This is a genomic window from Sphingomonas sp. G5 (genome assembly GCF_052660795.1).
In genome coordinates, this window is the sequence record NZ_CP109660.1 from 3,428,878 (window position 1) to 3,485,037 (window position 56,160).

The following is a 56,160-nucleotide window of genomic DNA, read 5'->3' on the forward strand; positions in this document are numbered from 1 at the left end:
TGCTTGCGGTTGATGGTGTTGACGCGGTCGTTGCGGGTGGCGAGCGTGATGATCGGGTGCTCCCCGTCGGCAGGATGCGGGGGCGTTCGCGCACCGGCGGCGTTCAGGATGCCGGCCATCTCGGCCGTCACGCGCCCGTACCGCACGGCGTTGAGCAGCTGCTTGAACCCCGGGTCGGACTGCCGATGGATCTCGACGAGCTCGTTGACGTGCAGGTCGGCGCCGTGCCGCCCGATGTCGATGAGACCGTCACTGGCCGCCTCCCCCGACCACACCTTCGCGTCGAAGAACCAGAACGAGCGGTAGTGGTCGCGGATGTACCGCATCTCATCGCCCCGCGGCGGTACCGGAGCGAGCTGGTACGGGTCGCCGAACATCACGATCTGCGTGCCGCCGAACGCCTCTGCCCGCCGGCCGCGGGCTTGTCGGAGCGAGCGGTCGATGGCATCCATGAGATCCGCGTTCACCATCGAGATCTCGTCGATGACGAGCGTGTCGATGGCGTTGAGGAGCTTTCGCGTGGCGTCGTTCTGGTCGATGTCGCCGCTCGCGATGAGCCCGATCGGCAGCCGGAACAGCGAGTGGATCGTCTGCCCCTCGACGTTGAGCGCCGCGACCCCCGTGGGAGCGCACACGGCGATCTGCTTCTTCGTGTTCCACGCCAGGTGCTGCAACAGCGTCGACTTCCCCGTGCCGGCGCGGCCGGTGACGAAGACGTGCTCCCGGGTGTCCTCGATCAGCCGGAACAGCGCCTGCTGCTCGGCGGAAAGGGGCGGCGTGGTCACCGGCCCATGCTAGTTCGCACACGTCGTCTCGGGTGGCGAGCTGGGGACAGGACCGCCCGTCGGCTCGGTGTGGACGAGCAGCCAACGAGCCTCTCCCGACAGCACGTCGGCGACATGGCTGCGAAAGCGCGGGCACTCGGTGATGTCGTGCGAACGGCAGCGCAGGGCGTGCTCGGTCATGGCACGGGCCTGGGCGATGTCGGCCGCCCGACGGTCGAGCTCGGCGACGTGCGCCTCGAGCACCCGGTGGCGGTCGGGGGCTCCATCGTCGAGCAGCACGCGGATCTGATCGAGCGAGAGCCCCGCCGCCTTGTTGCGCAGGATGACCGCGATCCGCACGTTGTCGCCCTCGTCATAGCGGCGGCGGCCCGCCGCATCCCGAGCCGGGCGGAGCAGCCCCTCGTCCTCCCAGTGCCGCAGCACGTGCGTCTCGAGCCCGAACCGCACCGCGGCCTCGCCGATCGACTCGCCGTTCACCCTCGCACTTGACTTCATGTCGACATGAAGTCACAGGATGGACCAGAACGCAAACGACGAAGGAGCTCACCGTGTACGACGCGATCATCATCGGCGGCGGACCCGCCGGCCTGCAGGCCGCCCTCACCCTCGGGCGCATGCACCGCCGCACACTGCTGCTCGACTCGGGCGACTACCGCAACGGCACCGTCCGTCACGCGCACAACCTGCTGACCAACGACGGCCGCGATCCCGCCGAGCTCCGCCGCATCGGCCGTGACGAGGTCGCCGCCTACCCCGACGTCGAGATCCGGGATGCCGCCGCCTCCGCCGTCGTGAGAGATGACGCCGCCCTGACCGTCAGTGTCGGCGCCGAGCGTCTCCGCGCCCACGCCGTGATCCTCGCCACCGGCGTCGTCGACCAGCTCCCCGCCATTCCCGGTCTCGACGAGCAGTGGGGCGACCGCGTCGCGAGCTGCCCGTTCTGCCACGGTCACGAGTTCGCCGGCCGCCCCGTCGCCATCGTCAACGGCAGCGATCATGCCGCAGCGCTGGGGCGGATGCTCGCGCCCGTGGCATCCGAGGTCCATCTCGTCGATCCCGCGTCGGTGGTCCGCGTCGACGGGACCGCCGACGGGCTGGCCCTGGCGCGCACCGACGACTCGGTGCTCGAGGTGGCCGGGGCCTTCGTCGCTCCCACCTGGCGTTCGCGCGCCGGCTTCCTCGGTGGGCTCGGCGTGGAGCTGCAGGAGTCAGGGGCCGTGCGCACCGATCCGTTCGGTCGGACGAGCGTCGAGAACGTCTACGCCGTGGGCGATCTGGCGCACCCCGATCATCTGCCGGGGCCGATGTTCTCGCTCGCCGCGGCCCTCGCGAGCGGGCAGCTCGCCGCGGTGGCCGTGGTGCAGTCGCTCGTCATGGACTGACGCGCGCGGCGCCTCCACAGGAGGTTTTCCTACACTGGGGACGTGGACACCGCAGGCGGGGGCCCCGCGACGCCCGAGGGCGTTCGCGGCGCGCGCGCACGCCCGGGACGCGTCGTCGCCGGGATCACTCTCGTCGGAGTGCTGCTGATCGCGGCCCTCGGGGCGGGAGCGGCCTCGCTCTACCGTGAGTTCTACAGCCCCCGCGCGTTCGTTCAGCACTACCTCGAGCTGCTCCAGGACCGCCGCACGGCCGAGGCGCTCGCGATTCCCGGCGTAGCCGTCGATTCCGCCGAGCTGCAGTCCGCCGGTCTCCCGGCCACCGCCTCCGAGGCCCTGCTGCGGCCCGACGCCCTCGCCGCCTTGACGGACGCCGAGATCACCGGCGAAAGCACGAACGGCGATCAGACGCAGATCACGGTCGGCTACACCGCCGGCGGCTACCACGGCGAGACCACCTTCTCGATCCAGCACGACACGAACGAGGGCCTCCTCCCCCGCTGGCGGTTCGCCCGCAGCCCCCTGTCGGTGATGAAGCTCATGGTCGACGGATCGATGCGGTTCGCCGTCAACGGGTTCGAGGTCGACAAACGTCAGGTCTCGGTCGACGGCGCCGACGTCGATCCCACGGCTGCGGTCCCCCTGCTGGTGTTCTCGCCCGGGCTGTACTCGGTCGACGTCGACACGGCGATCTCGGCGACCCCCGGCGTCGCCGTACTGGCCGACGCGCCGCTCGCCGGCATCCCGGTCGATGTGCAGGCCCAGCCGACCGACGAGTTCATCTCGGTCGTCCAGTCACGCGTCGAGGACTTCCTGACCGCCTGCGCCCAGCAGAAGGTGTTGCAGCCCACCGGCTGCCCCTTCGGCTTCACCGTGCGCAATCGCATCGACGACGCCCCCACCTGGTCGATCGTCGAGCAGCCGGTGGTCACCGTCGTTCCCGACGGCGCCGGGTGGCGCATCCCCTCGGCCAAGGCCGTGGCCCATATCGTCGTCGACGTCCGCTCGATCTTCGACGGAAGCGTGCGCACCGTCGAAGAGGACATCGCCTTTCGGGTCGACGGTGAGATCACGGTGCTCCCCGACGGCACCGCGTCGATCCTCGTCGGCGGCTCGTCCGACTGAGCCCCGGCGCGCGGACTAGGCGCCGCGCGACGCGACCCGCGCGTCGCGCTCGGCCAACCGCTGCAGCTCTTCGTTGTACGCGTCGAGCTCGAGGTCGCCGACGCGGTCGACGTGGCGGTCGCGTCGGCGCTGCTGACGCTCGTCGCTCCGACTCCACTGGATGGCCACCGCGATCGCGAGGACGAGGGTCGGGATCTCGCCGACCGACCAGGCCACGCCGCCTCCGACGTACTGGTCCTGCAGCGGGGTCGCGCCCCAGGTACGACCCATCGCGCCGAACCACTCCGCCACCATCAGGCCCGAGTTCATCATGATCGCGATGCCGAAGAAGGCGTGCATCGCCATGATCGCGATGAGCACCAGCAGACGCATCGGGTAGGGCAGGCGATACGGCACGGGGTCGATGCCGATCAGGCTCAGCACGAAGAGGTAGCCGGTCACCAGGAAGTGCGCGACCATCCAGATGTGCCCGACGTGGTCGTACAGCGACCAGCGGAACAGATCGGTGTAGTAGAACGCCCAGAGCGATCCGATGAACAGCCCCGCCGCCACGTAGGGGTTGGTGAGCACCTTCGCGACGGGGTTGTGCACCGCCCACAGGATCCACTCGCGGCCGCCGCGCGAGCCGTCGGTGCGCTTGCGGATCGCGCGTGCCGCGAGCGACACCGGCGCCCCGGCGACCAGCAGCAGCGGGATCGCCATCGACAGCAGCATGTGTCCGATCATGTGCATGCTGAACAGGTAATCCTGGTACACGTTGATCGGACCCGACGTGACCCAGAAGACCCCCAGCATGCCGAGGCACCAGAGCACCGTGCGGTAGACGGGCCAGGCGTCGCCGCGGCGCAGCAGGCGGTAGACCCCCGCCAGGTAGAAGAACACGCCGAAGGCCACGACGAGCGTCCAGAGCAGGTCGATGTCCCACGCGGTGAACCAGCGCTCGATGGTCAGGTCGGGAGGCAGCGGCGCGCCGGTCAGCACCTCGGCCGGGGTCTGCCCCACGAGCGGGGGCTGCACGGGCGGTGGCGTGCGCGCGAGAGCAGCGGCGACTCCGCTGGCGATGCCCATGAAGGCGAGCTCGAGCGTGACGACGCCCCAGAAGCGGCGCGATCCGGGCTCGTCGGCCATACGCGAGATGAGTCGCCGGCGGTACCAGGCGCCGAGCACGCCCATCGCGATCAGGGCGCCCACCTTGACCAGCACGAGGATGCCGTAGGCCGACCAGAGGTTCTGCAGACCCAGGAGGCCGATCGATGCGCGCACCGTCCCCGAGATCGCGACGACGATGAAGGCGACGAGGGCGATCGAGGAGTAGCGCAGGAGAGTCGTCTGCAGTTGTCCGCGCGACATCGCGGGGCGGACGATCACGAGCAGGATCAGCCCGCCGAGCCACACGGCCGCCGCCATGATGTGCAGCACGAGCGAGGTCACGGCCGCGTTGTGGCTGGCCTCTTCGCCCGCGTGCCCCTGCGTTCCCATCGGGATCAGCGAGGCGAGGGCGAGGATGGCGACGACGAGCGTGGGAATCCACGAACGGACAGCGAACGTCAGCACGGTCAGCACGGCGCCGGCGATCGTGGTGATCAACCACGCCTGCCCGATCGAGCTCTCGACGAGGAAGCGCCCGAGCTGCTGACCGAAGACCGCGTCGAGCGTCGGTTTGGCGTTCAGAACGTTCAGGAAGGTCAGATAGCCCGTGGTGGCCGCCGAGACGGTGAAGATGGCAGCGCCGATGGATGCCGTGTCGAGGGCGATCTCGAACGGTCGCTCCCCCGCGGGAAGGGCGAAGAGCGCCAGCACCAGCGAACCGACCATCGTGGCGGCGGCGAGGTTGACGACGACCGTGGCGATCGGCAGACCCCAGCGGACGACCGGGCCGGGGTCGGCGAGTTGCGTGGGAGCCGCTCCCCCGCCGTAGGCGAGTCCCACGGCGACGGCGATCAGCGAGACCACGACCAGGATGACGGGTCCCGCGACGCGGAGCAGGCGGGGATTCACCCCCTCAGCCTACGTCGCGCGGGAACGACAGAGGGGGGATGCCGTGTGGCAACCCCCCTCTGTGATTCGACGTCGTCTTACTTGACGGCGGCCTTCAGCTTGGAGCCCGCGGTCACCTTGACGCGCTTGCCGGCGGGGATCGAGATCTCCTCGCCCGTCTGGGGGTTGCGGCCCGTGCGAGCCGACGTCGCGACCTGCTCGAAGGCGATCCAGCCGGGGATCGAGACCTTGCTGCCCTTGGCGACCGCCTCGGAGACGGTGGAGAAGAGGGAGTCGAGCACGCCCGACACGGCGGACTGGCTCTGCCCGGTCGCGCTGGCGATGCTCGCGACGAGCTCGGTCTTGGTGATGGACTTGTCAGCCATGTGGTTGTCCTCCAGGCGACGTCTAAGTCGCCTCTCGTTACGCGGACGAGGGGAAAATCCTCCTCGGTGGTCGGGAGACCGCCTCGACAGTATCAACCGAACCGCGGAATTACGCGGATTCTGACGGATTTTCCCCCTTTCGCGCCGGCGTGTCGCGGCGTCGACGGGGCGGAGGGGGCGACCGGGGCAGCTGCGCGGCGCCCTCGTACGTCGGCGGCCCTGCACCTCGCCCGAAAACGGGGAGCGCGCGACCGAGGCCCGCTCCCCGCGCGCGAGCCGCGGTACCCCGAGAGTCGACCGGCGCTCGGGGGTACCCGATCAGGCAATTTACGAAACGGTATGAAATACCATAGAACGGATCAAAACTGCCATGAGGTGCTCGCGAAACGGAGGTGCGATGTCGGGAACCCCATCCTCCATCGACGTGCGCGCGACCCTCCACGCCGCGGTCGTCACGACGGCGATCCGGCTGGCACCGGGCCACGGCATCCCGATCACCCGTCATCTCGCATTGCTGGCCGAGGCCGAGACCCCGGCCCCACCCGCGATGTGGACCGACGCCTCCGCACAGACGGTGGGGGCGCTGCTGGCGGCGCGAGCGCGGCGCGACGCTCTCGTCGACGGCGTAGGCGTGGTGCGTCTGTACTTCGACGAAGTGCGCCTCAAACGCCCCGCCGCCCTCTCTTCCCGCGGCCGGGCTCTGCTGCTGGCCAGCGCGGGCGAGTACTGCGCGGCGATCGGCTCGGCGCAGCACGCCGCCCGGTTCGGCGCCGAGGCGCTCCTCTTCGCCGACACACCCGCTCTGCGGTATCGGGCACTGACGGTCATCGCGCTGGGGCACGCGATCAACGGCGAGTACACCGCGGCCGAAGAAGCCTCGTCCGGCGCGCAGGAGATCTTCGCGGCCGAAGGATGGCCCGTGGAAGAGGCCGCCTACCTGCTCTTCCTCGCCGACATCCTGACCTCGTCGGCACGCTGCGACGTCGAACGCCTCGCCGCCGTCCCCTCGGCGATGGCACTCACCCAACGCGACGACCCGTATTGGACGTACACGGCGCGAGCCGCCGGAGTGATGGTCAAGCTCCTCCGGCACAAGTTCGCCGACGGGCGGGCCGAGGCCCGCGAACTGCTCCACGGGGGTCTGCGAAGCGCGAGCCACCGTATGGTGCGCCACTTCCTGCTGTGTATCCTGTCCGACCTCTACGTCGCGCAGGGCGATGACGCACAGGCTCTCGCGGTCCTCGCGCCCTACGACAACCCCGAGGGTCACGGTATCTGCTTCTCGATGCAGCGAGCCACGGCCCTGCTGCGTCTCGGACGGGAGCGCGAGCTGCTGCTCGAGACCGACGCCTGCGTGGCATCCGAGACCGAACACTGCCTGCGCACCTTCACACCGGTTTTGCTGCGCCGCGCCCTCGCCCAGCAGCGGCTCGGCAACTCCCGCCGCGCTCACCAGAGCATGGAGTCGGCCCTGCTGATCATGCAGCGCACGGGGACCTGGGCGACTCCGTTCCTCATGCTCCCGCACGACGAGACACGGCAACTGATGGAGGGCGTCGTCGCTCACAACCCGGAGTTGCGGCACCTGATGGCCTCTCTCGAGGGGGTCCTCGCCCGCGTGGCGGCGCCCGACAACGAGAGCGCCCCGGCGTACGCCACCCCGTGCCTCACACCGACGGAGCGCGCCCTGGCATTCCTGCTCGAAAGCCCCCTCAGCCTGGCCGAGATCGCACGAGAACGCGGGGTCTCGCTCAACACGGTGAAGAGCCAGGTGCGGTCGATCTACCTCAAGCTCGGCGTCAGCGGTCGCACCGAGGCCATCGAGCAGCTGAACTCCGTCGACGCCTGAAGGGCGCGCGGCGCTCACCGGAAACGCCGAAGGGCGAGGGCTCCTCTCGGAACCCCCGCCCTTCGAACGGGTGTCTGGTGCTTACCAGGACGACTTGGTCACACCGGGCAGCTCGCCACGGTGGGCCATGTCACGGAAGCGGACGCGCGAGACGCCGAACTTCGTGAGGACACCACGGGGGCGGCCGTCGATGACGTCGCGGCTGCGCACGCGCGCGGGCGACGCGTTGCGGGGCAGCTTCTGCAGGCCCACGCGGGCGGCCTCGCGGGCCTCGTCGGTCGCGTTGGGGTCGACCAGGGTCTTCTTCAGCTCGGCGCGCTTCGCGGCGTAGCGCTCGACGACGACCTTGCGCTGCTCGTTGCGCGCGATCTTGCTCTTCTTAGCCATGTGCTTAGCGCTCCTCTCGGAAGTCGACGTGCTTGCGGACCACGGGGTCGTACTTCTTGAGCACGATGCGGTCGGGGTTGTTGCGGCGGTTCTTGCGCGTCACGTAGGTGTAGCCCGTGCCGGCGGTCGAACGCAGCTTGATGATCGGACGAACGTCCTGAGCCTTCTTCGCCATTACAGCTTCACGCCCTTCGCCTGCAGGTCACGGACGACGGACTCGATGCCGCGAGCGTCGATGACCTTGATGCCCTTCGCCGAAACGTTGAGCTTGATGTTGCGACCCAGCGACGGAACGAAGTAGGTCTTCTTCTGCACGTTCGGGTCGAAGCGGCGCTTCGTCCGGCGGTGCGAGTGCGAGATGTTGTGACCGAAGCCGGGAACCGCTCCAGTCACCTGGCACACTGCTGCCATGGTGATGTCTCCTTCTGTACCGTGACACCGGACGGTGCCACCCAAGATCCCTTGTCTGCACCCCGTCCGAGCGCGGCCGATGGCCACGTTCGAGAGTGAGGGATGCGAACTGCGTGCTGGAGTGCGCGCAGACAAGGGGTCAGTCTAGCACGGGCGGCGTGTCGCCTTGACGGGCAGTCGCCTCCGCCGCACCGCGCCCCCATCGGAACGTCGAGACGGTGGCATCCCCCTCGATCCAGAAGCGCCAGGGGAAGGCGTCGGTGCCCGCGATGCCCGCGACGCCCACACGCGGCCCGGTCGCCACGACCGGTGGCGGCGCCCCGGGCAGGAGCAACCGCGCTCGCGCGCCCGCGCGCATCTCGCCGGTGACCGCGTCGATGCCGTCGTGGATCGGATGCCGAAGGCCCACCGCGTCTCCGAAGCGCCCGGGACCGCGGGCGAGATCGCGCGCCGCCCGTACGGCGCCGCGACGTTCCAGACGACGGCGTTCGGCGATGTCCGCCCCCTCGACGATCTCGCCGCCGCGCAGCAGCACTCCCCCGGCGACGCCGTCGGGTCCGCACACGACGTTGACGCACGAATGGATGCCGTGACTCAGGTACACATACAGGTGACCGGGCTCGCCCCACATGGTGGCGTTTCGCGCGGTCGGTCCCATGCGGGCGTGCGAGCCCGGATCGGGCTGATCTCCGGTGCCGCGGCCGTGGTACGCCTCGACCTCGGTCAGACGCGCGACCACCCTCTCTCCGCCGACCTCGGTCTCGAGCAGGGCCCCGAGCAACCGCGGTGCGACCTCGACCGGCAGGTCGGCGAGGTCGGCACGGGTGGCGGGACGCATCACTGCGGGGGCACCTGGCACCACGACAGATCGAAGCCCTGCAGCGCCACGACCTCCTGACCGGTGTCGACCTCGACGAGGTGCGTGAGCAGGCGTTGCGGCAGCGGCAGCTGGTACCTGTCGAAGGGGTTGTCGACGGCGCGGGGAGCGACGAGCACGGCGGCGTAGCGCCCGCTCGGGGACACGCAGGTCTGCAGCACGGTGTCGGAGCCCGGGACGCTCAGCAGTTGCCGCACGGTGCCGTCGGTGCCGACGTGCGAGACGATCGTCGAGCGCGAGACACCGTCGGTACTGATGTCGGCGAACGAACGGATCGTGCCCGCTCCCGCCCCGGGCAGAGGGGTTGCCCGGCCCGCCATCCCCGGGGGATCGACCGGTTCGACGAGCCCCTGCTCCGACCCGTCGGTGAGGTTGATCTCGCGGATGCCCTCGAGGCGCTCCACGATCGCGATCGACGATCCGCGCGCGATGCCGTCGATCGAGACGGCACTTCCCAGGGGAGCGGCGTTGCCGCCCTGCGCGTCGGTGAGCAGGAGTCGCGAGTCGAAGGTCAGCACCAGCATGCTGTCGGTGTCGGGCACGAAGCGGTAGTCGGCGATGCGCACGTCGCCGCCGTTCAGGCCCACCTCGACGGGCGGCGAGTCGTCGGCGGCCGACGCCGTGAACAGGCGGCTCTCGCGCCCCCCGGCGGCGCCCAGGTCGGCATCCGAGAAGGTGAACCCGATGCGCTCACCGCGGTCGGCCGACTGCAGGTTGGTGACGTAACCGGGCCCGGGCAGGGGGATGTCGCGCGGGTTCTTGCCGTCGGGGTCGGTCACGATGACCCGCGGGGTGTCGCCGTCGCGCACCGAGATGACGAGATGGTTGGCGGTGGCGCGGAAGTCCTCGATGTGCGGGTGCACGAAGACGGGCAGGCCCGCCTGTCCCTGCAGATCGGTGCGGAAGATGGTGTCGCCCTCGGGGGTGCCGCGCTGCATCAGATACGCCTGCAGAGCCGGGGTGCGGAACGTCTCGGTGAGCGTCGAGGCCGGGCCCGCGCCGAGTCCGTTCACCCCGTTCACGGTGATGGTGTAGTCGGTGTCGTCGCGCAGCGGAAGCGTGAAACGCACGCCCACACTGCGACCCGAGGTGTCGACCGTGAACGGGGTCGCCGGGTCGACCTGCACCTGCGACGGGTCGACCTTCTCGAGCGACTGGGTCGTGGTGAGGATCACGCGGGAGCCGGATGCCGCGACGGCGGCCGCCGGGTCGACCTGCACGTCCGTGACGCGGGGGCCCTGCGCCACCGCCACCACTCCACCGAGGCCGCCGACGACGACGAGACCGACGAGGACCGTGGCGAAAGCGATCGCGAAGCCGCGCCCGCGCCGACGACGGGCGCGCGAACGACGGGAGTCGCCGCCGCGACGGGTATCAGTACTCATACGGGTCCGAAGGCTCGGCGATCGCGGCGACCTGGTCGGCGTGCACCGTGAGCTTGCCGTCTCCGCTCGAGCGGACCGTGCCCGTGACGGTCACCCACTGACCGGTCGAGGGAGCATCGGCGGTGGCCGCGATCGGCAAGCGGGCCGTCTGCGCATCGATCACGCAGTGCGTGATGACGAGCCGGGTGAGATCGAAGCTCGAGCCGTCGTTCGCCGGGGTGATGAACCCGGTGAGAGTCACGGGCTTGCCGTCGAAGGTCTCGGGATTGGTGGCGTGCGCGAAGACCGCCGACCAGTCGCCGATGCCGAACTTCGACGTGTCTCCCGAGGCGGCGAGGGTCACGACGTCGGATCCGGCGAACAGCGGTGGGGCTCCCACGTCGCGCGACACCGCGAGTTCGGTCGACAGCGAGGCGGCGGGGGTGAGCAGCACGGCGATCACCGCACCCGACGCGAGCACGCCGCCGGTGAACGCCGCGATCCCGCCGGGGGTCAGGCGCGGGCGGGCCGCGAGGTGCTCGTGGGCTGCGTGATCGTGCGCGTCGAGCGGGTCGGTGTGCGCGTGGTCGGCGTGCGCGAACGCCTCGCGCCGGGCCGAGGCGGCGGCGGGGGCATGGCCGTGCTCGTGATCGTGTCCGTGGTCGGCCTCGGCGCCGAGCGGCAGGGCGAACGAGGCGATCGCGCCGACCAGCGCGATGAAGGCCATGCCGACGGCGAACCACGCCGAATCGGGGTTGATGTACAGCGCCATCCGCCCGGTCGCCCAGAGCGCGATCGTCGTGATCGACAGGCACGCGGTCAGGCCCACCCCGAGCCAGCGCGTGGCGAGAGCACCCGTTCTAGACAAGAAGGTTCACCACCGTTCCGAGAGTGAAGGCGAAGAGCACGACGACCACCGTCATGCCCACGAGGACCCGTGACGAGAAGGTCGTGCGCAGCAGGGCCATCATCTTGAGGTCGATGATCGGTCCCACCACGAGGAACGCCACGATCGAGCCGGGCGTGAACGTCGAGGCGAACGACAGGGCGAAGAACGCGTCGACGTTCGAGCACAGCGACACCACGATCGCGAGGGCCATCATCGCGGCGATCGACAGCGCCGGGTCGGACCCGATGGCCAGCAGGGCGCTGCGCGGGATGAGAACCTGCACGGCGCCGGCCAGCAGGGAGCCGATGATGAGGGCGGGCATGACCGAACGCAGCTCGACGACGAACTGGGCGAGGGTGCGCCGACCACGGTCGCCGCGCTCCTGCACCACGATCTCGCACGTCTCGAGGAAGCGTTCGGTGAGCAGCTTGTCGGGATCGGGATGCCGGCTGTACAGCCAGCCGATCAGGTTGGCGACCAGGTAGCCGCCGATCAGGCGCGCCACCAGGATGCCGTCGCTGAAGCCGAAGGCCGCGTGGGTACTGATGATGACGATCGGGTTCACGATCGGGGCCGCCACCAGGAAGGTCAGCGTGTCGCTCACCCCGAAACCGCGCATGAGCAGACCGCGGGCGAAGGGCACGTTGCCGCACTCGCAGACCGGGATGAACATGCCCAGCAGCGACAGCACCGCCCGGCGCGCCCACGGCGCGCGCGGCATCCATCTCTCGATCGCTCCCGGGGGAACCCACACCTGCACGATGATCGACAGCACCACGCCGAGGACCACGAACGGCAGCGACTCGATGAGCACGCTCAGGGCGAGCGTCAGCCCGTCTTGCGCGCGCGTGGGCAGCGACTGTGCGAAGAACGTGGGGGCGAAGGCGTCGACCAGGAACAGCGCCGTGACCACGACGACACCCAGGCCGAGCGCGACGAGGGTGCGGGAGGCGCCCGAGCGTTGCGGCGTGGGAGCCGTGGTGCGACTACTCGTCGCCACGCTCACGAGCCCGGGCGCGGGCGCAATCGGCGCAGATGCCGAAGATGTCGACGACGTGCTCGGCCTCGCTGAACCCGTGTTGGGCGGCGGTGCGCTGTGCCCACTCCTCGACGTCGGTCGCGGCGATCTCGACGGCCTTGCCGCACGAGCGACAGATCAGGTGATGATGATGCCCGCGCGTCTCGCAGGCGCGGAAGAGGTTCTCCCCGTCGGGGCTCTGCAGCGAGTCGGCGTCGCCGCGGGCGGCGAGACCCGCGAGCGTGCGGTAGACCGTCGCCAGCCCGATACCGGTGTTCTCGTCGCGCAAGGTCGCGTGCAGCGACTGGGCGCTGACGAAGCCGGGAGCTCCGGACAGAGCCTCCCGCACGCGTTCGCGCTGCCACGTATTGCGCTGGACCATGGCCGCGAGTCTAGCGAGGGGATCGGTGAATCGGCTGGGCGTGCTCGAAGTCGGCGGGGGGAACCCTTCCCGCCCCGGCCGGACGGCTCAGAGGGCGCGGGTCGTCCGGTCGCGTCGCGCACCCACCAGACGACACGCGAGGTAGATCGCGAACGAGATGGTCGTGATGTACGGACTCACCGGCAGCGTCCCGGCTACGGCCAGGAGCACCCCGCCCACGGCCGAGACGAAACCGAACAGCGCCGCGAGCAGCGGCACCGACAGCGGACCGGATGCCACCCGCATCGCCGCCGCGGCCGGAGTCACCAGCAGCGCCATGACGAGCAGGGCACCGATGATGTGCACGGCGACCGCCACGATGAGTCCCAGCAGCAGCATGAACGCGAGCGACACCGCCGTGGTCGGCACGCCGCGGGCCGCGGCCGACTGCGGGTCGAGCGAGTCGAAGCGCAACGGGCGCCAGATGAGCAGCAGGGCGACCAACACCGCGACGCCGATCACGACGAGCCACCCCAGCTGCTCGCTCTGCACCGACACGATCTGGCCGGTGAGCAGGCTGAAGCGGGTGGCACTGCGTCCGTTGTAGAGCGACAGGCACAGGATGCCGACCCCGAGACCGAACGGCATGAGCACGCCGATGATCGAGTTGCGATCGCGCGCGCGGGCGCCCAGCACTCCGATGAGAGCCGCCGCGATGAGCGAGCCCACGATCGATCCCGAGACCACATCGACACCGACGAGCAGGGCGACGGCGGCGCCGGCGAACGACAGCTCGCTGATGCCGTGCACGGCGAAGGCCATGTCGCGTTGCATGACGAAGACGCCGATGAGTCCGCCGACGAGGCCGAGCACGGCTCCCGCGTACACGGAGTTCTGCACGAGCTCGAGGATCGCGCCGTACTGGCTCACCCCGCCGAACAGGGCGTTGCCGACGTCGGACCAGTTCATGCGTCGTCCTCGTCGTGGTGATGGTGGTGGGCTTCGTCGGCATCCGGCGCCCCGACGACGATCAGTTGACCGCCCGCGCGCACGACGTAGACGGGGGCGCCGTAGAGGGCCGAGAGCGTCTCGGTCGTGAGCACCTCGTCGGGTGTGCCGAGGGTGAAGCGGCCGTTGGCGATGTAGAGGATGCGGTCCACGCGCGAGAGCACCGGGTTGATGTCATGCGTGACCAGCAGGACGGCCGCGTCCCGCTCGCGGCGGTGACGGTCGATGAGTCGGACGACGGCCTGCTGGTTGGCCAGGTCGAGACTCGTGAGCGGCTCGTCGCAGAGCAGTAGGGCGGGGTCGTCCGCGAGAGCCTGGCCCACGCGCAGGCGCTGCTGCTCTCCGCCCGAGAGCAGACCCACCGGCCGGTCACCGAAGGCGGTGGCCCCCACCGCCTCGAGCAACTCGTCGATGCGCGCGCGGTCCTTCTTTCGCGACAGCGGCAGGCCGAGCCGGTGCCCGTCCACCCCGAGACCGATGATGTCGCGGCCGCGCAGGGGCGTCTCGCGCGGGAGCGGACGCTGCTGCGGGATGTAGCCGATGCGGCGGTTGCCGGCGCGGCGCACGGGGGCTCCGAGCGCCTCGATCGAGCCGGAGCTCAACCGCTCGAGCCCCAGAATCGCGCGCAGCAGCGTCGTCTTGCCCGAGCCGCTCGGGCCGAGCACGGCGACGAGCTCGCCGGGCTCGACCTCGAGGTCGAGCCCGGCCCACAGCTCACGGCCACCCCTCTCGAGGGCGGCGCCGCGGACGCGCAGCGGTGCGGCCGCGCTCACGCCGCCAGCGCGTCGGACAGCGCCGTGATGTTGCTCTGCATCCACGAGATGTAAGTCTGACCCTCGGGGAGCGTTTCCGTGAACTCGATCACGGGGATGTTCTTGGCCTTCGCCTCGTTCTGCACCTGCGTCACCTCGGCGCCGCCGGTCTGCGGGTTGACGATCATGACGCCGATCTGGCCCGAGTCCAGCAGCTGCAGCGACTCGAGCAGGGTCGCCGGCGGGACGTCCTGGCCCTCTTCGACCGATTCGCTGAACTCGTTGGGCGTCGCGTTGTCGAGGCCCGCCGCCGTGGTCAGGTACACGGGCACCGGCTCGGTCACGAAGATCTTCTTGCCGGCATCCTTCGCCTTGATCGCGTCGAGGGAGTCCTCGAGGCCGGCGATCTGCTGGGTGAAGGCCTCGGCGTTCGCGTTGAAGTCGGCCACATGCTCGGGGGCGAGCGTTCCGAGCTGCTCGGCGATGGCCTCGGTGAGGTCCTCGACCGTGTGCGGGTCGTACCAGACGTGCTCGTTGAAGCCCTCGATGTGGGCGTGGCCGTCTTCGTCCGAGTGGCCATGGTCGTCGGCACTCTCGCTGGGCGCCGGGCTCGCGTCGTCGGAGTGCTCTTTCGAGCCAGGGTAGTCGTGGTTGTACTCGACCGCGGTGAGCACCGGGGCCGTGGTGCCGCTGGCCTGGATGAGCGACTCCATGAAGGCGTCGTAGCCGGCGCCGTTCTCGATCACGAGGCCGGCGTTCTTGAGCGTCAGTTGGTCCTGCGCGCTCGCCTCGTACTCGTGCGGGTCCTGGCTGGGCGAGGTGATGATCGAGGCGACGTCGACGTAGTCTCCGCCGACCGCCTGAGCGATGGAGCCGTAGACGTCAGTGGATGCCACGACCTTGATCTTTGCGGACGAGTCCGACGACGCGGGGGAGGCGGTGCCTCCGGCGCAACCGGCGAGCGCGAGAACGGAGACGGTCCCGAGAAGGACGGGGGCGAGGAAGCGACGGTTCATACGGAAACCGTATCGCCGTTGATAATCGTTCTCAAAATCAGAGCGTAGCGCATACGAGGTTCTCAGCCTCGCGTCGCGTCGGGGATCGCATCGCGTGATTCTGGGAGCGGCCGCCGCAGACGCCGTCTCCCGCTACCCGTCAGTTCACATAGGTCGGTCGCTCCTCCGCCTCTGGACGCTGACGAGCTCGACATCAACGATGGAGGAGGGGCCAGCCCGCGGGCTGGCCCCTCCTGTCGGGGCCGGTTGCCACAGGGGCTTTTACGGCGTGGGGTCGTTGTTCTTGCGGCGACGTCGGCGGGTGAAAAGGACCACGATGCCCGCGGCGACGAGGATCACCGCGAGGGCGAAGGCGACCGATACTCCCGCCATGCCGGTGACCGCCAGTGCGGCAGCCGGCGAGACCGCGGAGCTGTCTGCTACCGCCGAGGGCGTGGGCGACGGAGAGGTGGCAGGAGCCGGCCTCACGACGAACGTGATCGGATCCGAGGTCACGGTCCCCACAGCGTTCGCCGCAACGATTCGGAACGTGCTCGAGCCCGCGGTCGTGGGCGTGCCGGACAATTCACCCGTCTTCGCGTTCAAGGTGAACCCCGCAGGAAGAGCGTCACCGGTCATCAGGCTGAACGTCGGAGCAGGAGTGCCCGTGGCAGTGAAGGTGTACGAGTACGCCGTCCCCACCGTCGCTGTCGGCGCCGCATCCGCGGTGAACACCGGCGACGCCTGCACGGTGAACGTGATCGGATCCGACGTGTCGGAACCCGCGGCGTTGGTTGCGACCACCCGGAACGTGCTCGTCCCTGCAGTGGTGGGTGTGCCCGAAAGCTCACCGGTCGTCGCGTTCAACGTCAAACCGGCCGGGAGAGCGTCCCCCGTCGCCAGGCTGAAGGTCGGTGCAGGGACACCGGACGCGGCGAACGTGTACGAATACGCCGACCCTTCGACCGCCGCAGGAGGAGTCGCCGCCGTGAACGCCGGGTCATCCTGCACGGTGAATGTGATCAGGTCCGACGTCACCTTGCCTGCAGCGTTCGTCGCGACAAGTTGGAACGTGCTCGTGCCCGCCGTCGTGGGGATACCCGCGAGCTCGCCGGTCGCGGGATGCAACGTGAGGCCCGCGGGGAGAGAATCTCCCGCCTCCAGGCTGTATGTCAGCTCGGGGTAACCCGATGCGCCGAAGAAGTACGAATACTCCGCGCCCGCCACCGCCGCCGGCGGCGTGGCGTCGATGAAGGTCGGCGCCTCTTGGACGATGAATGTGATCGGATCCGATGTCACCTCCCCGGCGGAATTCTCCGCGGTCACCCGGAACGTGGTCGTTCCGGCCGCAGCGGGTGTACCCGAGAGCTCGCCCGTGGTGGCGTCCAACGTCAGTCCAACGGGGAGAGTGTCACCCGCCTCGACGCGGTAGGTCGGTGTCGGGGTGCCGGACGCCGTGAAACTGTACGAGTACGCCTTCCGCACCGCCGCTACGGGCGGCTCAGCCGCGGTGAAGACCGGCGCCTCTTGAACGACAAGCGTGATCGGACCCGATGTCACCTCACCGGCAGAGTTCTCTGCGACCACCCGGAACGTGGTCGATCCGGCCGCAGCGGGTGTACCCGAGAGCTCACCCGTCGTGGCATCCAACGACAACCCGGCAGGGAGAGTGTCACCCGTCGCCACCGAGAACGACGGAGCAGGGAAACCCGACGCAGTGAACGTGTACGAGTACGCCGAGTTCACCTCCGCTGCGGGCGGTGCCGCCGCTGTGAACACCGGCTTTTCACGGACGGTGAAAGAGATCGGATCCGACGTGACCTCACCCACGGAGTTCTTCGCAACGACTCGAAACGTGCTGGTCCTGGCAGTGGTGGGAGTACCCGAGAGTTCACCAGTGGTGGCATCGAGGGTCAGCCCGGCGGGGAGAATGTCATCCGCCGCCACCGCGAAGGTCGGGGCGGGAGTCCCCGACGCGGTGAACGTGTACGAGTACGCCGATCCTGCCGTTGCTGCGGGCGGCGCGGCCGCCGTGAACGCTGGTGCGGCGGTCAACGAAACCCGCGACACCGCATTGTCCGAGTAATCCGCGGTGTAGAAAGCGGACCCGTCCGGGGACACCGCGACGGACTGGGGGTAGCGGCCGACGCCGATGCTGGTCACGGTGGGGGTCGCGCTGGTCGGGTTCGTGATTTGCGTCGACGTGTTGAGGAAGGGATTAGCGGTGTAGACCGTCGTTCCGTCGGGTGAGACCGCCAACGACGTCGCCTGGACGCCGATAGGGATGCTGCTCACGGTCGGGGTCACGGCAGTCAGGTTTGTCATCCGATGCAACGTCGCGGGACTGACGGCGTACAGAGTCGCCCCATCAGGGGATACCGCCACGGCGTCGACGCTCGAGCCGATCGGAATGTGAGCCACCGTCGGGTTCGCCGAAGTCAGGTTTGTTATTCGCGACACCGCGTTATCGCGGCCGTCGGCCGTATAGACAGTGGCTCCGTCGGGGGAAACCACCAGAGACATCACACCTCTACCCACTGCAATGCTGGTGACCGTGGGAGTCGCCGCAGTCAGATTCGTAATGCGCGACACAGTGCTGGTGCGCACGTTGGCGGTGTAGACGGTAGACCCATCGGGGGACACAGCCACCGAATAAGGACTCTCGCCGAGCGCGATGCTCGTCACGGTAGGCGTCGCCGCCGTCAGATTGGTGATCCGTGACACCGTGTTCGCATCGGGATTAGCCGTAAAAACCACATCCCCGCCCGGAGAGACCGCCACCGAGCGGGGCCCCACACCGAGGGGGATGCTCACGACACTCGGAGTCGCCGCCGTCAGGTTCGTAATCCGCGACACCGTCTGGTCATCGAAGTTGGCGGTGTATGCCGCAGCCCCATCTGTGGACACCGCCACCGACAACGGCCCTTTGCCGACCGGGACGCTGGTTACCTGCGCTGCGCTCGCCGTCGTCGGAACAGTCAACACCAGCACCCCCACGAGCACCCCGGCCGCCAACGACCGCCCCCACCTCAATTTCACAGACATCCCGTTCGACCTCTCATCTGAACCCATCGACTGCGGTGACTGAACACGAGTGCACCCACCCCTCACCGCTCCAGCGGAGGCTTCGGGAAACCGCGGAATGGCGTGAGGGTCATCAAACGGTACCAAACGGTGTTGAACGGATTGAAATGGTGTATCGACGTCGGCAAGCCACACGATGGCAGTCGACTTCCTCCCATCGCGCCGTTGCGACGGGAACGTCGTAGCCCCCGACGCGGCTCCCCCACCGCGCCGCACGAGACGATGGGTCTCACAGCGGAGGGCGGGAGAGCCACCGACCGTGACCTCGACCGCCGGACGACGAATACGCGCGCCGAGTCCCGGCATCCCGTGTCGTGTGTCCGCCACGCGCCGCCTCGCCGTGCGGCGACGCGGCGCGTGGTGGGCAATCGACGGGATGCCGCGGCGCGAGCGCCGCGCGAGCCGATCCGCGTCAGCGACGCAGGATGCGATGCGCGAGCGCGTTGCCGATGAGCTGCCCTGCCTGCACGATGACGACGATGATCGCCACCGTCACCCACGTCGCCTGCTGGTTGAACTGCTGGTAGCCGTAGATGATCGCGAAGTTTCCGAGGCCGCCGCCGCCGATGTATCCGGCCATGGCCGACATGTCGACGACCGCGATGAACATGAACGTGTAGCCGAGGATCAGCGGGGCCAGCGCCTCGGGGATGACGACGCCGAACAGCACGCCGATGCGGCGTGCGCCCACGGCCCGAGCGGCCTCGACGGTGCCCGGGTCGACGGCCACGAGGTTCTGTTCGACGACGCGGGCGATCACGACCGTGGCCATGATCGTGATCGGCACGATCGCGGCATCCGTGCCCAGGGTCGTCCCCGTCACCGCGCGCGTGACCGGAGCCACGGCGGTGAGGAAGATGATGAAGGGAATCGGGCGGATGAGGTTGATCACGAGGTTTGCGACGGCGAAGACCACGCGATTCTCGAACAGGTTGCCCGGCCGCGTGGCGTACAGCAGCGCGCCGATGACCAGGCCCGCGACGCCCGAGATGAGCAGCGAGACGGCGACCATGTAGACGGTCTCGCCGATCGACTGGATCAGCACCGGGGTGAGGGTGTCCCACTTGTTCACGAGCGCACCCCCTGCGCGGGGAGGACGACGTCGGTGTGGGCGCGCAGCTCAGTCACGACGGCGTCGAGATCATCCCCGTGCACGCGGTACGTCAGCGTGCCGAGCTGGCGCCCGAGCACGTCGGTCACCCCGCCGTAGACGACGGAATGTCGCACACCGTGGCGATGGAACACGTTCGAGACGTCTTCGCTCGAGAACTCGTTCACCTCGACGCTCACCAGCTCTCCCCCGCCCGCGGCGAGCGCCGCCAGCGCCTCACCCGAGGGCACGCCCTGCGTCACCGCCGCGACGAAGCGCTTGGTGAGCTCGGCGCGCGGGTGAGCGAACACGCGGTAGGTGTCGCCGCTGTCGACGACGCGGCCGCCGTCCATCACGATCACCTGGTCGCACAGCTCGTGCACGATCGAGATCTGGTGCGTGATGACGACGATCGTGATGCCCAGGCGCCGGTTGATCTCGCGCAGCAGGTCGAGCACCTCGGCCGTGGTCTGCGGGTCGAGGGCACTGGTGGCTTCGTCGGCGAGCAGGATGCGAGGGTCCGTGGCGATCGCACGGGCGATGCCGACGCGCTGCTTCTGCCCGCCCGACAGGCGCCGCGGGTACTGCTTCGCCTTATCGCCGATCCCGACGAAGTCGAGCAGCTCGGCGACGCGCTTGTCGCGGTCGGCCTTCTTCCATCCCGCCACCTTGAGCGGGTACGCGACGTTGGCCGCCACTGTCCGCGAGGTGAAGAGATTGAACTGCTGGAAGATCATGCCCACGCGGCGTCGGAGGTCGCGCAGCCTCGCCTCGGTGGCATCCCCCACATTCACTCCGAGCACCTCGACGGTGCCGGACGTGGGCTGCTCGAGACCGTTGAGCAGCCGCACGAGGGTCGACTTGCCGGCACCGGAGTAACCGATCACCCCGACGATCGACCCCTCCTCCACCGTGAGCGACACGTCGTCGACGGCGGTGGTGGAGGTGCGGCGATCGGTGCGGAAGCTCTTGGTGACGCCCCGCAGCTCGATGACCGCGGTCATCCCTTCTGAGCCTTGAGGGCGTCTTCGAGGCTCGTCAGCTCGTCCTGCAGCTGCGCGCCGGTCCACTCGGTCTTGAACTGCAGGTTGCCCTGGTTCAGCTCGGTGACCGCGGCCTCGACCTCGGTGGAGTGGTACGCGGCGACGACCTTGGCCCAGCGCGGGTCGTCCTTCTTGTCGTCGCGCGTGACGAAGGCGTTGATGTACGGGGCGAGCTGCGGGTTGTTCAGGTCTTCCTTGAAGATGATGAGCTCGTCGCCGAGCCCGCCCTTCTGCGCCTGCGTGTTGTTGACGATCGCCGCCTGGGCGCTGCCGTCCTTGAGCGCGGTGACGGTCTGGTTGGTGTCGACGGGCAGCAGCTCGACCTTGGTCGTGACGATGTCGGCCGGCGTCGAGAAGGCGTTGCCGCCGTCCTTGAGCGTGAGCAGACCCGCCGTCTGCAGGTTGAGCAGGCCGCGGGCGAGGTTCGTCGGGTTGTTGGGGATCGCGACCTTCGCCCCCTCGGGCAGGTCTTTCACGTCGGTGTACTTCTCGGAGTACAGCGCGAGCGGGTACACGGCGGTCGCGCCGACCGGCACGAGCGGGCCGTTGTTCTCGACGTTGAACTGCGACAGGTAGATGAGGTGCTGGAAGAGGTTGCCGTCGAGCTCGCCGTCCTGCACGCCCTGGTTGAGCTGAACGCCGTCGTTGATGGTGCGCACCTCGAGGTCGATGCCCTCGTCGGCGAGCTTCTGCTTCAGCACGCTCCAGTGCGTCTCGTTGCCGTCGTCGGCTCCGAGCACGAGGCGGGACTCGTCACCGCCCTGGGCACCGCCGGCGCAGCCGGTGAGCGTCAGCATCAGGGCAGTGGCGGAAGCACTGAGGATCGTGGCCAGGCGTGCGGTGCGTCGAGAGGTCATGAGACCACGTCAGCACGCGGCATCCGGGATCGGAATTCGAGGCGTTACGGCCGGTAACGGGCTGTCACGCGGAGTAATGGATTGGGTGGATGCCGAGGCATCGGCGATGATCGCGCGCCTCATCGACCCGCGGGCTCACAGCGGAGGCGTAGCCTCGACAGTGATGTCACGGGATGAGAACGCGCGTAAAAGATTGTCCCGGAACAGCCCGCAGGGTCTGGTCGTCGCGATCCTGGCCCTCGCGGGCCTGTGCTCGTCGTTCATGTTCACCCTCGTGGTGCCCATCCAGTCGCAGTTGCCGCAGCTGCTGAACGCCTCGCGCGACGACACCGCCTGGGTCGTGACCTCGACGTTGCTGGCCGCGGCCGTCATCACCCCGATCGCCGGCCGCCTGGGCGATATGTACGGAAAGCGCCGCATCGTGCTGGTGCTGCTGGTCGTGATGATGCTCGGTTCGGTGGTCGCCGCACTGTCGACCGGGATCATCGGCATGATCGTCGGTCGCGCCCTGCAGGGGGCGGTCGTCGGCGTGGTGCCGTTGGGCATCTCGATCATGCGCGACGTTCTGCACGAGAACCGCGTCGACAGCGCGATCGCCCTCATGAGCGCGACGCTCGGCGTCGGTGGCGCCCTGGGTCTGCCGATCAGTGCCGTCGTGGCCGAGAACACCGACTGGCACTGGTTGTTCTGGATCGCCGGTGCCCTCGGCGCGCTCGTCTTCGTCCTGATCCTCTGGATCGTCCCCGTCAGCGTGCTCCGCACCGCGGGGCGCTTCGACTACCTCGGCGCCGTCGGCCTCGCGATCGGCCTGATCGGCGTGCTGCTGGCCGTCTCGCGCGGCAACTCGTGGGGCTGGACGTCGCCGCTGACGCTGAGCCTCGCCATCGGCGGTGTCGCCGTGCTGCTGCTGTGGGGCTGGTACGAGTTGCGCGTCGAGAACCCGTTGCTCGACCTTCGGGTCGCGGCCCGCCGCCCCGTGCTGCTCACCAATCTGGCATCCGTCGCGATGGGCTTCGCCCTGTTCACCTCGAACGTCGCCTACCCGCAGATGCTCGAGCTGCCGGTGGCGACCGGCGTCGGCCTCGGCCTGTCGCTGCTCGCCGCGAGCCTCGTCGTCATGCCGTCGGGCCTCGTGATGATGGTGCTCTCGCCGATCTCGGGCACCCTCGCCCGCACGATCGGGCCCCGGGTGCTGCTGGTCGCGGGGTCGATCTCGCTGATCCTCGCCTACGGCTTCAGCCTGATGTTCTCGACCGAGGTGTGGCACTTCGTCGTGGCGAACATCCTCATCGGCTTCGGGATCGGCTTTGGCTACGCTGCCATGCCCATGCTCATCATGCGGGCGGTGCCGCCGAGCGAGACCGGCGCCTCGAACGGCCTGAATGCCCTCGCGCGATCGCTCGGGACGAGCACGGCCGCGGCGATCGTCGGCGTCGTGCTCGCGACCCTGTCGACCGGCAGCGGCGACACCCGCGTGCCGACCTCGCAGGCGTTCCAGGTGTCGTTCCTGATGGGCATCGGGGCGGCCGCGATCGCCCTGGTGCTGGCGCTGCTGATTCCCACGCGATCCACGCCGATCGAGAAGCGGCCTTCCCTGCCCTGAGCCCTCCGCCCTCTTGTCAGGGAATGCACGCGGGACGATGATGGTCCCGTAGAGCAAAGGAGCTGACATGGCGGGCAAATTCGAGCTGTACAAATCCCCCAACGGCCAATTCCGCTTTCGCCTGAAAGCCGGGAATGGCGAGATCATCGCCGTTTCCGAGGCCTACACGACCAAAGCTGCGGCGACGAACGGCATTCAATCCGTGAAGAACAATGCGGATTCGCCGGTCGTCGATCTGACCTGACGGGGCGTCGCCGGCGGGCCGACAGGACGGTCCCCGCTCAGTCCAGCAGCAGCGCCGGCTCCTCGAGCACGGATGCCACGTCCGCGATGAACCGCGAGATCCCGTCGCCGTCGACCACGCGGTGATCGAACGAGCCCGACACCGTGGTCACCCAGCGGGGGCGCACCTCGCCGTCGACGACCCACGGCTTCTGGCGGATCGCGCCGAGCGCGATGATGCCCGCCTCACCGGGGTTGATGATCGGGGTCCCGGCATCCACTCCGAAGACACCGATGTTCGTGATCGTGAACGTGCCACCGGTCTGGTCGGCGGGGCTCGTCTTGCCCTCGCGCGCGGTGAGGGTGAGGGTCTCGAGCGCCTTGGCCAGCTCGCGGGTGTTCATCGACTGCGCGTCCTTGATGTTCGGCACGAGTAGTCCGCGGGGGGTCGCCGCGGCGATGCCGAGGTTTACGTAGTGGCGCACCGAGATCTGCGCGCCGTCCTCGGTGTCGACCCACGCGGCGTTGATCATCGGCGTGCGGCGCAGGGCCCAGATCACGGCGCGCGCCATGATCAGCAGCGGCGAGATCTTCACGTCGGCGAAGTCGGGCGAGGCCTTGAGGCGCTTGACGAGCTCCATCGTGCGCGAGGCGTCGACGTCGACCCAGACCGACACGTGCGGCGCCGAGTACGCGCTCGAGGTCATCGCGTTGGCGGTCGCTTTGCGCACGCCGCGGACGGGGATCGACTCCTCGCGGGCGTCGGAGGCGGGGGCGGATGCCGTGGGCGCGGGCGCCGCGGGAGCGGCCACCGGGATCGTCTCCTCGCGCACCGCGCCCCAAGCGGGCGTCTCGATGTTGCGGAAGACGCTCGCCTGCTCGGCGTGCTTCACCACGTCGTCGCGGGTCACCTCACCCGCGGGACCGCTCGGCGTCACGGCCGAGAGATCGACGCCCAGGTCGCGCGCGAGCTTGCGGATCGGGGGCTTCGCGACCACGCCGACAGAGGCCTTCACGGGGCGCTCGGCGGGCTTGCGACGCCGCGACGACACCGCCCCACCCGTGCCGTAACCGACGAGCACCGCTCCGCCGGGGTCGCTGGACTCGGGGACACTGACCGGGGCCGCGGGCGCTGCGGCGGCGGCATCCGTCGATCCGATCGTGATGATCGGGGCGCCGACCTCGACGGTGGAACCCTCGGATGCCAGCAGCTCGCCGACCGTACCGGAGTAGGGCGAGGGCAGCTCGACGAGCGACTTGGCCGTCTCGATCTCGACGATCACGTCGTTGACGGCGACCGTGTCACCGGGCGCGACGCGCCATTGCACGATCTCGGCCTCGGTGAGGCCTTCTCCGACGTCGGGGAGAACGAAGGTCTGCTCGGTCACGGTGTGTCCTTTGCTCGCGAGACGGCAATCGGCTGACGAAACGACGGCACCTTGTCGCGGTTTCGTCGGCGAGTTGCAGTCTCGCGGTTCATGGCGGGGAGAGGAAGAGCGGGTCAGTACGCCAGAGACCGGTCGACGGCCTCGAGGATGCGGTCGGCGTCGGGCAAATACGTGCCCTCGAGCTTCGCGGGCGGGAACGGCACGTCGAAGCCCGACACGCGCAGCACCGGGGCCTCGAGCGCGAAGAACGCCTTCTCCATCACGGTCGCGGCGATCTCGGAGCCGAGCGAGGTGAAGCCCGGGGCCTCTTGCGCGTAGACCATGCGGCCGGTGCGACGCACCGAGTCGAGCAGCGGGCCGTAGTCGACGGGCGACAGGGAGCGCAGGTCGATGACCTCGCAGCTCGTGCCCTCGCTCTCGGCCAGTGCGGCCGCCTGCAGCAGGGTCGTGACCATCGCGCCGTGACCGACGAGCGTCACGTCGGTGCCGCGGCGCACGATGCGGCTCGCGTGCAGCGGCAGAGCGGGCGCATCGAGGTCGACCTCGCCCTTCTGCCAGTACTTCGCCTTCGGCTCGAGGAACACGACCGGGTCGGGCGAGTCGATCGCCTGCTGGATCATCCAGTACGCGTCGTTCGCGTTCGAGGGGCTGACCACGCGCAGACCCGCCGTGTGCGTGAAGTACGCCTCGGGGCTCTCCTGGTGGTGCTCGACGGCGCCGATGTGCCCGCCGTAGGGGATGCGGATGACGACGGGCATGCGCACCGCACCCTCGTGGCGGTTCGTGATCTTCGCCAGCTGCGAGGTGATCTGGTCGAAGGCGGGGAAGACGAATCCGTCGAACTGGATCTCGAGGACGGGCGTGAACCCGCCCATCGCGAGACCGATCGCGGTGCCGACGATGCCTGACTCGGCCAGCGGCGAGTCGATGACGCGACGCGGACCGAAGTCCTTCTGCAGGCCCTCGGTCACGCGGAAGACGCCGCCGAGCGGGCCGATGTCCTCGCCCATGAGCAGGACGCGGTCGTCCGTCTCGAGCGCGCGACGGAGGCCCGCGTTGAGCGCGCGGCTGATCGGAAGGTTCTCGGTCACTTCGCGCCCCCGTCCATCGACGCCTCGTAGTCGTCGAGCCAGCGCTGCTCCTCCTGGATGAGCGCGTGCGCCTCGGAGTAGACGCTCTCGAACATGTGCGCGCGCGGGATCGAACCGAGCTCGTTCGTGCGCACGCGCACGTCGTCGGCGAGGGCGGCACCCTCGGCATCCGCGTCGTCGAAGAACTGCTGCGAGGCGCCGCGCCCCTCGAGGAACGCGCGCATGCGGGCGATCGGGTCGCGCCCGGCCCACGACTTCTCTTCGTCGGAGGTGCGGTACTTCGTGGGGTCGTCGCTCGTGGTGTGCGCGCCCATGCGGTACGTCATCGCCTCGATCGCGCGGGGGCCACCGCCGGCTCGCGCCTCGTCGAGGGCGACCTTCGACACGGCGTAGCTGGCGAGCACGTCGTTTCCGTCGACCTGGAGGCTCGGGATGCCGTACCCCTCACCGCGCTTGTACAGCGGCGAGCGCGACTGCGTCGCGACGGGGACCGAGATGGCCCACTGGTTGTTCTGCAGAAAGAAGACCTCGGGGGTCTGGAAGCTCGCGGCGAAGACCATCGCCTCGTGCACGTCGCCCTGGCTGGAGGCGCCGTCGCCGTAGTAGACGATGACGGCCTCGTCGCGCTCGGGGTCGCCCGTGCCGCTCTTTCCGTCGAACACCAGGCCCATCGCAAGACCCGTGGCGTGCAGCGTCTGCGCGCCGAGCACGAGCGTGTAGATGTGCGTGTTGCCGTTCTTGGGGTCGGTCGGGTCCCACCCGCCGTGCGTGAGTCCGCGCATGAGCCGGATGATGTCGAGCGGGTCGACGCCGCGGATGCGCGTGACCACGTGCTCGCGGTACGAGGGGAAGATGTGGTCCTGCGCGCGGGCCGCGCGGGCCGAGCCGACCTGGGCCGCCTCCTGCCCGAAAGACGGCGGCCACAGGGCGAGCTGCCCCTGGCGCTGCAGGTTGGTGGCCTGCACGTCGAACGCGCGGATCGAGACCATGTCGCGGTAGAAGGTCTCGAGTTCGGCGTCGGTCAGGGCGTCGATGAGCGGCAGGTAGCGCTCGGCGGCGGGCGTGGGGGCCAGCGTGCCGTCGGCTGCCAGAACGCGCACGAGAGCGGGGTCGTCGAGCGGGGTCATGAACCCACGCTAACGCGCGACCCATGCGCGAGACCGCATGAGGTGCACAACGGATGCCGTGATTCGGCGTTCGTTGTCGACAAAGGCGCCGCCGCGGATCAGTGCGCGGCGGTGGCCGCGGCGACCTCGACCACGCGGTCGAGCGACTCCTCTTCGCCGATCGAGATGCGGATGCCGTCGCCCGGGAACGGACGCACGATGAGCCCGGCCTCTTCGAAAGCGGTGGCGACCTCGACCGTGCGATCGCCGGCGGCGAGCCACACGAAGTTGCCCTGGGCGTCGGGGACGTCCCACCCGGCCTCGCGAAGGCGGCCGACGAGGCGGTCGCGTCGCTCGGCGATGACCTTCACGCGGTGCAGCAGCTCGCTCTCGGCATCGAGGCTCGCGATCGCCGCGGCCTCTCCGGCCGCCGTGACCGACAGCGGGATGGCGGTGCTGCGCGAGGCATCGAGCACCCCGGTGTGGCCGATCGCGTAGCCGATACGCAGACCCGCGAGCCCGTACGCCTTCGAGAAGGTGCGCAGGACGACGACGTTCGGGCGACCGAGCACCGCGCGCACCCGACTGCCCTCGACCGACGCGGGGTCGGTCACGAATTCGGCGTAGGCCTCGTCGAGGACGATGAGCACGTCGCGCGGCACGGCGTCGACGAACGCGGCGAACTCGTCGTAACCGACGGTCGGCCCCGTGGGGTTGTTGGGGCTGCACACGATCACCAGGCGCGTGCGCTCGGTGACGGCGGCGGCCATCGCGGGGAGGTCGTGACGCGAGTCGGCGGTCAACGGCACCTGCACGCTCTTCGCCCCCGCGACCGCGACGAGCGAGGGGTAGGCCTCGAACGAGCGCCAGGCGTAGACGACCTCGTCGCCGGGGCCCGAGGTCGCCAGCAGGAGCTGCGCCAGCACCGAGACGCTGCCGGCGCCGACGTGCACCTCGTCGGGCGAGACGCCGTACCGCGCCGCCAGGCGTTCGCGCAGGCGGGCGGCCGTGGCATCCGGGTATCTGTTGAAGGCTCCCGCGGCGACGACCGCATCGAGGACACCGGGAAGCGGCTCGAAGGGGTTCTCGTTGCTCGAGAGCTTGAAGGCGTCGGGGCTGGCCTGTCGTCCCTGCCGGTACGCGGGCAGCGCGGCGATCTCGGGGCGGATACGGGGCAGGACCGGCTCTTCACTCACCCCGCGAGCCTAACCGGGGGCCCGCCGTGCGCGTCAGTCCCACTTTGGGCGGCCTACCCCCCGGCGAGTCCTCCCCAGGCCTCGAGCGCGCGGGGCGTTCTCCACAACCCCGTGGCGCGACGGCGGGTGCGTGCCACGATGGGGGCATGCGCTTCGTCGTTCGCGTCGCCGTCAACGCCTTCGCCATCTGGATCGTCACTCTGCTGCCCGCCCTGCAGGTGAGGCTCGTCCCCTTCGCCCCGGGCGAGTGGTTCCAGGTGCTGCTCACGCTCCTGGTGGTGGGGCTGATCTTCGCCCTGGTGAACACGATCATCGGCACCGTGGTGAAGGTCGTCGCGATCCCGCTCTACATCCTCACGCTCGGGCTCATCTCGCTCATCATCAACGGCTTCCTGCTGTGGCTGACGGCGATCATCACCGAGAACTGGGACTGGGGACTGCGCACGGGCGAGTTCTGGCTCACGGTCGTCGCGGCGCTGCTGATCGGCATCATCAACGCCGTGCTCGGCGGCGTGTTCCGGCCGCGCCGCGAAGAACGCGAACGACGCTGATGCGCTGGGGGTGCATCACCGCCATGATGGAGGGATGACGACGACCCCCGACGCGCCGTTCCGCGTCGTGTTCGTATGCAGCGGCAACATCTGCCGCTCGCCCATGGCCGACGTGGTGTTCCGCCGCATGATCCACACGTCCGGCCTCGGAGCGCACGTCGCATCGAGTTCGGCCGGCACCGGCGACTGGCACGTCGGTGAACGCGCCGACCACCGCACCCTCGCCGCCCTCGACCGACTGGGCTACGACGGCTCGTCGCACCGTGCCCGGCAGTTCCAGTACACCGACTTCGAACGCAACGACCTCGTGGTCGCCCTCGACCGCAGCCACGAGCGTGTGCTCCGCGGCTGGGCCCGACACGACGACGACGCCGACAAGATCGCGTTGCTGCAGTCCTTCCTTCCGGATGCCGAGACCCTCGACGTCCCCGACCCGTACTACGCCGGGCCCCCGATGTTCGACGAGGTGCTCGGTATGATCGAACGCGCCAGCAGGGCCCTGTTCCGACAGCTCGAGCCCGCCATCCGTTCCGCGGGCTGACCCGTTCGCGCGATCCCCGGGAGACCCGTGTCCTCTCTGCCCCCGCAGCCCCTCAGCCCGCTCGACGGCCGCTACTTCGCCACCGTCGCAGAACTCGGCGACTACCTGTCGGAGGCCGGGCTCAACCGTGCCCGCGTCGAGGTAGAGGTCGAATGGCTGCTCGCCCTGACCGATCGCTCGCTGTTCGGCACCGCACCCGTCTCCGACGACGACCGGGCCCGCCTGCGCGCGCTGTACGAGGAGTTCGGCGCCGACGAGATCGCCTGGCTCAAAGAGAAAGAGGCGGTCACCCGCCACGATGTGAAGGCCGTCGAGTACCTCGTGCGCGACCGCCTCGACGCCCTCGGTCTCACCGCGCTCGCCGAGCTCACGCACTTCGCCTGCACGAGCGAGGACATCAACTCCACCGCCTACGCCCTCACCGTGCAGCGCGCGGTCGAGCGCGTGTGGCTGCCCAAGCTCCGCTCGGTCACGGCCGCCCTCGCCGAGCTCGCGACGCAGCACCGCGACGCAGCCATGCTCTCTCGCACGCACGGCCAGCCCGCCACGCCCACCACCATGGGCAAAGAGATCGGGGTGTTCGCGTGGCGCCTCGAGCGCGTCATCCGCCAGCTGGATGCCGGAGAGTACCTCGCGAAGTTCTCGGGAGCCACCGGAACCTGGTCGGCGCACGTCGCCGCCGAGCCCGATGTCGACTGGCCGGCGCTGACGCGCGCGTTCATCGAGTCGCTGGGCCTGGGCTTCAACCCGGTCACCACCCAGATCGAGTCGCACGACTGGCAGGTCGAGCTCTACGACCGGGCGCGTCACGCCGGCGGCATCCTGCACAACCTCGCCACAGACATCTGGACCTACATCTCGCTCGGGTACTTCACCCAGATCCCCGTCGCGGGGGCCACCGGGTCGTCGACCATGCCGCACAAGATCAACCCGATCCGGTTCGAGAACGCCGAGGCGAACCTCGAGATCGCGGGCGGGTTGTTCGGCACTCTGGCATCCACTCTCGTGACGAGCCGCATGCAGCGCGACCTCACCGACTCCACGACGCAGCGCAACATCGGTGTCGCCTTCGGTCACTCGCTGCTCGCGCTCGACAACCTGCAGCGCGGCCTCACCGAGATCTCGCTCGCCGAGGACGTTCTGCTGGCCGACCTCGACACGAACTGGGAGGTTCTCGCCGAGGCGATCCAGACGGTCGTTCGCGCCGAGATCGCCGCCGGCCGTTCGCAGATCACCGACCCCTACGCCCTGCTCAAGGACCTCACGCGCGGACGCCGCGTCGGCGCGCCCGAGCTGGCCGAGTTCGTGCGCGGCCTCGACATCGGCGACGCCGCGAAGGAGCGCCTGCTCGCGCTCACGCCGGCTGCCTACGCGGGCCTGGCGTCGCAGGTGGTCGACGCGCTGTAACGCGTTGCGGGGTCGCGCCCTGCCCTCCCGCCGCGTGTCCAGAGCACCCCGCACCGTCCCTCGCGCCGACGGCGCGTCTGGGACACTCACGCCGTGAGGTGGGGCGGGGCGCGCGTTCGCGTGCTCCGCGCCATGCCGCGCTCGTCGCGTCGCGTTGCGTCACCCCCGGCCTGTTGAGTGTCCAAGGCACCCGGACGAAATTAGAAAACGTCCGGGTGTTCTGGACACTCGACGGGGTTGCGCGGGCGGCGGACGACCACCCATCCCCGGCCCGCGTCAGAGAAAAGTCCCCCTGGACGCCGCGCACCGCCGACCCATAGTGTTGACGTCAACATCCCCCACCGCGACCCTTGGGTCGCCATGCGCCGCACCGTCGCGGCACAGAACGGAACAGACGCGATGACGCCTCGACGCCCGCTCATCCCCCGCTTGCTGGCCACCGCCATGGCCGCCCTGCTCGCCGGAGCTCTGGCATTCCCCCTCACGGCGAACGCCGCCACCGGCGTTCCGACCGACCCGAACGACGGCGTTCCGCGGGTCGACCCGCCCGTCACGTACACGAACTTCCAGCCGCTCGCCGATCCCGGTCTCGGAGCCGCCGACTACTTCCAGCCGAAGTGGTTCGACACCGACGGCCGGCACATCCAGGCGCACGGCGGCCAGATCGTCACCACCACCGAGAACGGCCAGACCGTCTACTACTGGTACGGCGAAGACCGCACGAACGGCTACTGGAACAGCCCCGGTGTCGCGGTCTACCGATCGACGGATGCCAAGAACTGGACGAACCTCGGAGACGCGCTGCGCAGCATCTCGACGCGCGACGACCTGCTCACGCCCTACTTCGAGGACCTCTACGACACCGTCGACGAGAACGGCCAGCCGCGCACCGAGAAGATCGATGCCCTGGCCTACCACCTCAACTCGACGCAGAACTCGGACTACACCGCGATCTTCGAGCGCCCCAAGGTGCTGCACAACGCCAAGACCGGAAAGTGGGTCATGTGGTGGCACGCCGACGGGCGCACCGAACCCGGCGGCAGCACCTACGCCCGGTCGATGGCCGCGGTGGCCGTGTCGGACTCCCCCGCGGGGCCGTTCCGCATGACGGGCGCCTTCCGCATGCCCAACCGCACCGACTATCAGGCCTGCACGCAGTACGCCGTTCCCGGCCAGGCACGCGACATGACGGTGTTCCAGGACGACGACGGCACGGCCTACATCTCGTACTCGTCGGAGGAGAACTACAGCCTTTACGTCGCGGAGCTCGACGACAGCTACACGAACGTCACCCACACCACCGACCGCGACACCTTGAACGTCCGCCAGTACTCGGAGGACGGACGGTTCCCGTACATCTTCGACGACGGCTCCCCAGCCGCACCCGAGCGCGGCAAGGACTTCCAGATCGTCAAGGAGTGCGGCCATCTCGAGGCCCCTGCGATCTTCGAGCGCGACGGCACGTACAGCGTCGTCACTTCCGGGGCGACCGGCTGGGCGCCCAACCCGCAGACGTACTACACCGCGGGCGACCTCATGGGCACGTGGATCCGTGGCGTCGACAAGGACGACGCGAACGAGACCGTGTCGTACAACGCCATCCCCGATGGGGGCGACGGCCTGCTCTCGATCGGCGACGTGCGCCGCTCGACGTTCGGCTCGCAGACCACCAACGTCTTCGAGCTCGAACCCGGGAAGTTCGTCTACATGGGCGACCGTTGGAACGAGGGCAAGTCCGACTCGACCTACGTGTGGCTCCCGCTCACGGTGGGCGAGAACGGGCGCCTCGAGATGCACAACCCCGCCGCCGAAGACCCCGCCCGCTACGGCACGGGGTGGGACGCCTCGTACTGGGACGACAAGGGCTTCGGCCACGGCACGTGGAAGGCCGTGACCACCGGTCTCCCCGAAACCGTCCGCCGCGGCGCCGCACCGCAGCTGCCGACGAGCGTCCCCGTCGACACGTCCGCCGGCACCGCCCCGGTCGCCGTCACCTGGTCGTCGATCGACACGAGCGTGCTCGGCCCGCAGACGATCACCGGCACCCTCGCCGCCGACGCCGACTTCACCGCCGGCCGCTCGTTCCAGCGCACGATCACCGTGGCCGAACCCGGCATCGCCGACATCGCCCCCGAGGCGACCGTCACCGCGTCGAGCCGCAACGACCTCGTCGCCACCCTCACCGACGGCAATGCCACGGCCAAGGGCTGGGACGACTGGACCGGCAACGGCTATCCGCGCGACAGCTGGCTGCAGTTCGACTGGGGCACCGACCGCACCTTCGACTCCATCGTCGTGCACACCTACAAGGACGGGGCGACCGCGACCTGGCCCTCCCGCATCCAGGTGCAGTACCGCGACGCGACCGGCGCATGGAGAGACACCGCGGTCGAGGCGACCCTCGCTCAGGATGCCAGCACCCCGGCCCCCGTGGCTGTGATCGACGCCAAGACGCTCCCGGCCACCAGCGCTCTGCGCCTGCGGTTGACGAGCCAGGCGAACACCTGGCAGTCGATCGCCGAGGTCGACGTGTGGGGCAACGCCTCGGCGGCGAACGTGTGCCGCGGCGGTGACGCCTCGGTGTCGGCATCCTTCCACCAGACGAAGTGGGCCACGATGCCCGCCTCCAACGCATGCGACGGCCGGGTCGGCACGGCGTGGTCGACCTGGACCGACACCGGCTACCAGGACTCCGCGACCTTCACGATCGAGACCTCCGAGATCCACCGCCTGAACGAGGTGCGCTTCACGAACACCGAAGGCACCATCGCGGGCGTCTCTCTCGAGTACCGGGACGACCACGGGAACGAGTGGAAGCCCCTGCCGCTGACGGGGGACACCCCGACCGTGACGAACGGCAGCGAGACGACGTTGTCGTTCCCGAAGCTCCTCGCCACCGGGCTGCGGCTGACCTTCTCGACGCCCGGGTCGTACCTGAAGATCCCCGAGATCTTCGTGCCCGAGGCGGGCGGCATCGCGCACATCGAGCCGCTCCTGCCGACACAGCCGAACGCCGACGGCTGGTACACCGCCGCTCCCGGACCGATCTCGCTCTCGCACGACGGCAACACCGAGGTCGAGGTGCAGTACCGCATCGACGGCGGGGCGTGGCAGACGGGAACGACCTTCGACATCACCGCCGACGGAGACCACCGCGTCGACTACCGCGCGCTGTGGAACGGCGCCGAAGTGCCCGAGGTCGCGGGGTCGCTGCCCGTCCGCATCGACACCGCCGCCCCGACCACCGAGGCCAGGGTTGCGAAACCCTCGACCCTGCTGCGCCTGATGCAGCCGGCAGCGGTGTTCCAGGCGCTGGCCCCCGCCGAGGCCACGGTGGTGTTCACGGCGACGGATGCCACCTCCGGCGTCGCCCTGACCGAGTACTCGCTCGACGGGACGACGTGGACCGCCGGTTCGAGCGTCGCGCTGACCGGCGCCGGCGATCACGTCGTGCGGTTCCGCTCCACCGACGTCGCGGGCAACGTCGAGCATGCGCAGTCGGCCACCGTCACCGTCGTTGCGGGCACCGCCCCGGGCGACGGCGACGGTCCCGGGACGGGCTCCGGTGCTCCCGGCGCTCCCGCCGGAACGGTCGGCGGATCGGGGAGCTCGAGCGGCGGCACCGCCGGCGGTCTCGCCGTCACCGGCTCGGAGACGCCCGTGGTTCTCGGCATCCTGGCCCTGGTCCTCGCGGGTCTCGGCGCCGCGCTGCTCGGGGCACGCCGCCGCCGCGCCTGACCGCGCGCGCGTTCCCGCGCCGCGCACCTCGCGAGTGTCCAAAACACCCGGACGAAATTTCGGAACGTCCGGGTGTTCTGGACACTCAACGGGCGAACGCGGCGTCACCGCCCGCCGCGCGACGACTCACCCAGAGGTGAGCGACCGCGCGGAGCGCGGGAGCGCCGGGCACACGCGGGAGAATGGATGCCATGCGCGCGATGATCATGGATGCCCTGGCCGAAGCCCTCGAGGTGCGCGAGGTCGAGGCGCCGTCCGCTCCCGCGGGCGGGGTCGTGGTCGAGGTGCACGCGACAGGCCTGTGCAAGAGCGACTGGCATGCGTGGGTTGGGCACGACGACGTCGCGCTCCCCCATGTTCCGGGTCACGAGCTGGCCGGCGTGATCGTCGAGGTCGGGGCGGGTGTTCAGCGCTGGGGCGTGGGCGACCGCGTCACCGTGCCCTTCGTCATGGGGTGCGGGGCGTGCGAGTGGTGCCGCGGCGGTAACGCCCAGGTGTGCCCCGACCAGCAGCAGCCGGGCTTCACCCAGTGGGGCAGCTTCGCCGAACACGTGGTGCTGCGCGCGGCCGACACCAACGTCGTGCGCATCCCCGATGACGTGTCGTTCGAAGCGGCCGCGGCCCTGGGCTGCCGCTTCGCCACCGCCTACCGCGCCCTGACGAGTCGTGCGGGGGTGAAGGCCGGTGAGTGGATCACCGTGGTCGGCGCGGGCGGGGTGGGCCTCAGCGCCGTGATGATCGGGGCCGCCCTCGGCGCTCGCGTCATCGCGGTCGATCGCACCCCCGCGGCCCTCGACGCCGCTCGCCGCCTCGGCGCCGAGCACACGCTGGTCGCCGACGGTTCCGACATCGCCGCCGCCGTGCACGAGCTCACCGGCGGCGGCAGCCACGTCTCGGTCGACGCCGTCGGCAGCTCGCAGACGGCGCGCGACGCCGTGCTGAGCCTGCGCCGTCGCGGTCGGCACGTGCAGATCGGCCTGCTGCCCACCGCCGACGGTGAGACCCCGATGCCCATGGCGCGCGTGATCGCATGGGAGCTCGACCTGCTGGGCAGCCACGGCATGGCCGCGGTCGACTACCTCGAGATGCTGTCGCTCATCGAGAGCGGCGCCCTCCGTCCGCAGGAGCTGATCGAGCGGATCGTCGGACTCGACGAAGCCGCGGAGCTGCTGCCCAGGATGGACTCGGCATCGCCCGCGGGCATGACGATGATCGACCCGCGTCGGTAGGAACCGAGGCGTTACGCCCGGGGAGCGGCGGGGCCGTCGTCGGTGCGCGGGGCGTCGGACGCGGTCGCGGCGCCGGGGGTCGTACCATCCGGTGCATCCTTCGGCAGGAGCAGCGGGCGATCCACCGTCGCGGTGACCTTGGTGGGGTCGACGACGAGCAGCAAGAGCGCGAGCGAGACGAGAGTGACGATGAACGTCGCCCCGGCCGCGACCAGTCCCACGATCAACGCACGCTGGATCTCGTCGGCGGGACGCGTCTGGAAGAAGCCCATCGACATGAGCGTGACGAAACCGGCGAAGAGCGCGGCGATGAAGGCCAGCCCGAGGAGCTGGACGGGCTTCATGAGGTCGCGGCGGGTGGTGGGCTTGTCGGTCATGACGCGGCCTCCTCGGAGGGTACGGCCGGAACGGGCTCGGGGCGGCGCGGAGAGAAGCCCGCGATCGCGAGGAACACGGCGACGACCGCCGCGTACCCGCCGAAAAGTCCCACGGCGATGGTGATACCGGTCAGCGTGAACGAACCCGCCCCGGCGATGCTGTAGTCGAGCGCGTACTGCTGGATCGGGAGCATCAGCACGACTCCGAGCACGAGACTCAGGATGCCGATGAGCACGCCGTCGCGCGCGCCCGCGGCCCCGACCGTCTTTCGTTGGCGCAGGGCGCCGACCAGCTCGACGGCGCCCGAGAGCAGCGCCCAGGCGATGACGACCCCGAAGAACACGCCCGTCGTGCGCCAGCTGCCGACGCTGCCGACCATGCCCGCGACGAGCGAGACGACCGCGAGCAGGGCGGGCGTCAGGCGCTCACCCCGCGGGTGGACGAGCCACACCGACAGGGCGAAGACGAGTCCGGTCGCAAGGGCGAATCCGCTGAACACGCCGAGCCCGAGGGGCGCGGAATGGTCGGACGAGAACGTGACCATCACGGCGGCGAGCGCCGCGAAAAGGGCGCGCGCGAGCTGCACGTGGCGAACGTCGAAGGCTCGCTCGGAAGAAGGAGTGGTCACGGAGGGTCCCGGAGAGACGGTGTCGATGTCGCCCAGTCTATTCCTCGGCGCCTGAGCGGACTTTGTGGACGCTCGATGTCGAGACGCTTCCGGCCGACCGTCATACCCCTCGCGCGGGCACCGCGTGCCGGGCGGGAGCGGGCGGTCGCAGCATGGCCGTCGGAGTGGCCCCGCGGATGCCGCGGATCGGGGCGATCTCTTCGAAACCGAGACGGCTGTACAGGCGACGGTTGTCGGGAGTCGACGATTCGAGGTAGGCGGTCGCACGCGTGACGTCGAGAGTGTCGAGCCGGGAGCGCAGCAGCGCACCGCCGACACCGAGCCCGCGTGCGGCGGGCGAGACGCCGATCTGCGCGAGGTACCAGTGCGGCGATCGGGGGCGGTGGCGCGCCAGGCGCGACGACAGGACGGCGGCGCGGACGAGGCCCGGGAGGCCGAGCGCTGCCAGATACTCGGGGAGCCGCCGCCACGGGAGGGATGCAGCGCCGGGGCCCTCCCACGCGGCGACACCGAGGATCTCGTCGCGGTCGGCGTGGCGCGCGAGGTCGACGCTGCCGGTTTCGAAGGCGGCACCGCGGAGCATGGCGGTGAACAGGGTCGTGAGCCGCTCGAGGCGGCGGCTTCCGGGCAGGATCGCGGCCATCACGGGGTCGTCGCGGAAGGCACGCGCGAGCACAGCCGCGGCGGCGGGGAGGTCGGCCTCGCGGGCGGGGGTGATGTGCAGTTCGGTCATCGCGTCCTCCAATTGGTCCAAGTGGATATATTCAGTATGCGAGACTCGACCGGCCCGATCACTTGGAGAACGCCGTGAACCCCGAGGCTCCCACCCGTGACTACCTCCCTCTCGAGGAGCGCCGAGAGCGCCTGCTCGACGCCGCGCTCTCGGTCGTCGCCGAATCAGGGGTAGCTGCCCTCAGCCTGCGGCGGGTGGCCGAGCGCGCCGACGTCGCGCACCGCGTGGTCACCTACGCCTTCGGATCCAAAACCGCCCTCGTCGAGGCCGTGCTCCACCGGGCCTCGCAGCGCGCGCTCGACGCGGTCTGGGCCGGCGACCTCCCCCTCGACGACTTCGCCGAGTCGGTGCGTCTCTCGCTGCACGGCCTGGCTCGCGATCTCCGCCGCCACGAGAGCGAGTACCGTGTGGTGAGCGAGCTCACGGCATCCGCCCGCGCTCATCCCCAGCTCCGCGCGGCGGCGCAGAGCGAGATCGCCGCGAGCACCCGGGCCATCGCCGAGAGCATCGAGCGGTGGTCGAGCATGACGGGGCGCGCTCTGACCACCCCCACGCCGGTCGTCGCGGCGGCCCTGCGCGCGAGCGTCGACGGGTTGGTCGAGTGGTGGTTGAGCAGCCACGACGAACGCGTCCTCGACGACGTCGTGGAGGTGCTGGCATCCGCCTTCAGCGGTCGGGAGGCCGATCAGGAGCGACCGCACACGGCCGAGGAGCAGGGGCGATAGCCTCTCGACGATCCCTCGCGCGGCCCGGGTCCTGCCGACGGCCGCGATCCGAGGGCATCGTTTCCGACACCAGAGGAGAACATCGTGACCACGCAGCCCGCACCCGCCGGAACGACCTACCCGGGCAAGACGCTCGGAATCATCGGCCTGATCGTCGCCTTCCCGTTCAACCTGATCGGCCTGATCATCTCGATCGTCGCTCTCGTCCAGTCGAAGAAGGCCGGGTACAAGAACACCCCCGCGCTGATCGGCATCATCGTCGGTGCTGTTCTCGTCGTCGTGGGCATCGTTGTCGCCATCATCCTCGTCAGCGTCTTCGCGGGGATCTTCGCCGCGTGCGGCGACCTGGGTCCGGGGCAGCACTACGTCGACGGGGTGACGTACACCTGCTCCTGAATCACGCTCGAATGTGCAGAGGGACCGGGCCGCACGGCTCGGTCCCTCTGCACGTTCTGCGGACCGCCTCCGCTCGCCGATCTCGATGATCGGCGACACCGGCAGCCACGCCGCTCACTCGACGAGCTGACGATCCTTCTCGGCCAGCGTGCGCTCGACGGCCTCGGCCACACGCGCGTCCTCCGCCTGCTGCGCGCGACGACGTCGCTCGCGCAGCAGGCGCGGCCCGAACACCGCCCCCGCGACGACCAGCACGACCAGGAGCAGCAGCGGCCAGGGAACAGCCCAGCCGAAGGTCGAGACCTCGATCGGATCGAGCGTCGAGATGGAGCCGGCGGCATCCGTCACGATCGGGGTCGCCGACACCGACGCGATGAGCACGCCCATCGCAGCCACCGCCGGAACACGCACGTCGCGCTCCCAGCTCTCCCCGGGCAGCAGCGTGGGGGCGGCGGCGTCGGGCGCGGACTCGAGGCGCGCGAGGCCGAAGGGACCGGTGACGGCGTCGGTCTCGTCGGCGCTGAGCGAGACGTTGCCGACGTTGTGCAGGCGGTAGTGAACGGTGGCGTCGCCGAACAGGAACGGCACGAAACCGCCGTCCCACCCGACACGCAGATCGTCGACGGCGAGGGCCGGGGAGAGGTCTCCCCCGACGCGGATGCCGGTGCGGATGCCGAGGCGACGGTCGACGTTGACGTTCGCGGAGGCGTCGGCCACCGTGAGGGAGGTGACGACCCCGCCCGCGTAGTCGCCGGGGGTGGCGTTCGAGGGGACGTCGACGACGAACGGCACCTCGACGGTCTGGCCCGCGGGAACGGAGACATGACGCTGCGGCACGGTGACCCAGGCGCCGACGCCGACCGGCTGCTCGTTCGCGACGCGCAGATCGAGGGCGCCCGTCGAGGTCGTGTAGCCGTCGGCCGCGTAGACGTCGAGTTCGACCGTCTCGGCACCGCGGTTTGCGATGACCAGGGCATCGTCGAGGTGGGCACCGGGGTTCAGCGCGTAGCTGTAGTTCGTGCGGTCGGCGCCGAGCGCGTTCGAGGCGGTGCGCACGGTCCAGGTCACGTCGTCGGTCGCGGCCAGGGCGGGTGACGCGCTGGAGGCGCCCCCGGCGATCAGCGCCGCGGCGAGAGCGAGGGCGGCGACCCGCGAGGGGGAGGGCAGTCGAGTCATGGGAGGTCCTTCGGGAGGGGCACCGGCGGGGAGGAGAGCTCCCCGCCGGTGCTGTTCGCTGGTCAGCCGGCCAGCGCGGTGAGGGTCAGGGTCGCGCGGTAGCTTCCCTTTTCGACGGTGTTGGGGATCTTCAGGTCGAGATCGGCACCGACGACTCCGGCGCTGCGGTCGTGGCCCACGGGGGCTGCACCGAGCAGACGCGAGACCGACAGACCGTCGCCGCCGTCGTAGCCCGACTTCACCGCGGCACCCGCGACGGCCCCGGCCCCCGCGGTGACGACCTTCGGCGACCACCCGAGGAACGAGCCCTTGAAGGTCTTGCCGTCGTCGACGAAGTCGCCCACCGACGCCGACACCGACCACGGCGACGTGTTCGCGCGGGTGTCGGTCACCGTGATCGGGTTGATCTGACCGGTCGCCTCGAAGTACTGCAGGTTCTTCTCCTGCGCGGTCCCCATGTCGACCAGGCCGTTGTGGCCGTTGATCGTCCAGCCGAACTCACCGGGCGCGCTGGTGGGGACATCCACCTGGATGTCCTGGCCGTCGCCGTGGTTCGGGTGGATGGTCACCTCGTCCTGAATGGTGCCCACGGCCTCGGCCGGCTTCGAGCCGTTCTCGGGGCCGCACCACAGCACCTTCTTGAGCTCGACCGCAGCGTTGGGTGCGTCGCAGGTTCCGGAGCGGATGTTCTGGACGATCAGCTGGTCCTTCTTGACCTGCACCTTGACGTACGAGCGCACGTGCTCCTGGTTCTGCACGGAGTTGTACCAGTAGTTCGCCGGGTTCAGCGGATCGGCGCCGTTACCGGCACCGCTCGTGCCGCTGTTGTCGGGCGAGGTGATGTCGTAGTACTTCGAGCCGGATGCCGAGTTGGCGGTGACGTAGACGACGCCACCGGGTCCCTCGAAGACTTCGTCCTGACCGGGCTTCTCGTCGGCGTTCGCCTTGGAGCCGTTCTTGATCTCGTACGAGCGCGAGTAGCTGTGGTCGTGACCCTGGAGCACCAGGTCGACGCCGAGCTTCGAGAACGCCGTCGGGAAGTCGGTGCGACGGATCTTGTTGTCGGCGTCCTTGGCGTGATCGGCCGGCGAGTAGATCGCGTGGTGGTACACGAGCACCGTGTACTTGGCATCCGCTCCGTGCTTGTTGACGACGTCGGTGACGTACGAGATGTGCGCGTCGTCGCCGCCGCCGCCCTGCGAGGTGGCGTAGCTGTTGCTGTTCAGGTCGATGTAGAGCACGTCCTTGTACATGAACCAGTAGTCGCCGCCCGACTCGGTGCCGATGCTGCCCGAGCCCTTGCGGTAGTAGGCGCCGGAGCGGTCGGTGTTGGGCGTGTACAGGTGCTGCTCGTACGCCTTGCCACCCACGTCGTGGTTACCGATCGTGGCGACCCACGGGTACTGGCGCAGCTGGTCGGGAGCGAGGAACGAGTCCCAGTGCGACTCCGTGTTCGCGGTCTCGACCTGGTCGCCGCCCGAGACGAGAAGCTCGGCGTTGGGGTTGGCGCCCACCGCGACGTTCATCGTGTCCTGCCAGCCGGCCTGGTCCTTCGCGAGGTTGCCGGACGAGCCGATCTGCGGATCTCCGAAGAAGAGGAAGTCGTAGTCGCCCTCGAACGACTGCGTCTTGAAGGAGTAGGTGTTCGACCAGTTGCCGTCGGAGCCGACGCGGTACGAGTACGCCGTGTTCTCGGCGAGGCCCGTGATCGTCGCGTGACGGTTGAAGCCTCCGCTCGAGGCGATGTTGGCGGTCCCGGATGCCGAGAACGTCGTGGCCGACGCCGGGAACTGGCCGCCCGTCACCGCCGAGGTGGGCGCGAGCTGCACCGTCTGGGCGGTGTCGGCCGAGGAGTACCAGGTCACGATGCGCTGCGACTGGTCGGCACCGACGCCGAGGATGATGCCGGTGAGGGTGGCCGGGGTGTCGGCCACCGCCGCCGGGACGCTCGCCACGCCCGTGAGGACGAGTGACGCGCCGACCGCGGCGGTTGCGATCCACGAGACACGGCGACGCGTGCGCGTCCCGTGCGACGTCGATGCGGTGAGGAACATGGCTGTCCGTTTCTTTCGGTGGGGGTCTCTGGTGCGCGCCCGCCGATGGCGAGCTCGCTCCACGCTCCGTCCGCCAGGTGACGCCGGGGTGAATTGTTGACTCAGCACACGTATCGGCTGCGACAACTCCCGTCATTCGATGCCGAGAATGCGCTGCACGAACCAGACGAGACCGGCCACGGTGACCACGACCGCGATCGCGGCGCTCACCCACATCCCCACGCGCGGGGCCCGGCGGCGCAGCAGCACGAGCAGCGGGAAGACGATCACGATGATGCCGATCTGCACGGCCTCGATGCCCACGTTGAACACCAGCAGTGACCAGAGCAGGGTCCACGACCAGGGCTCGTCGATGCCGAGCGCCGAGGCGAAGCCGAGACCGTGCACGAGGCCGAACACGAACACCACGGCGACGCGGAGCCAGCCGGCGCGGTCGAGGCGGAGGAAGCCGTGCGCGTGCGACAGGTCTTGGTCGGCCTGATCGCGGCGGAGCAGGCGCCAGAGGTACCAGGCCGCGACGACCGCGATCGAGAGGGCGATGGTCGGCTCCACCACCTCGGGAGGCGCGGCGATCACCCCGGTCGCGGCCAGGATGAACGTCACCGAGTGCGCAAGCGTGAACGTCGTCGCCGCGATCACGATCTCGCGCAGTCGCCGCGACCCGACGATGAGCGCGAGCAGGAAGAGGATGTGGTCGATCCCGGTGAGCAGGTGCTCGGCGCCGAGACGGAAGAACTCCCAGAAGCGCTCGAGGGTCGACTGCGCGGTCGTGAACGACGGGTGCTCGGCATCGAGGACCGTGCTTCCCTCGTGCAGGTCGAGGTCGTAGGTGAGGATCGTCTTCGTGTCGGTGACGAAGCCCTCCGCGTCGGGGAAGAGCGACGCCGTGATCTCGTGGCCGTTCTCCGAGGGCGGGCAGGTGTCGTCGAGGGTGACGACGGCGTAGGGGACGCCGTCCTGTTGGGTCATCGAGATGTCGTCATCCATGCGCGGGGTGCACGCCTCTCCGGCGGCCGTGATCTGGAAGCGCTCGGTGACGTAGCGGGCGATCGTGTCGCGGTGCGCGGTCAGGACGGCGGCCTGCTCGGAGGCATCGCCGCCCTGGAACGCCGCCATCCCCGTGCGGTAGAGCGGGTCGTCCTTCTCGGCGTCGGCGGCCGACACCACCAGCAGGTCGTACTCGAGCTGCAGCTCGGCGCGGACGACGCCCGTCCCGCCGCTCTCGAGATGCGCGTAGACGACCGACAGGATGCCGTGGGCCGAGGCCGGCGCAGCCATCGAGAGCAGAGCCGCAATCCCCGCGGCGACGAACAGGACGCGCGAGAGGACGCGTCGAACAGAGACAGACATGTGCACCTTTCCGCCGGGAATGGTGCGCGCTCGTCGTGAACGGTTGCCCGCGGTGCGGAGAACGGAAACGAAACGTGCGGACGTCGTTCTCTCGCGCGCCACCTGCGCCGTCCAGGGTGAGGGGGTGAAGCGAAAGGTCCTGGCCGCGATGGCGGCGGCGGCGATGGCGGCTGTGCTGTCGAGCTGCGCGAGCGACGAGGGATGGTCGGCGATGCGCCCCGCTCCCGCGGCGGTGGGGTCCCCCGCCCCGGGGTTCGCGCCGGCCACGGCCCCGGCGCCCGAGTCGACGCACACCCCCGCCCCCGGCTCGTGGAGCGGCGTGAGCGCCCCCGCCGGCTACCGCGTGGTGCTGCTGACCGTGGGCGACGACGCCCCCACCGCGACGCTCGTCGCCGCGGTGCGGGACTGGGCCGCCGAGACACGCGCCGACCTGCGTGTCGTGCACGCCGACGACGACATGATCGACGGGGCCGTGCGCGCGATGGACCTCAATCCCGACCTCATCATCAGTGCGGGCGACGCGCTCGTCGACCCGCTCGCCACCGTGACGGCGAACCACCTCGACCGGCAGTTCCTCATCGTGGGTGCCGAGCTCGCCGAGCCGACCGAGAACGTCACGGCCGCCGACTGGACCGGTGCCGCCTACCGCGGAGAGGGCCTCGGCACCGCCGCCGCATACGACCCGGCGACGTTCACGCCCGAGCGCGCGGGGGCCGCGGTGCGCGCGGGGGTCGCGGCCGTGCTCACGGGGCTGCGGGGCGTCGTGCTCTGGATCGACTAGGCGCGACGACGACGTCGAGCGACACGCACGACCGCGCCGGTCGCCACGGCCGCGGCAGCCAGGGCGGCGCCCCACAGGGCCACCTCGACCCCCGTGGCGGGGAGCGTTCCGGCGCGCGGGGTGCCGGCATCCGGGACCGCGGCCGAGGTGGGCGTCGGCGAGGGAGAGGCCGGGGCGTCCGTTCGTGCGGGCACCTGCACCTGGATGACCATCGAGTCGTCGGTCGAATCGGCGCTGCCGGCAGCAAGGGGCACCCACAGGACGGATGCCACGAGCACCGCCGCCGTCACCTTCACGGAGATCACGACGCCGAGTCTGTCGGGTAGAGGTGAAAACGCGGCCACCGGAGAGTGAACTACAGATCGATCCCGAGGAGGACCCGGATACGCCCCACGGCGGACGATCACGCGGCGCTCGGTCGCTGAGATGGAATCATGACCTCCTCACCTGTGCTCACCGCCTCCGGCCTCGTCAAGCAGTACGGCGAGCTGCGCGCCCTCGACGGCGTCTCGCTCACGATCCGCACCGGGGAGTCCGTCGCCGTGATGGGCGCCTCGGGCTCGGGCAAGACCACGTTGCTGCACTGCCTCGCGGCCGTCATCGCCCCCGACGCGGGCTCGATCGTCCTGAGCGCTCCCAGCGCCGCTCCGCGCGAGCTCGTCGGCCTGAGCGAGAGCGAACGCTCCCGCGTACGTCGCGAGGCGCTCGGATTCGTCTTCCAGGAGCACCTGCTGCTACCCGAACTCACCGCCGTCGAGAACGCGGCGCTGCCCCTGCTGCTGACGGGCATGCGCCGACAGGATGCCGAGCGGCACGCCGCCGTCTGGCTCGCCGCCCTCGGTCTCGCGGGGATGGAGGGTCGTCGCATCGGTCAGCTCTCGGGCGGTCAGGCGCAGCGCGTCGCCATCGCCCGGGCACAGGTGACGGGGGCTCCCGTCGTGTTCGCCGACGAGCCCACCGGCGCCCTCGACTCGACGACCTCGTCCGACGTGCTCGACGCCCTGCTTCTCGCCACGACCGGTCAGGGCCGCACTCTCGTCATGGTCACGCACGATGCCGACGTCGCCCGCCGGTGCTCGCGGATCGTGCGGGTGCGCGACGGTCGGATCGTCGGGGATTCGGCGATGGATGCCGCGGCATCGGTGTCACCGGCGAGCTCGGCACCGCGGTCCGCTGCGGTGCAGCCGGCCCCCGCGTCCGTCCCGACCTCGACCTCGACCTCGACCTCGACGGAGGTGAACCGATGAGCACCGTCCTCCCCCTCGCGCGTCTGCTCTCGCGCCCCGCGCGCCAGGGCCGGGCGGCGATCGCCCTCCCCGTCGTCGCGTTCGCCGTCACCACCGCGCTGCTGCTCGTCGTCGCGGGCGGTGCGCGCATGTTCCTGGTGGATCCGCGAGCCGGGGCCGAGGGCGGGCTCTACGGCATCCTGGCCGTGCTCGCTCTGGTGCTGCTCGCCGTGCCCCTCGTCACCCTCGGCGCGGCGGCCGCGCGGCTGACGAGCCGGCGCCGCAACGATCGCCTCGCGACCCTCCGCCTGCTCGGCGCGAGCACGCGAGAGCTGTGGTCGCTGACCGTGTTCGAGGCGACCGCCATCGCCGCTGCGGGAGCAGCGACCGGAGTGCTGCTGTACGCCGTGCTCCTCCCGGCGGTCGGATTACTGCCGTTCTTCGGCGGACCGGTCGGCGTCGGTGCGGTGATCGTCGATCCGCTGCTGGGCGCGGGGGTGCTGGCATCCGTGGTGCTCATCGGCGCGGTGAGCGCCGCCGCGAGCCTGCGCAAGGTCGCCGTCACCCCGCTCGGCGTACGCACACGCAGCGAGGCCCCCGCGAAGAAGACCACGGCGTTCGTCGTCGGCGCGGTGCTCATCGCCGGGGTCGTGGCCCTCGTGGCGAACTTCGGCTCCCTGGCCCCCATGCTGGGGCCGGCCGTGACGATCGCCGTGCTGCTCGGCCTGTTCGCCGGAGCCCTCGCCCTGCTCAATCTCATCGGCGCGCCGATCGTGGCGGCCCGCGGGCGCACCATGGCCCGCCGCGCGCGATCGGCAGCCGCCCTCGTCGCGGGCCGAGAGCTCGCCGCCCACGCCGGACCCGCGTGGCGCCGGGTCTCGGGCATGGCGCTCGTGTCGTTCATCGCGGTCGTCGCCGGGTGCGGTCTCGCGATCGCCGACATCGCCGGTGAGGCCGGACCGCTCATGGCCGACATCCGCACGGGAGTGCTCGTGACCCTCGGCATCGCCTTCGTGCTGCTCGCGTGCGCGGTGGGGGTGACGCAGGCGGCGTCGGTGCTCGAGGAGCGCGAGCTGATCGTGGGCCTGGACCGCCTCGGCATCCCGGATGCCGAACTCCGCCGCGCCCGCCGCATCACCGTCATGGTGCCGCTGCGGTGGGCCGCCGTGGGAGGCGCAGCGCTCGGCCTGATGCTCGCGTTCCCGATCGTCGGGATCAGCCTGATCGTCGCCCCGCTGTCGGTGCTGACGATCGCGCTGACCTTCGCCGCGGGCTTCGCCCTGGTCGCCGCGGCCCTGGCCTCGACGCGGCCGATCGTGACCGGCATCCGTCGCGGCGCTCTCTGAGGCCCGGGCCCGTCGCCCGGCGCACGGCGCCGGGCGCACGGCGCCCGTCGAGTGTCGCCCGTCGAGTGTTGAGTGTCCAAAACACCCGGACCATTCCGCAGAACGTCCGGGTGTCTTGGACACTCAACGCCCACGCCCACTCAACGCCCACGCCCACGTCCCCAACGCCCACTCCCCCTCTTGAGTGTCCAAAACACCCGGACCATTCCGCAGAACGTCCGGGTTTCTTGGACACTCACGCCCACGCCCACGCCCACGCCGACTCAACGCCCACGCCCCCACGCCGCCTCCCCGCGCCGGGAGGGCGGCTCCCGGGTGCTACCGTGCCGAGGTGATCCCGGATGCCACTCCCCCGCGCCGTATCCACGTCTCGGCCGCGGTCATCACCGACGCCGACGGACGCCTGCTGCTCGTGCGCAAGGCCGGCACGACGGCGTTCATGCAGCCCGGCGGCAAGCCCGAGGCCGGCGAGACGCCCGCCGAGACGCTCGCGCGGGAGCTGGCCGAAGAGGTCGGCCTGCGCGTCGACCCCGCGCTGCTCGAACCCCTCGGCTCGTACGCGGCGAGCGCGGCGAACGAACCGGGCTTCGAGGTCGTAGCCGAGGTCTTCCGCGTCGACATCGGCGACCAGAAGCCGGCCCCGGATGCCGAGATCGCCGAGCTCCGCTGGGTCACCGCCGCCACGGCATCCGGTCTCGAGATCGCGCCTCTCGCCCGCGAGTATTTCCTACCCGCCTGAGGCCCCTGCGCTTCGCGCCCCGAAACGCGCGTTGAGTGTCCACAACACCCGGACGGATCCGAAAATCGTCCGGGTGTTGTGGACACTCAACGGGCAGGGCGGGGGCGGGCGGGGCGGGCGGGGCAGAGCCGGGCACGGCAGGGCGGACGGGGCAAGGCGGGGCAGGGCCGGGCACGGCAGGCGCCACGGCGGGACGAGCCGCGGCGACCCCCGCGGCGGCCTACCAGCTGCCCTTGCTGTAGTCCTTCAAGAAGATCCCGAACAGGTCTTCGCCGGCCTCGCCGCGCACGATCGGGTCGTACACGCGGGCGGCGCCGTCGACGAGGTCGAGCGGGGCGTGGAAGCCCTCTTCGGCCAGGCGCACCTTGGTGAAGTGGGGGCGCTCGTCGGTGATCCAGCCGGTGTCGACCGCGGTCATGAGGATGCCGTCCGACTCGAACATCTCGCGCGCGCTCGTGCGCGTCAGCATGTTCAGCGCGGCCTTGGCCATGTTGGTGTGCGGATGGCCGGGGCCCTTGTAGCCGCGGCCGAACACGCCCTCCATCGCCGACACGTTGACGATGTACTTGCGACGCGCGGTCGATGCGGCCATCGCGGGGCGCAGCCGGCTGACGAGCAGGAACGGCGCGGTCATGTTGGCGAGCTGCACCTCGAGCATCTCGAGGGGCTCGACCTGGTCGACGTGCTGCGTCCAGCTGTTGATGCGGTCCTCGTCGGGAACGAGTCCGCCCGCGTCGATCGCCGTGCCGGCGGCCAGACGCTCGAGCGACGACGAGCCCGCGGCCATCGCCTCGGCGGTCAATTCGTCGGCGGTGCGCGCGGCCGACGCGAGGATGGGGTGCGCCGACACCGACTGCGCGAGGGCGAGCGGGTGGGCGTCGTTCGTGTGGCCGAAGGTGACCAGTTCGGGCAGCGGTCCGTCGGGGAGCGGTGCGAGCTCGGCATCCACCAGGGGTTTGTACGCCCCCGGAGACCGCCGCACCGTTTGAGCTGCGTTGTTGATGAGGATGTCGAGAGGGCCTTCGGATGCCACCGACTCCGCCAACCCGATCACCTGGGCGGGGTCGCGCAGGTCGATGCCGACGACCTTGAGGCGGTGGATCCATTCGGCACTGTCGGGCAGCGACGAGAAGCGGCGCACGGCATCGCGCGGGAAGCGCGTGGTGATGGTGGTGTGAGCGCCGTCGCGCAGCAGCCGCAGCGCGATGTACATGCCGATCTTCGCGCGGCCGCCGGTGAGCAGGGCCCGCTTGCCGGTGAGGTCGGTGCGGGCGTCGCGCTTGGCGTGGCTCATGGCCGCGCAGTCGGGGCAGAGCTGGTGGTAGAACGCGTCGACCAGCGTGTAGTCCTGCTTGCAGATGTAGCAGGCGCGCGCCTTGATCAGCTCGCCCGCGAACGGCATCTCGGTGCGGGCCTGCAGCGGGATGCCGCGCGTCTCGTCGTCGATGCGGTCGGCGGCGCCCGTGGCGGTCGCGGCCACGACCGCGCGATCGGCCTCGGCGATGCGCTGACGCTTCTCTTTGCGCGACTGGCGCTTGACGTCTTTGTAGAGCTTTCCGGTCTGGCGGCGCAGGGCGATGTACGCGGGATCTTCCGGGTCGAGCGACGAGGCGGCGTCGATGACGCGCAGCGCGATCTCGAGCTCGGTCGGATCGATGGATACCGCCCGCGCGGCATCGCGGTCGGGGTTCAGCTGTGTTTCGGGCACAGGGAAGTGTACCGAGGCGAATCTGGACGATCGGTGGGCCGGGCGTGTCGTGGCCCAGACCGCCGCGTCACGAGAACAGGCAATGCCACCAGAACCAGGACGACTCCCCGCGAAACGGCCTGATCTCAGCGAATCGCCTGTTCTCGACACAGGCCCTCGGGAGTGGTCGGGCGCCGCGTCAGCGCTGCCCGGACTCGACCCAGCGGGTGTGCGCCTTCAGCGCGTGCAGCACGGCCAGACGCACCGCGAAGTACAGCACCGCGCCGATCGCGACCAGGGCCACGCCCCAGGTGAGCAGAAGGATGAAGATATGCGCCCCGAACATCCCGCGAGCCTAACGGGCGGCGGGGGAACCGGCCGCCGAGGCGTGCGTCTCTCCCCCGACCGCAGCGCCCGTGCCCTCGGACACGTGCCGCGACCGGTCGTACCGCAGCAGCCACTTCTGCGCCGGGATCTCGACGGCCCGGTGCAGCACCCACGCGATCGCGAGCGCGATGGAGAAGGCGGCGAGCGCGAGCAGCAGCGCGTGCCGCCACGGCAGTTGCGGGTGGCCGTCGGGCCACGACGACGACACCGACGCGATCACGAGCAGGTGCACGAGGTAGAAGGCGAACGACACGCGTCCGAGCTCCTGCCAGAGCGGACGGGCGAGGAACGTCGACCCGCCGTGCGCGTCGGCCGCGGCGAGCGAGGCGACGAGCAGCGCGAACGACCCCACGGTCGCGGCGAGCCCCGGGTGGATGTCGGTGCCGGGGATCGGTGGCGCCTCCGACAGGGCGTAGCCCACGACGGCGAGGGGGAACGTGTAGCGCAGCTTCCACGGCATCCAGGCTCCGCTCTTCAGGAGCAGCGCGAGGGTGACGCCCAGCACGAACTCGGGCAGGCGGAGCAGCGGAGTGGATGCCGCCGACATCGGCAACGGCGAGATCGCAGCGATCTGTGGGGCCAGGGCGACGAGCACGAGGGATGCCACGACCACGCCGCCCCGCGCGCGGTTCGAGAGGCGCACGAGCGGACGGATGAGGAACGGGAAGCTCAGGTAGAAGAACGCCTCGCACACGAGCGACCAGCTGGCGGGGTTTCCGGCCTGCCACCAGTCGGGCACCCAGCCGTTGACGAGGAGGACGTTCGCGACCAGGGGCGCCCGTCCCGCGGTCCGGATCTCGGGGACGAGGGTCGCCGCGGCGACCAGAGCCAGTCCCACGCCGACGAGATGCAGGGGGTAGATGCGGGCGAAGCGGTGCCAGTAGAACGACCCGGCGCTCTGCTGCGGCTTGTGGCCCCAGGCGAGCACGAAGCCCGAGAGGATGAAGAAGAGCGTCACGCCGGTCTTGCCGGCTTCGAAGACGAAGGCCCAGACGGTTCCGGCGGTGCCGCCGAAGTACTCGACCGCCATGAGGTGGTGACCGAAGATCAGCATCGCCGTCGCCCAGCGGAGCCCTGTCAGAGAGGGCAGGTGGCGCGCGGGGTTCGCGGGGTTCGCGGGGTTCGCGGGGTTCGCGGGGTTCGCGGGGTTCGCGGGGTTCGCGGGGCGGGATGCCGTCGCCGGAGCCGTCACGCGAGGAGCGGGTGCCGTCAAGGTACTGATCGTCGTCGCCTCCGTGTCGTCTCGCTCGCCGGCGATCAGCGACCCGTGCGGGGCGCACGAGTCCACACCGACGCGAGAGAAAATACCGGCCGAGTGCCAAGAAAAGCCTGAAAGGCCCGGGGGTTGACGGCGACAGCCTCCCTTCTCCTGGACGAGGAGCGGACCCGGTGGATAGCCTGGCGACTCCGCGCCACGCAGGGGGAAGAGGGCAGATGGCCTCGCGTTCGATCGACCCGGTTCCGCCCGAGAAGCTCGCCCGCCGCGCGCGGGTTCTCGCGTTCGTGCTGGCGCCGATCTTCGCCGTCGTCGCGGTCATGTACCTGTGGATCGGTCTGGACGAGCCCACCCTCCTGGCGGGCGGGGTGACAGTCGGGCTGCTCAGCGTGCTGTGGCTGCTGGCCGCCGTTCGCCCGTCGCCGAACGTGCACCTCGCGGCCCTGGCGGTGGCAGGAGGCGGGGGCGTCATCGCCGCCGTGGTGGCGTTCGCTTCGATCTCGGCGACGAACGGCCTCTCGGTCACGTATCTGATCGGGGTGGTCATCAACATCGCCATCGGCTACTTCTTCGTGCGCCTGACCGTGCGGGCCCTCAGCGCCCCCTGAGCCCGCGCGCGGGAAGCCCCGACCGGCAATCCGAACCGAGCACGCCTCCGAAATGATCTCGGCGGTCCCCCACCCGAGGACCGCGCACTCGCCCGGAGGAATGATGTTCGAGACGCACACGCCCGCTTTGGCGCGCCTGGACGCGTTCACCAACGTGACCGATCTGCTCGTCCGCCGTGCGGAGGAAGCCCCCGATCACATCGCCTTCGAGGTGCCGACCGACAGCGGGTGGAAGCCGGTGACCACCGCGGCCTTCCTCGATGCCGTCCGCGCGCTCGCGAAGGGAATGATCGGCGTCGGCCTGCAGCCCGGCGACACCGTGGCCATCATGGCGCCGACGCGCTACGAGTGGGCCGTCGCCGATCTCGCCACCTGGTTCGCCGGGGGCGTGGTCGTTCCCGTGTACGACTCGTCGTCGGCCTCGCAGGTCGATGCGATCGTGCGCGACGCCGGCGTGCGCCTCGCGGTGGCCGGAACCCGCGCGCACGCCGACCTCCTCACCGACGCACTCGCGCAGGCCGGGGACGACACGCTCGGCACCTGGGCGATGGCGGGCGTCGAGAACGTCCCCTCGCTCGACGAGCTCAGCGCGCGGGGTGCCGATGTCTCCGAGGCCGAGCTCGAGAGCCGCCGCATCCGCGCCGGCCACGACGATCCGGCGACCATCGTCTACACCTCGGGAACGACCGGCGAGCCCAAGGGCGCCGTGCTCACGCACGCGAACTTCCTCGGTCAAGTGCTCAACATCGCCGCCGCGTACCGCGAAGTGGTGAACCCGCAGGGCAACACGATCATCTTCCTCCCGCTCGCCCATGTGCTCGCGCGCGGCCTGCAGCTCATCTGCATCGCGAGCGGCATGCGCATCGCGCACCTCTCCGAGCCGGCGCAGGTCGTGCCCACCCTCGCCGTGCTGCACCCGACCTTCCTCGTGGCGGTTCCCCGCGTCCTGCAGAAGATCCAGTCGGCCGCGGGCGAGAAAGCCGCCGAGAAGCACCTCGGCCGGCTGTGGGCTCGCGCCGTCGCCACCGCGATCCTCGGCGGGCGGTTCGAAGAGTTCCGGGATGCCGGCCACCCGCGCCGCGCTCCCCTCGGCTTCCGGGTGCGAAAGGCCGTCTTCGACGCGCTTTTCTACGCGCGGCTCCGTTCCGTGATGGGTGGGCGGGTCGGGTACATCCTGTCGGGAGGGGCGACCCTCGATCGCGATCTGTCGCTGTTCTTCCGGGGCATCGGGGTCCCGGTCATCGAGGGCTACGGCCTCACCGAGACGACCGCGCCGCTGACCGGAAACCTGCCCGGGCGCATCGCCTCGGGCACGGTGGGACTCCCCCTTCCCGGATCGACCGTGCGCATCAGCCCGCAGGGAGAGGTGCTCGCCCGCGGTGTGGGCGTGTTCTCGGGGTACCGCGACCCCCGTCACGACGCCGAGGCGTTCGTGGACGGTTTCTTCCGCACGGGCGACCTCGGTCGCATCGACGACTCGGGGCGGGTCATCCTCGAGGGCCGCCTGAAAGACGTCATCGTCACCTCGAACGGCAAGACGGTGGTGCCCGCCCGCTGGGAGGGCGCGGTCGAGGCGAGTCCGCTCGTGCAGCACGCCGTCATGGTCGGCGAGGGCAAGCCCTACCTCTCGGCCCTGTTGATCCTCGATCCCGAGCAGTCGGCCGCCTGGGTGGCCGCGAACGGTTCTACGCTCGAGCCCGGCATTCCGGGCGCCGTGCGCGCGATCGACGACCCCCGCCTCACCGCCCACCTGCAGACCGCCGTCGACGCGGCGAATGCCCTCGTGTCGCGCAGTGAGCAGGTGCGCCGTTTCACCGTCGTGCTCGCCGACCTCGACGATCGCGAGCTCGTCACCCCGACTCTCAAGATCAAGCGCCGCGAGGTCCTGCACCGCGCCGCCGACACGATCGACACCCTGTACAGAGGAGCCGCATCATGACCGCACCCGTTCCCCCCACCTCGGAACGGTCCCCCGCGACCCGGAACCTCACGGCGCTCGTCGCCGTGGTGGTGGCCCTCGTCATCGGCGCGGGGCTCGCCGTCGCCGGAAGCTTCCGCGGTGCGCAGGTCGGTGGCATCCCGGTGTTCGCGATCGCTGTGACGGCGGCCTTCGTCATCCAGTTCGTCGTCTTCCTCCCCTCGGCCCTGCGCCGCACCGAGCGGTTCTTCGACCTGACCGGCAGCCTCACCTTCATCGCCGTCTCGATCGCCCTCGCCCTGCTCGCCCCCGCGCAGGACGCCCGCGGGTGGATCCTCGCCGCGATGGTCGTCGTGTGGGCCGCGCGCCTCGGTTCGTTCCTCTTCGCGCGTGTGCACCGGGCGGGTACCGACGGACGCTTCGACGAGATCAAGACGAACCCGCTGCGCTTCTTCCAGGTCTGGTGCATCCAGGGGCTCTGGGTGGCTCTCACCGCGTCGGCCGCCTGGATCGCCATGAGCGCGGATGCCGCCGACCGGGCGCCCCTCGACGGGTTCGCGGTTGCGGGGATCGTCGTGTGGCTCACCGGGATGGTGTTCGAGGTCGTCGCCGACCTCCAGAAGCAGGCGTTCCGCGCCGACCCCGCGAACAGGGGGGAGTTCATCCGCACGGGCCTGTGGTCGCGGTCCCGGCATCCCAACTACTTCGGCGAGATCCTCGTGTGGGTCGGTGTCTTCCTCGTCGCCGTGCCCGTGCTGAAGGGCTGGCAGTGGGTCGCCGTCCTGTCGCCGCTGTTCGTGGTGCTGTTGCTGACGCGGGTCAGCGGCATCCCTCTGCTCGAGAAGCGCGCCGACGAGCGCTGGGGCGACCGGTCCGACTACCTCGCCTACCGTGACCGCACTCCGGTGCTGATCCCGGCGCTGACCGCGCGGTCGTGAGGTGCCCGACGCTCACGCCGCGACGAGCTGCGCCGCAACCCGCGCGATCCGCGCACGCAGCTCCGAGACGGTGCGGTCGAACGCCTCCACGCTGCCGCTGTTCGCGGGGTCGCGGATCGACCAGTGCACGTCGTCGCGGCCCCTCATCTGCTCGTGCGCCTGGTCGCACACGCTGATCAAGAAGTCGCCGGGGCGCGCCACCTGGTCGAGCGCTCGGGGCCTGGCATCCGGGTCCAGAGAAATGCCGTGGCGGGTCGCTGCGTCGATCGTTCCGGGATTCACGCGATTGGCCGGGTGCATTCCCGCGGAGGCGGCGGGAATGCCGCTGTGGTCCGCCCAGATCGCCTGGGCGAGCTGAGATCGGGCGGAATTGGCGGTGCAGACGAAGACGACGCGACCGCCCACCGACGTGGGGTCGGCGGCGAGCGCCGAGAATGCGTCGGGGATCAGTTGCAGGTAGGTGCGGCGGCCGTCGAATTCGGAGCGCACCCGCCGCACGATTCCCCGTTCGTGCAGCACATTGGTGTGGAAGGCCACGAGGTTCGACTTCATTCCGAGGGCGGCCGCGATCTCGCTCGACGACATGTCTCCGACCGCCAGAAGGTCGACGATCCGCAGACGACCGCGGTCTCCGAGCGCCGCGAAAGCGTTCGCCCTGCGCTGAAGGTCGTCCATTATGCACCCCAAGAATGCGCCGCGCCATCGGTCGCAGCAAAGTCTTTTCACTCAGTAGCGTTTGAGCGATCGTGACCGGCACAGGTCCATGTCACCGGTCGCGATCACTAGACAATCACAGCAACGAGGGAGTTTCCCATGGGTATCGGCAGCGGCATCGCACTCTTCGTGATCGGCGCCATCCTGGCCTTCGCGGTCAATCTCGACCTCGGTGGCGTGGCGAACCTTCAGACCATCGGATACATCCTGATGGCCGCGGGCGTCGTCATCTTCGTGATCAGCCTGGTCTTCATGTTCCGTCGTCGCTCGGTCGAGTCCACCACCCGCTCGACCATCGATCCGGCCAGCGGCCAGAGCGTCACCACCCGTCGCACCAGCGACAACGGCGACCCCCTCGTGTGACGACCCCGTCCGAGCTCCACCCGCACGGCGACCGGCCTCTCGACAAGGATCCGATGGGCACCCCCGACGCGACGCTCCCGTCGCTCGAGGGCGCCTTCGCGGGGCGTTACCGGCTGATCGAGCCCCTCGGCTCCGACCGCGAGGGCACCGTGTACCGGGCGCGCGACGACGTGCTCGCGCGCGATGTGGCGGTGAAGGTCTTTCCTCTCGACCCCGACGAGGTCGCTCATCCCCGCCGGCGACTCGCGGCCGCGCGCATCCTCACCGCCCTCGATCACCCGTCGCTCGTGACGCTGTACGACGCGCACCTCACGCGCGAGGGGCATGGCTACCTGGTCATGGAGCTCATCCCGGGTCCGACCCTGCGCCAGCATCTCGACGACCACGGCGCGCTGGCTCCCGACGTCGCCGCGGGACTGCTCCAAGATGTGGCCGAGGGCCTCGCCGCGATCCACGAGGTCGGTATCGTCCACCAGCACCTCGAGTCGTCGAACGTGCTGTTGCGCCCCGAGCGCGCCGCGCCCCGTCCCTTCACCGCCGTCCTCGCGGACTTCGGCGTGACGCAGGTGCTCGGCGCCCGTCCCGCCACCGCGCAGACGCATCCGGATGCCGCATACCTCCCGCCCGAGCGACTGCATGGCGAGGCCGCGACCCCGGCATCCGACATCTACGCCCTGGGCTTGTTGGCGCAGGAGATGCTCACGGCCGAGGGTCCGTTGAGCGGCGGTGCGATGCAGGAGCTCGTGCTCGGCCCCCTGGACTACGACCCCGAGGTGCCGCAGGGCTTCGGCTACGGCTGGGAGGTGCTGCTCACGGCGATGACCGACCCGAACCCCGAGGGGCGCCCGACCGCGGGCGAGGTGGCCGATCTCGCGCGCGAGTTGCGGAGCGGGCCCGTGCCGGCGGATTCCGCGGTCGTCGCCGCGGTGCCGGCGGACTCCGCCGCCGTAGCCGTCGTCGGCGCGGATGCCGAGCCCGTCACCGCGCTCCGCGCCGTGAACCAAGCCCGCGAGACGTCTGCGCGTCGACGACGGCCGCCGCTCTGGGCGTGGGTCACGCACTACCACTGAGCCCGCGGGTCACTCCTC

57 protein-coding genes (2 of these 57 cut by a window edge) are annotated in these 56,160 nt (G+C 70.1%); 22 read left to right on the top strand and 35 right to left on the bottom strand.

Features of this window, described 5'->3' with window-relative positions:
* On the bottom strand, positions 1–785 hold the 5' portion of the coding sequence (locus tag NE358_RS16185) for an ATP-dependent DNA helicase (RefSeq protein ID WP_103207758.1). It extends 589 nt beyond the left edge of the window; only the first 785 of its 1,374 coding nucleotides appear in the window; it begins with the start codon at positions 783–785; its stop codon lies off the left edge, out of view.
* A 9-nt stretch (positions 786–794) separates the two neighbouring features.
* Complete coding sequence (locus tag NE358_RS16190) at positions 795–1,262, bottom strand: helix-turn-helix domain-containing protein (protein WP_246078312.1); 468 nt, start codon at positions 1,260–1,262, stop codon at positions 795–797.
* A 71-nt stretch (positions 1,263–1,333) separates the two neighbouring features.
* Here NE358_RS16190 and NE358_RS16195 point away from each other — a divergent pair, with 71 nt between their 5' ends.
* Together NE358_RS16195 and NE358_RS16200 are read left to right on the top strand one after the other, a co-directional pair.
* Positions 1,334–2,167, top strand: coding sequence for an NAD(P)/FAD-dependent oxidoreductase (locus NE358_RS16195; protein ID WP_289940134.1), 834 nt, complete (start codon positions 1,334–1,336; stop codon positions 2,165–2,167).
* 42 nt (positions 2,168–2,209) lie between these two features.
* Positions 2,210–3,289 carry a hypothetical protein gene (locus tag NE358_RS16200; RefSeq protein WP_289940135.1) on the top strand — a complete coding sequence of 360 codons (1,080 nt, stop codon included), beginning with the start codon at positions 2,210–2,212 and terminating at the stop codon, positions 3,287–3,289.
* Positions 3,290–3,304: 15 nt separating this feature from the next.
* Here the strand turns inward: NE358_RS16200 and NE358_RS16205 are convergent, their stop codons facing one another.
* A complete protein-coding gene (locus tag NE358_RS16205) occupies positions 3,305–5,287 on the bottom strand; it encodes a bifunctional copper resistance protein CopD/cytochrome c oxidase assembly protein (RefSeq protein WP_103207749.1) in 1,983 nt (660 codons plus the stop codon).
* Between the two features lie 77 nt (positions 5,288–5,364).
* On the bottom strand, positions 5,365–5,652 hold the full coding sequence (locus NE358_RS16210; protein WP_013584778.1) for an HU family DNA-binding protein: 288 nt from the start codon (positions 5,650–5,652) through the stop codon (positions 5,365–5,367).
* Positions 5,653–6,049: 397 nt separating this feature from the next.
* On the opposite strand from NE358_RS16210, the gene NE358_RS16215 reads away from it, so the two are divergent.
* Complete coding sequence (locus tag NE358_RS16215; RefSeq protein ID WP_170210703.1) at positions 6,050–7,501, top strand: helix-turn-helix transcriptional regulator; 1,452 nt, start codon at positions 6,050–6,052, stop codon at positions 7,499–7,501.
* Between the two features lie 81 nt (positions 7,502–7,582).
* Here NE358_RS16215 and rpsN read toward each other — a convergent pair whose 3' ends face one another.
* The 12 genes from rpsN to NE358_RS16275 form a co-directional block, all read right to left on the bottom strand.
* Positions 7,583–7,888, bottom strand: coding sequence for a 30S ribosomal protein S14 (rpsN, locus tag NE358_RS16220; RefSeq protein WP_022878196.1), 306 nt, complete (start codon positions 7,886–7,888; stop codon positions 7,583–7,585).
* Positions 7,889–7,892: 4 nt separating this feature from the next.
* Entirely contained in the window at positions 7,893–8,063 is a 171-nt protein-coding gene (gene rpmG, locus NE358_RS16225) for a 50S ribosomal protein L33 (RefSeq protein ID WP_013584775.1), read from the bottom strand.
* Positions 8,063–8,299: a 50S ribosomal protein L28 gene (rpmB, locus tag NE358_RS16230; protein WP_055832508.1), complete on the bottom strand. Its 237-nt coding sequence runs from the start codon at positions 8,297–8,299 to the stop codon at positions 8,063–8,065. Before rpmB ends, rpmG begins: the two co-directional genes overlap by 1 nt.
* A 139-nt stretch (positions 8,300–8,438) precedes the next feature.
* A complete protein-coding gene (locus NE358_RS16235) occupies positions 8,439–9,137 on the bottom strand; it encodes a DNA-3-methyladenine glycosylase (RefSeq protein ID WP_103207745.1) in 699 nt (232 codons plus the stop codon).
* A complete protein-coding gene (locus NE358_RS16240; RefSeq protein ID WP_103207743.1) occupies positions 9,137–10,561 on the bottom strand; it encodes a hypothetical protein in 1,425 nt (474 codons plus the stop codon). Before NE358_RS16240 ends, NE358_RS16235 begins: the two co-directional genes overlap by 1 nt.
* Positions 10,551–11,408, bottom strand: a complete 858-nt coding sequence (locus NE358_RS16245; RefSeq protein ID WP_289940162.1) for a TIGR03943 family putative permease subunit — start codon at positions 11,406–11,408, stop codon at positions 10,551–10,553. The genes NE358_RS16240 and NE358_RS16245 overlap by 11 nt, the downstream gene beginning before the upstream one ends.
* The gene (locus tag NE358_RS16250) at positions 11,401–12,435 is read right to left on the bottom strand and encodes a permease (protein WP_289940165.1); all 1,035 of its coding nucleotides are present in this window, start codon (positions 12,433–12,435) and stop codon (positions 11,401–11,403) included. Before NE358_RS16250 ends, NE358_RS16245 begins: the two co-directional genes overlap by 8 nt.
* A complete protein-coding gene (locus tag NE358_RS16255; protein ID WP_141378004.1) occupies positions 12,416–12,829 on the bottom strand; it encodes a Fur family transcriptional regulator in 414 nt (137 codons plus the stop codon). The genes NE358_RS16250 and NE358_RS16255 overlap by 20 nt, the downstream gene beginning before the upstream one ends.
* 87 nt (positions 12,830–12,916) lie before the next feature.
* On the bottom strand, positions 12,917–13,777 hold the full coding sequence (locus NE358_RS16260; protein WP_141378002.1) for a metal ABC transporter permease: 861 nt from the start codon (positions 13,775–13,777) through the stop codon (positions 12,917–12,919).
* Positions 13,774–14,589: a metal ABC transporter ATP-binding protein gene (locus NE358_RS16265; protein ID WP_141378000.1), complete on the bottom strand. Its 816-nt coding sequence runs from the start codon at positions 14,587–14,589 to the stop codon at positions 13,774–13,776. Before NE358_RS16265 ends, NE358_RS16260 begins: the two co-directional genes overlap by 4 nt.
* The gene (locus NE358_RS16270) at positions 14,586–15,584 is read right to left on the bottom strand and encodes a metal ABC transporter solute-binding protein, Zn/Mn family (protein ID WP_267788645.1); all 999 of its coding nucleotides are present in this window, start codon (positions 15,582–15,584) and stop codon (positions 14,586–14,588) included. Before NE358_RS16270 ends, NE358_RS16265 begins: the two co-directional genes overlap by 4 nt.
* A gap of 261 nt (positions 15,585–15,845) precedes the next feature.
* Positions 15,846–18,377 (bottom strand): putative Ig domain-containing protein, encoded by a 2,532-nt coding sequence (locus NE358_RS16275; protein WP_289940166.1) that lies wholly within the window; start codon positions 18,375–18,377, stop codon positions 15,846–15,848.
* Here NE358_RS16275 and NE358_RS16280 point away from each other — a divergent pair.
* A complete protein-coding gene (locus NE358_RS16280) occupies positions 18,370–18,651 on the top strand; it encodes a hypothetical protein (RefSeq protein WP_289940167.1) in 282 nt (93 codons plus the stop codon). The genes NE358_RS16275 and NE358_RS16280 overlap by 8 nt on opposite strands.
* Before the next feature lie 408 nt (positions 18,652–19,059).
* Here the strand turns inward: NE358_RS16280 and NE358_RS16285 are convergent, their stop codons facing one another.
* From NE358_RS16285 to NE358_RS16295, 3 genes are read right to left on the bottom strand one after another with little or no spacing between them, the layout of a single operon-like run.
* Positions 19,060–19,719, bottom strand: a complete 660-nt coding sequence (locus NE358_RS16285; protein WP_103207710.1) for a methionine ABC transporter permease — start codon at positions 19,717–19,719, stop codon at positions 19,060–19,062.
* Positions 19,716–20,741, bottom strand: a complete 1,026-nt coding sequence (locus NE358_RS16290) for a methionine ABC transporter ATP-binding protein (protein WP_103207708.1) — start codon at positions 20,739–20,741, stop codon at positions 19,716–19,718. Before NE358_RS16290 ends, NE358_RS16285 begins: the two co-directional genes overlap by 4 nt.
* Positions 20,738–21,637 (bottom strand): MetQ/NlpA family ABC transporter substrate-binding protein, encoded by a 900-nt coding sequence (locus NE358_RS16295; RefSeq protein ID WP_289940168.1) that lies wholly within the window; start codon positions 21,635–21,637, stop codon positions 20,738–20,740. The genes NE358_RS16290 and NE358_RS16295 overlap by 4 nt, the downstream gene beginning before the upstream one ends.
* 193 nt (positions 21,638–21,830) lie before the next feature.
* Between NE358_RS16295 and NE358_RS16300 the strand changes: the two genes are divergently transcribed.
* Positions 21,831–23,240, top strand: coding sequence for an MFS transporter (locus tag NE358_RS16300; protein WP_499318082.1), 1,410 nt, complete (start codon positions 21,831–21,833; stop codon positions 23,238–23,240).
* 67 nt (positions 23,241–23,307) lie between these two features.
* Complete coding sequence (locus tag NE358_RS16305) at positions 23,308–23,484, top strand: YegP family protein (RefSeq protein ID WP_094734354.1); 177 nt, start codon at positions 23,308–23,310, stop codon at positions 23,482–23,484.
* A 37-nt stretch (positions 23,485–23,521) separates the two neighbouring features.
* Here NE358_RS16305 and NE358_RS16310 read toward each other — a convergent pair whose 3' ends face one another.
* From NE358_RS16310 to NE358_RS16325, 4 genes are all read right to left on the bottom strand, one after another.
* Complete coding sequence (locus NE358_RS16310) at positions 23,522–24,850, bottom strand: dihydrolipoamide acetyltransferase family protein (protein WP_289940169.1); 1,329 nt, start codon at positions 24,848–24,850, stop codon at positions 23,522–23,524.
* A gap of 113 nt (positions 24,851–24,963) precedes the next feature.
* Positions 24,964–25,941, bottom strand: a complete 978-nt coding sequence (locus NE358_RS16315) for an alpha-ketoacid dehydrogenase subunit beta (protein ID WP_289940170.1) — start codon at positions 25,939–25,941, stop codon at positions 24,964–24,966.
* The gene (locus tag NE358_RS16320; RefSeq protein ID WP_289940171.1) at positions 25,938–27,068 is read right to left on the bottom strand and encodes a thiamine pyrophosphate-dependent enzyme; all 1,131 of its coding nucleotides are present in this window, start codon (positions 27,066–27,068) and stop codon (positions 25,938–25,940) included. The genes NE358_RS16315 and NE358_RS16320 overlap by 4 nt, the downstream gene beginning before the upstream one ends.
* Positions 27,069–27,166: 98 nt before the next feature.
* Positions 27,167–28,243: a histidinol-phosphate transaminase gene (locus NE358_RS16325; RefSeq protein ID WP_289940172.1), complete on the bottom strand. Its 1,077-nt coding sequence runs from the start codon at positions 28,241–28,243 to the stop codon at positions 27,167–27,169.
* A gap of 146 nt (positions 28,244–28,389) precedes the next feature.
* Between NE358_RS16325 and NE358_RS16330 the strand changes: the two genes are divergently transcribed.
* The 5 genes from NE358_RS16330 (at position 28,390) to NE358_RS16350 (ending at position 35,709) form a co-directional block, all read left to right on the top strand.
* On the top strand, positions 28,390–28,794 hold the full coding sequence (locus NE358_RS16330; RefSeq protein WP_289940173.1) for a phage holin family protein: 405 nt from the start codon (positions 28,390–28,392) through the stop codon (positions 28,792–28,794).
* 34 nt (positions 28,795–28,828) lie between these two features.
* The gene (locus tag NE358_RS16335) at positions 28,829–29,335 is read left to right on the top strand and encodes a low molecular weight protein-tyrosine-phosphatase (protein WP_103207694.1); all 507 of its coding nucleotides are present in this window, start codon (positions 28,829–28,831) and stop codon (positions 29,333–29,335) included.
* A gap of 27 nt (positions 29,336–29,362) precedes the next feature.
* Entirely contained in the window at positions 29,363–30,742 is a 1,380-nt protein-coding gene (gene purB / locus NE358_RS16340; RefSeq protein ID WP_141377980.1) for an adenylosuccinate lyase, read from the top strand.
* Between the two features lie 360 nt (positions 30,743–31,102).
* Positions 31,103–34,480: an OmpL47-type beta-barrel domain-containing protein gene (locus NE358_RS16345; RefSeq protein ID WP_289940174.1), complete on the top strand. Its 3,378-nt coding sequence runs from the start codon at positions 31,103–31,105 to the stop codon at positions 34,478–34,480.
* Between the two features lie 191 nt (positions 34,481–34,671).
* Positions 34,672–35,709 carry a zinc-dependent alcohol dehydrogenase family protein gene (locus tag NE358_RS16350; RefSeq protein ID WP_289940175.1) on the top strand — a complete coding sequence of 346 codons (1,038 nt, stop codon included), beginning with the start codon at positions 34,672–34,674 and terminating at the stop codon, positions 35,707–35,709.
* Between the two features lie 11 nt (positions 35,710–35,720).
* Here the strand turns inward: NE358_RS16350 and NE358_RS16355 are convergent, their stop codons facing one another.
* The 3 genes from NE358_RS16355 to NE358_RS16365 form a co-directional block, all read right to left on the bottom strand.
* Positions 35,721–36,086, bottom strand: a complete 366-nt coding sequence (locus NE358_RS16355) for an amino acid transporter (RefSeq protein ID WP_289940176.1) — start codon at positions 36,084–36,086, stop codon at positions 35,721–35,723.
* Positions 36,083–36,715, bottom strand: a complete 633-nt coding sequence (locus tag NE358_RS16360; protein ID WP_116239593.1) for an acyl-CoA synthetase — start codon at positions 36,713–36,715, stop codon at positions 36,083–36,085. The genes NE358_RS16355 and NE358_RS16360 overlap by 4 nt, the downstream gene beginning before the upstream one ends.
* A 100-nt stretch (positions 36,716–36,815) precedes the next feature.
* A complete protein-coding gene (locus tag NE358_RS16365; RefSeq protein WP_289940177.1) occupies positions 36,816–37,448 on the bottom strand; it encodes a GNAT family N-acetyltransferase in 633 nt (210 codons plus the stop codon).
* A 74-nt stretch (positions 37,449–37,522) separates the two neighbouring features.
* Here NE358_RS16365 and NE358_RS16370 point away from each other — a divergent pair, with 74 nt between their 5' ends.
* Both NE358_RS16370 and NE358_RS16375 read left to right on the top strand, forming a co-directional pair.
* Positions 37,523–38,173: a TetR/AcrR family transcriptional regulator gene (locus NE358_RS16370; RefSeq protein WP_289940178.1), complete on the top strand. Its 651-nt coding sequence runs from the start codon at positions 37,523–37,525 to the stop codon at positions 38,171–38,173.
* A gap of 84 nt (positions 38,174–38,257) precedes the next feature.
* Positions 38,258–38,569, top strand: a complete 312-nt coding sequence (locus NE358_RS16375) for a hypothetical protein (RefSeq protein WP_103207677.1) — start codon at positions 38,258–38,260, stop codon at positions 38,567–38,569.
* A 114-nt stretch (positions 38,570–38,683) separates the two neighbouring features.
* On the opposite strand, the gene NE358_RS16380 is transcribed toward NE358_RS16375, so the two are convergent.
* From NE358_RS16380 to NE358_RS16390, 3 genes are all read right to left on the bottom strand, one after another.
* Complete coding sequence (locus NE358_RS16380; RefSeq protein WP_103207675.1) at positions 38,684–39,745, bottom strand: WxL protein peptidoglycan domain-containing protein; 1,062 nt, start codon at positions 39,743–39,745, stop codon at positions 38,684–38,686.
* Between the two features lie 62 nt (positions 39,746–39,807).
* Positions 39,808–41,799 (bottom strand): purple acid phosphatase family protein, encoded by a 1,992-nt coding sequence (locus NE358_RS16385; RefSeq protein ID WP_116239595.1) that lies wholly within the window; start codon positions 41,797–41,799, stop codon positions 39,808–39,810.
* A 132-nt stretch (positions 41,800–41,931) separates the two neighbouring features.
* Positions 41,932–43,149 carry a HupE/UreJ family protein gene (locus tag NE358_RS16390; RefSeq protein ID WP_289940179.1) on the bottom strand — a complete coding sequence of 406 codons (1,218 nt, stop codon included), beginning with the start codon at positions 43,147–43,149 and terminating at the stop codon, positions 41,932–41,934.
* 124 nt (positions 43,150–43,273) lie between these two features.
* On the opposite strand from NE358_RS16390, the gene NE358_RS16395 reads away from it, so the two are divergent.
* On the top strand, positions 43,274–43,930 hold the full coding sequence (locus tag NE358_RS16395; RefSeq protein WP_289940180.1) for a type 1 periplasmic-binding domain-containing protein: 657 nt from the start codon (positions 43,274–43,276) through the stop codon (positions 43,928–43,930).
* Here NE358_RS16395 and NE358_RS16400 read toward each other — a convergent pair.
* Positions 43,927–44,235, bottom strand: a complete 309-nt coding sequence (locus NE358_RS16400) for an LPXTG cell wall anchor domain-containing protein (protein ID WP_103207669.1) — start codon at positions 44,233–44,235, stop codon at positions 43,927–43,929. The genes NE358_RS16395 and NE358_RS16400 overlap by 4 nt on opposite strands.
* A gap of 129 nt (positions 44,236–44,364) precedes the next feature.
* On the opposite strand from NE358_RS16400, the gene NE358_RS16405 reads away from it, so the two are divergent.
* The 3 genes from NE358_RS16405 (at position 44,365) to NE358_RS16415 (ending at position 47,241) form a co-directional block, all read left to right on the top strand.
* Complete coding sequence (locus NE358_RS16405) at positions 44,365–45,177, top strand: ABC transporter ATP-binding protein (RefSeq protein ID WP_289940181.1); 813 nt, start codon at positions 44,365–44,367, stop codon at positions 45,175–45,177.
* A complete protein-coding gene (locus tag NE358_RS16410; protein ID WP_289940182.1) occupies positions 45,174–46,502 on the top strand; it encodes an FtsX-like permease family protein in 1,329 nt (442 codons plus the stop codon). The genes NE358_RS16405 and NE358_RS16410 overlap by 4 nt, the downstream gene beginning before the upstream one ends.
* A 331-nt stretch (positions 46,503–46,833) precedes the next feature.
* Positions 46,834–47,241, top strand: coding sequence for an NUDIX hydrolase (locus NE358_RS16415; protein WP_103207663.1), 408 nt, complete (start codon positions 46,834–46,836; stop codon positions 47,239–47,241).
* Positions 47,242–47,461: 220 nt separating this feature from the next.
* On the opposite strand, the gene NE358_RS16420 is transcribed toward NE358_RS16415, so the two are convergent.
* The 3 genes from NE358_RS16420 to NE358_RS16430 form a co-directional block, all read right to left on the bottom strand.
* A complete protein-coding gene (locus NE358_RS16420; RefSeq protein WP_174799696.1) occupies positions 47,462–48,949 on the bottom strand; it encodes an SDR family NAD(P)-dependent oxidoreductase in 1,488 nt (495 codons plus the stop codon).
* Positions 48,950–49,127: 178 nt separating this feature from the next.
* On the bottom strand, positions 49,128–49,274 hold the full coding sequence (locus tag NE358_RS16425; RefSeq protein ID WP_170210699.1) for a hypothetical protein: 147 nt from the start codon (positions 49,272–49,274) through the stop codon (positions 49,128–49,130).
* Positions 49,275–49,283: 9 nt separating this feature from the next.
* On the bottom strand, positions 49,284–50,528 hold the full coding sequence (locus tag NE358_RS16430) for an acyltransferase family protein (protein ID WP_289940183.1): 1,245 nt from the start codon (positions 50,526–50,528) through the stop codon (positions 49,284–49,286).
* A gap of 221 nt (positions 50,529–50,749) precedes the next feature.
* On the opposite strand from NE358_RS16430, the gene NE358_RS16435 reads away from it, so the two are divergent.
* The 3 genes from NE358_RS16435 (at position 50,750) to NE358_RS16445 (ending at position 53,995) form a co-directional block, all read left to right on the top strand.
* A complete protein-coding gene (locus tag NE358_RS16435) occupies positions 50,750–51,139 on the top strand; it encodes a hypothetical protein (protein WP_103207659.1) in 390 nt (129 codons plus the stop codon).
* 103 nt (positions 51,140–51,242) lie between these two features.
* Complete coding sequence (locus NE358_RS16440; RefSeq protein WP_289940184.1) at positions 51,243–53,078, top strand: AMP-dependent synthetase/ligase; 1,836 nt, start codon at positions 51,243–51,245, stop codon at positions 53,076–53,078.
* Positions 53,075–53,995: a DUF1295 domain-containing protein gene (locus tag NE358_RS16445; protein WP_267788694.1), complete on the top strand. Its 921-nt coding sequence runs from the start codon at positions 53,075–53,077 to the stop codon at positions 53,993–53,995. Before NE358_RS16440 ends, NE358_RS16445 begins: the two co-directional genes overlap by 4 nt.
* A gap of 12 nt (positions 53,996–54,007) precedes the next feature.
* On the opposite strand, the gene NE358_RS16450 is transcribed toward NE358_RS16445, so the two are convergent.
* The gene (locus NE358_RS16450; RefSeq protein ID WP_289940185.1) at positions 54,008–54,670 is read right to left on the bottom strand and encodes an arsenate reductase/protein-tyrosine-phosphatase family protein; all 663 of its coding nucleotides are present in this window, start codon (positions 54,668–54,670) and stop codon (positions 54,008–54,010) included.
* A gap of 138 nt (positions 54,671–54,808) precedes the next feature.
* Between NE358_RS16450 and NE358_RS16455 the strand changes: the two genes are divergently transcribed.
* Both NE358_RS16455 and NE358_RS16460 read left to right on the top strand, forming a co-directional pair.
* Entirely contained in the window at positions 54,809–55,072 is a 264-nt protein-coding gene (locus NE358_RS16455) for a DUF6458 family protein (protein ID WP_289940186.1), read from the top strand.
* A gap of 53 nt (positions 55,073–55,125) precedes the next feature.
* Entirely contained in the window at positions 55,126–56,142 is a 1,017-nt protein-coding gene (locus tag NE358_RS16460) for a serine/threonine-protein kinase (RefSeq protein WP_289940187.1), read from the top strand.
* 9 nt (positions 56,143–56,151) lie between these two features.
* On the opposite strand, the gene NE358_RS16465 is transcribed toward NE358_RS16460, so the two are convergent.
* Positions 56,152–56,160, bottom strand: the 3' end of a protein-coding gene (locus tag NE358_RS16465) for a HEAT repeat domain-containing protein (RefSeq protein WP_289940188.1). 651 nt of this gene lie beyond the right edge of the window; the window shows 9 of its 660 coding nt (coding positions 652–660); the start codon falls outside the window, past its right edge; the stop codon is at positions 56,152–56,154.

Excerpts from the sequence above, each read along its gene's own strand:
- NE358_RS16210 (WP_013584778.1), bottom strand. The coding sequence starts at position 5,652 with ATGGCTGACAAGTCCATCACCAAGACCGAGCTCGTCGCGAGCATCGCC.
- NE358_RS16215 (WP_170210703.1), top strand. The coding sequence starts at position 6,050 with ATGTCGGGAACCCCATCCTCCATCGACGTGCGCGCGACCCTCCACGCC.
- rpsN (WP_022878196.1), bottom strand. The coding sequence starts at position 7,888 with ATGGCTAAGAAGAGCAAGATCGCGCGCAACGAGCAGCGCAAGGTCGTC.
- rpmG (WP_013584775.1), bottom strand. The coding sequence starts at position 8,063 with ATGGCGAAGAAGGCTCAGGACGTTCGTCCGATCATCAAGCTGCGTTCG.
- rpmB (WP_055832508.1), bottom strand. The coding sequence starts at position 8,299 with ATGGCAGCAGTGTGCCAGGTGACTGGAGCGGTTCCCGGCTTCGGTCAC.
- NE358_RS16235 (WP_103207745.1), bottom strand. The coding sequence starts at position 9,137 with ATGCGTCCCGCCACCCGTGCCGACCTCGCCGACCTGCCGGTCGAGGTC.
- NE358_RS16240 (WP_103207743.1), bottom strand. The coding sequence starts at position 10,561 with ATGAGTACTGATACCCGTCGCGGCGGCGACTCCCGTCGTTCGCGCGCC.
- NE358_RS16255 (WP_141378004.1), bottom strand. The coding sequence starts at position 12,829 with ATGGTCCAGCGCAATACGTGGCAGCGCGAACGCGTGCGGGAGGCTCTG.
- NE358_RS16260 (WP_141378002.1), bottom strand. The coding sequence starts at position 13,777 with ATGAACTGGTCCGACGTCGGCAACGCCCTGTTCGGCGGGGTGAGCCAG.
- NE358_RS16270 (WP_267788645.1), bottom strand. The coding sequence starts at position 15,584 with ATGAACCGTCGCTTCCTCGCCCCCGTCCTTCTCGGGACCGTCTCCGTT.
- NE358_RS16280 (WP_289940167.1), top strand. The coding sequence starts at position 18,370 with ATGCTCACGACACTCGGAGTCGCCGCCGTCAGGTTCGTAATCCGCGAC.
- NE358_RS16290 (WP_103207708.1), bottom strand. The coding sequence starts at position 20,741 with ATGACCGCGGTCATCGAGCTGCGGGGCGTCACCAAGAGCTTCCGCACC.
- NE358_RS16295 (WP_289940168.1), bottom strand. The coding sequence starts at position 21,637 with ATGACCTCTCGACGCACCGCACGCCTGGCCACGATCCTCAGTGCTTCC.
- NE358_RS16305 (WP_094734354.1), top strand. The coding sequence starts at position 23,308 with ATGGCGGGCAAATTCGAGCTGTACAAATCCCCCAACGGCCAATTCCGC.
- NE358_RS16320 (WP_289940171.1), bottom strand. The coding sequence starts at position 27,068 with ATGACCCCGCTCGACGACCCCGCTCTCGTGCGCGTTCTGGCAGCCGAC.
- NE358_RS16330 (WP_289940173.1), top strand. The coding sequence starts at position 28,390 with ATGCGCTTCGTCGTTCGCGTCGCCGTCAACGCCTTCGCCATCTGGATC.
- NE358_RS16335 (WP_103207694.1), top strand. The coding sequence starts at position 28,829 with ATGACGACGACCCCCGACGCGCCGTTCCGCGTCGTGTTCGTATGCAGC.
- NE358_RS16345 (WP_289940174.1), top strand. The coding sequence starts at position 31,103 with ATGCGCCGCACCGTCGCGGCACAGAACGGAACAGACGCGATGACGCCT.
- NE358_RS16350 (WP_289940175.1), top strand. The coding sequence starts at position 34,672 with ATGCGCGCGATGATCATGGATGCCCTGGCCGAAGCCCTCGAGGTGCGC.
- NE358_RS16355 (WP_289940176.1), bottom strand. The coding sequence starts at position 36,086 with ATGACCGACAAGCCCACCACCCGCCGCGACCTCATGAAGCCCGTCCAG.
- NE358_RS16365 (WP_289940177.1), bottom strand. The coding sequence starts at position 37,448 with ATGACCGAACTGCACATCACCCCCGCCCGCGAGGCCGACCTCCCCGCC.
- NE358_RS16380 (WP_103207675.1), bottom strand. The coding sequence starts at position 39,745 with ATGACTCGACTGCCCTCCCCCTCGCGGGTCGCCGCCCTCGCTCTCGCC.
- NE358_RS16385 (WP_116239595.1), bottom strand. The coding sequence starts at position 41,799 with ATGTTCCTCACCGCATCGACGTCGCACGGGACGCGCACGCGTCGCCGT.
- NE358_RS16390 (WP_289940179.1), bottom strand. The coding sequence starts at position 43,149 with ATGTCTGTCTCTGTTCGACGCGTCCTCTCGCGCGTCCTGTTCGTCGCC.
- NE358_RS16405 (WP_289940181.1), top strand. The coding sequence starts at position 44,365 with ATGACCTCCTCACCTGTGCTCACCGCCTCCGGCCTCGTCAAGCAGTAC.
- NE358_RS16410 (WP_289940182.1), top strand. The coding sequence starts at position 45,174 with ATGAGCACCGTCCTCCCCCTCGCGCGTCTGCTCTCGCGCCCCGCGCGC.
- NE358_RS16425 (WP_170210699.1), bottom strand. The coding sequence starts at position 49,274 with ATGTTCGGGGCGCATATCTTCATCCTTCTGCTCACCTGGGGCGTGGCC.
- NE358_RS16435 (WP_103207659.1), top strand. The coding sequence starts at position 50,750 with ATGGCCTCGCGTTCGATCGACCCGGTTCCGCCCGAGAAGCTCGCCCGC.
- NE358_RS16440 (WP_289940184.1), top strand. The coding sequence starts at position 51,243 with ATGTTCGAGACGCACACGCCCGCTTTGGCGCGCCTGGACGCGTTCACC.
- NE358_RS16445 (WP_267788694.1), top strand. The coding sequence starts at position 53,075 with ATGACCGCACCCGTTCCCCCCACCTCGGAACGGTCCCCCGCGACCCGG.
- NE358_RS16450 (WP_289940185.1), bottom strand. The coding sequence starts at position 54,670 with ATGGACGACCTTCAGCGCAGGGCGAACGCTTTCGCGGCGCTCGGAGAC.
- NE358_RS16455 (WP_289940186.1), top strand. The coding sequence starts at position 54,809 with ATGGGTATCGGCAGCGGCATCGCACTCTTCGTGATCGGCGCCATCCTG.
- NE358_RS16460 (WP_289940187.1), top strand. The coding sequence starts at position 55,126 with ATGGGCACCCCCGACGCGACGCTCCCGTCGCTCGAGGGCGCCTTCGCG.